Raw genomic sequence first — 57,671 nt, forward strand, 5'->3', positions numbered from 1 at the left:
CCGCGGCGAACTCCGCGTGCCGGTCGGCCCGCTGCCGCTGGCGCTCGTCGCTCCCGCTCGCGCTGGCGCTCGGCGTCGGGGTGCCACCGTCCGCGGCGAACGCGACCGTCGGCGCCGCGATCCCCACGCCGAGCACCCCGGCGGCGGCCAGGCCGGCCAGCAGGTGCTTCTTCCTCATCGTGCCGGACATGCTGTCCTCCATCTGGTCGGTGGGTCGTGCGATGACCTCACCGACGGTGACAAGCCCGGCTGGAGGAAACCCGTGCCGAGCCTGTCAGTGAGCTGGCAATCCCGCCGGCGGGCCGGACAAATCGGTTGCCGCGGCGCATCCGGGCGGCCAGGGTTGGCAGTCGGCAGGCCCCCCGGGGGCGGAGCAGATGACGGAAGGTGACCCCTCATGACGGTGGCGAAGATCGAGGAAGTCCCGCTGACCGGGGCGGGCGACGCCGGCCCGTACGGCATCACCGTCGGTCCCGACGGCGCGCTCTGGCTGACGCTCCCCCACGCCGGCGCGGTCGCCCGCGTGGGGGCGGACGGCGACGTGCGCACCTGGCCGGTGGCGGCCGACAGCCGCCCGCTGATCATCACGCCGGGCCCCGACGACGCCCTCTGGTTCACCCGCTCCGGCGACGACCGGATCGGCCGGATCACCACCGACGGCGCGCAGACCGCCGTCGCGCTCCCGGCCGGCAGCGGCCCCTGCGGCATCGCCGCCGGTCCCGACGGCGCCCTCTGGTACGCGGGGATGAACTCCGACACGATCGGTCGGGTCACCACCGCCGGGGAGGTGACGCAGTTTCCGCTGCCGGTGAGCGGCGGCTTCGCGTCGATGGTCGCCGCCGGCCCGGACGAGGCCGTCTGGTTCACGCTCAACCAGGCGAACGCGGTCGGCCGCATCGGCCCGGACGGCGCGGTGACGCTGCATCCGTTGCCGACCGGGGGCGCCGCCCCGGTGGGCATCGCCGCCGGCGTGGACGGCGCGCTCTGGTTCGTCGAGATCGGCGCCGGCCAGCTCGGCCGGATCACCCCGGACGGGCGGATCGACGAGTACCCGCTGCCGGACCGGGCCGCGCGGCCGCACGCGATCGTCGCCGACCCGGCCGGCGGCTGCTGGTACACGGAGTGGGGCGGCAACCGGATCGGCCACGTGGCGCCGGACGGCAGGATCGACACCCACGACCTGCCGACCCCGGCCTCCGAGCCGCACGGCCTCACGGTCGCCCCCGACGGCACGGTCTGGGCCGCCCTGGAGGCGGGCGCCCTCGCGCGCCTCACCCCCTGATCCGCCGGACCCGCCGTCCGCGGGCCGCCCCGGGGTGGGTCAGCGGACGGCGGGGGAGACCGTCAGGGTGCCGGCTTCCGTGTCGAGGGTCGCGTCGGTGCCGACGGGGACGGTGAGCTGGCCGACGCCGTGGCCGATCGGCAGGCCGCCGAGGACCGGGACGCCGAGGTCGCCGAGGCGCTCGGACAGCACGTCGGCGACACCGACCGACCAGCCGTCCGCGCAGCCGGTGAACTGGCCCACCGCCACGCCGGCCAGCCCGTCCAGCGCGCCGGCCCGGCGGAGCTGGGTGAGCATGCGGTCCACCTTGTAGGGCGGCTCCTGCACGTCCTCCACGAGCAGGACCGCCCCGGTCAGGTCCGGCATGTCCGGGGTGCCCAGCGACGCCACGACCAGGCAGAGGTTGCCGCCCAGCAGCGGGCCGGTGGCCCGCCCCGGCACGCGCACCGGGAAGGTCTCCTCCTCGGCGACGGCGGTCACGGTCACCGGCTCCGTCGTCATCAGGGCGGCGTGCAGCGACTCGGCGGAGCGCAGCGGCGTGCGCTCGTCCAGCCAGGCCGCCCCGGGGCCGTGCACGCCGGCCAGCCGGGCGCCCCGCCAGAGCGCGAACTGCAGCGCGGTGATGTCGGAGAACCCGGCGACCACCTTCGGGTCCCGGCGTACGGCGGCCATGTCGATCGCGTCGACGATCCGCTGCGCGCCGTAACCGCCCCGTGTGCAGATCACCCCGCGCACGTCGGGGTCGGCGAACGCCGTGTTCAGGTCGGCGGCCCGCAGCTCGTCCGGGCCGGCCAGGTAGCCCTGCCGGGCGTACGCGTTCGGCGCGAGCACGGGCCGCAGCCCCCAGCCGGTGAGCAGCTCGACGCCCCGGGCCACCCGCTCCGGCCGGGTCGGGCCGGACGGCGACACCAGCATCACCGTGTCGCCGGGGCGCAGCGCCGGCGGTCGTACGACGTGGTCGAAGGACGTGCGGGTGTGGTCGGGCACAGCGGCAGAGCCTAGTCGCGGGCGGCGTGCTCCGGAACCGGTCGGCCGACGGGGGCCGCCGCCGCGCCCGGTGGAGGCGTTCCGGGGGCCGTCGGGGTCACCGGCTAGCCTCGACGTCGTGGCTACCGCGTTGGTGATCGAGAACGACCCGACCGACGACGTCCGCCGGCTCGGCGAGTGGCTGACCGAGGCCGGCCTCGACCTGTGGGTGGTACGCGCGCACGCCGGCGACGAGCTTCCGGCCGACCTGGAGGGATACGCCGCGCTGGTGGTGCTCGGCGGCGAGCAGCAGGCGTACCCGCTGGCCGACGGCTCGCCCGGCGCGCCCTGGTTCCCCGCCGTCGAGGGGCTGCTGCGCAAGGCCGTCCGGCACCGGGTGCCCACCCTGGGCATCTGCCTGGGCGCGCAGCTGCTGGCCACCGCGCACGCCGGCCAGGTCGAGCGCAGCGCGTCCGGGCCGGAGGTCGGGCCCGGCGTGGTCGGCAAGCGGGACGCCGCCGACGCCGACCCGCTGTTCCGCTACGTCCCGCTGATCCCCGACGTGCTCCAGTGGCACTCCGACGAGATCACCGAGCTGCCCCGGGGCGCCACCCTGCTGGCCGCCTCCACCCGCTACCCGCACCAGGCGTTCCGCCTCGGCGACCGGGCCTGGGGGCTCCAGTTCCACATCGAGTGCGACACCGCGATGATCGCCGACTGGGCCACCGACTCGACGGTGCTGGCCGAGCTGGGCTACGACCCGGACCTGGTGGTGGCCGCCTGTCACGCGGTGATGGCCGACGTGGAGGAGGTCTGGCAGCCGTTCGCCGCCCGGTTCGCCGCGCTGGCCCTCGGCGAGCTGGACGCCGACGCGCCCCGCCGCAGCCTGCCGCTGCTCGGGCAGTGATGAGCCGGCCGACCAGGGCCGCCGGCCGGCTCGCCCGCTACGGGTTCGGCACCGAGGGTGGGGACGGCGTCACCCGCGCCGCCGACCTGCTCGGCCCGGACGGGCTGGGGCTGTGGCGACCGGACGCGCAGGAGCCGACCGACGACCGCGCGGCGGAGCTGCTCGCCGCGCTCTCCCGCGCCGCCGACCCGCACCTGGCGCTGCGCCAGCTGCACCGCATCGTCGAGGCCGAACGCCGGGCCGCCGCGAGCGGCCGCGTGCCGGCCGGGGCAGCCGGTGCTGCCGCTCGCCCGCCGACGCCCGCCGACGCCGCCCCGGAACACCCGGCGTCGGCGCTGCTGGCCGCGCTCGCCGACGACCCGGGGCTGCGCCGCCGGCTGATCGCCGTCCTCGGCGCCTCCTCGGCGCTCGGCGACCACCTGGTCGCCAACCCCGACCAGTGGCCGGCGCTTCGGACCGCCCCGGACGGGCTCGCCCCGACCGCCGAGGGGCGGCTCGACCTGTCCGGCGACGGGCAGCCGGTCGCGGTGCTGCGCAAGGCGTACCGGCTGGCGCTGCTGCGGATCGCGGCGGCCGACCTGACCGGCGGCCGGGGCCTGGAGCAGACCATGGCCGCGCTCTCCGCGCTGGCCGACGCGACCCTGGCGGCGGCGTACGAGATCGCGGTCGGCGAGCTGCCGGCGGGCACGCCCCGGCCCCGGCTCGCCGTCGTGGCGATGGGCAAGTGCGGCGGCGACGAGCTGAACTACGTCTCCGACGTGGACGTGATCTTCGTGGCCGCCGAGGACGACGACCTCGCCGCCGCCACCACGGTCGCCACCCGGCTGATCCACGTCTGCGGCCTGGTCGCCTGGCCGGTCGACGCCGCCCTGCGGCCCGAGGGCAGCCGCGGCCCCCTGGTGCGGACGCTGGCCAGCCACCTCGCCTACTACCGGCGCTGGGCGCGCACCTGGGAGTTCCAGGCGCTGCTCAAGGCCCGGCCGGCGGCCGGCGACCTCGCGCTGGGCCGGGAGTGGATCGAGCAGCTCGCCCCGCTGGTGTGGCGGGCCGCCGAACGCCCCGAGGCGGTCGAGGACGTCCGCGCCATGCGGCGGAAGATCATCGACAACATCCCGCCGAAGGAGCTGGAGCGCGAGATCAAGCGCGGCCCGGGCGGGCTGCGCGACATCGAGTTCGCCGTGCAGCTGCTGCAACTGGTGCACGGGCGGGGCGACGAGTCGCTGCGGGTGCCCGGCACCATTCCGGCGCTGCGCGCGCTGGTCGCCGGCGGCTACGTCGGCCGGGCCGACGGCGAGGCGCTGCTGCGCGGCTACCGCTTCCTGCGCGGCGTCGAGCACCGCCTCCAGCTCCAGGGGCTGCGCCGCACCCACACCGTGCCGACGGAGCCGGCGGCGCTGCGCTGGCTGGCCGCCGCGCTGGGCTACGCGGCCACGCCGGGCCGCAGCGCCGTCGAGGAGTTCCGCGCCGAGTGGGTCACCCACGCCGCGGAGGTACGTCGGCTGCACGCCAAACTGCTCTACCGGCCGCTGCTGGAGTCGGTGGCCCGGGTGCCGGCCGACGGGCTGCGGCTGACCCCGGAGGCGGCCCGGCACCGGCTGGAGATCCTCGGCTTCGGCGACCCCGCGGGCGCGCTGCGTCACCTGCAGGCCCTCACCGGCGGGGTGAGCCGCACCGCCGCCATCCAGCGCACCCTGCTGCCGGTGCTGCTCAGCGAGTTCGCCGACGCCCCCGAGCCGGACCGGGGCCTGCTCAACTACCGGCAGGTCTCCGACAAGCTCGGCAGCACGCCCTGGTACCTGCGCCTGCTGCGCGACTCCGGGCCGGTGGCCCGCCGGTTGGCCCGGGTGCTCTCCTCCTCCCGGTACGCCGCCGACCTGCTGGCCCGCGAGCCGGAGGCGCTGCGGCTGCTGGCCGAGGAGAGCGAGCTGACGCCCCGGCCGAGGGACGTCCTCTGCGAGGGCTTCGCCGCCGCGGCGTCCCGGCACGCCGACCCCGTCGAGGCCACCCGGGCGATCCGCGCGCTGCGCCGCCGGGAACTGGTCCGGATCGCCTGCGCCGACCTGCTGAGCCGGGCCGGCTCCCTCGCCCCGGCGCCGCCCCGTTCGGACGGCGGCGGACGGGCCGCGCTCGGCCTCGCCGACGTGACCGCCGTCGGCACGGCGCTGGCCGACGTCACCGACGCCACCCTGGCCGCCGCGCTGCGGGCCGCCCGGTCGGCCCAGCCGTCCCTGCCGGGGCTGCGCTTCGCCGTGATCGGCATGGGCCGCCTCGGCGGGTACGAGTCGAACTACCTCTCCGACGCCGACGTGCTCTTCGTCTACGACCCGCCGGCCGGCGCCGCCGAGGGCGCGGCCAGCGCCGCCGCCCACGCGATCGCCGAGGAGCTGCGCCGGCTGCTCGGCATGCCCGCGCCCGACCCGCCGCTGGGCGTGGACGCCGACCTGCGCCCGGAGGGCCGGCAGGGGCCGCTCGTGCGCAGCCTCGCCGCGTACGCGCAGTACTACGCCCGCTGGTCGAAGGTGTGGGAGGCGCAGGCGCTGCTGCGTGCCCGGTTCGTCTGCGGCGACGCCGACCTCGGCGCGGAGTTCGAGGCGATGGTCGACCCGGTCCGCTACCCGGCCGACGGGCTGACCCGCGAGCAGGTGGTGGAGATCCGCCGGATCAAGGCGCGGGTGGAGCACGAGCGGCTGCCCCGGGGCGCGGACCCGGCCACCCACACCAAGCTCGGGCGGGGCGGCCTCGCCGACGTCGAGTGGGCGGTGCAGCTGCTCCAGCTCCGGCACGGCGGCACGATCCCGGCGCTGCGCGGCACGCGTACGCTCGACGCCCTCGCGGCGGCCCGGGACGCGGGCCTGGTGGATCCGGCGGACGCCGCCGAGATGGCGGCCGGCTGGACCCTGGCCGCGCAGGTCCGCAACGCGCTGATGCTGGTCCGCGGCCGGGCGGGGGACCAACTGCCCCGGCACGGCGTCGAGCTGGCCGGGGTGGTCCGGCTGCTCGGCCGCGACGACCCGGGGGAGTTCCTCGACGAGTACCTGCGCACCGGCCGCCGCTCCCGGACGGCGATGGAACGCGTCCTGGACTCCTGAGGCGGCCGGCGCGCCTGCCGGCCGGGCGGCCTCCCCGCCCGCCCGGCGGCCCGGCCGACGCCGCACGTCAGGGCCGGCGGCGGACCAGCACCACGTGGTCGACCAGGGTGCCGACGTGGCCGTCCGGGCCGGTGGCCTGCCGGCGCGGGGCGTCGAGCCGCTCGGTGACCCACCTCTCCGGGTCGAGGTCGAGTTCGGCGAGGGTCTCCTGGGGGGTGGGGAAGCGCACGTCCGGGTGGGCGTGGCGTCCCCACGGCGGGACCTCGCCGTGTTCGACGACGAGCAACCGCCCGCCGGGGGCCACGGCCCGGGCCGCCGACCGCAGCACCTCGGCCCGGGGGAACTCCAGCGGCGACTGGAGGAACTGCGCGGACACCAGGTCGAACTCGCCCGGCGGGAAGGTCCGGGTGAGGTCGTGCCGGCGGAACTCGATGCCGGCGGCCACCCCCGCGGTGGCGGCCGCCGCCGACGCCCGGTCCAGGGCGGTCTGCGCGACGTCGACGGCCGTCACCCGCCAGCCCCGCCCGGCCAGCCAGATCGCGTCGCCGCCCTCGCCGCAGCCGAGGTCCAGCACGGTGCCGGCCGGCAGCGACCCGACGACGTCGACCAGGACGGGGTTCGCCCGCCCGCTCCAGTACCTGTCGCGCTTCTGGTAGAGCTCCTCCCAGTACTGCGCGGTCTCCTCGTCCACGTCCCGGTGGCGCGGCTCGCCGGCCACGCTCGTCGTCGCGTCCTCGTGCCGGGGGTCACCGGTCGTTGCGTCCTGGTGCACGTCTCGTCCTCCTGGTGCGCCGCGGCGGGGCGGTCCCGCCGGGGGCGGTCGGTCGTCCCGCCCTGACCGGATCGTGCGCGCCGTCGGCGGAGGACGGCAAGTAACGTTGCCGGATTGGCAAAACGACGGGCGTTCGGGTCAGCTGCCGAGCCGGTACGTCCCGGCGCGCGGCACCGTCACCGCCGTCCCGTCGCCGTCGGCGGCGACCGTGGCGCCGCCCGAGGCGGTGAGCCAGCGGCTGTGCCGCACCCGGACCGGCACCGTGCCGGCCGACGGCGTCCGGAAGGTCAGCGACGCGCCGTCCTGCGCCACGATCTCGCCCGGTTCGCCGACGATCGGGGTCGGGTCGGCGACCGCCCAGACCCGCCAGTTCGGGCCGGCCCAGACGGGCGTCAGGTACGGCAGCCCGCCCGTGACGAGCGCCGCCTCGGCCCGCCCCACCCAGGACAGCGGGGCGTCCGGCACCGCGACGAACTGCACCGCGTTCGTCTCCAGCCAGTCCCGGTAGCTCGCGGCGGTCAGCGGCACCCCGGTGCCGGCCGAGCCCGGAACGGTGGTGAAGAAGAGCGGGTTGCGCTCGATGTCGGCCTGGCGCAGCCAGCCCCGGGCCAGCGGCACCTCGCCCAGCGAGGCGGCCTCCCAGTAGTTGCGGGTCGGCGGGATCTCCACCCGGCCGGTGAGCCGCTGAGCGTCGAGGAACTCCCGCAGCGGCGCGAAGTAGGCCGCCCGGGCGGTCGGGTCGTCGGCGCTGCGCAGGTCGGCGGGGGGCACCGGCGGCTGCCACCAGCAGCCGGCCGCCAGCAGCGCGGCCAGCGCGACGCCGCCCCGGAACCGGGCGGGCCCGCGCGCCCCGGCCCGCCCGCCGCCGGCCAGCCGGCCCGTCCGCGCCGGCCCGGGACGGTGGCCGCCGCGGGCCAGCCACGCCGTCAGCCGGGCCGGGGGGCGGGCGGCGGCCGCCAGCAGCGGCAGGGCGAACATGACGGCCAGCCGGGTGGCGTTCAGCCCGACCGGGGTGTGCACCAGCGCCGCCGCCAGCACCCCGACCGCCGAGAGCAGCGCGCCCACCCGCACCGGCCGGTAGGCCACCAGCGCGGCGACCAGGAGGCTGGTCAGCGCGGCGCGCAGCGTGTCGGTGCGGCTGATGTTCATCCAGCCGCCGTCGCCGAAAAGCAGCGCGGTCACCCCGAGCGGCAGCGCGGCGGCCACACCGAGCGCCAGGCCGTCGGCGTACCGGCGGGTCAGCAGCAGCGCCGCGCCGGCCAGGCCGACGAAGAGGCCCGCCACGGGGCTCGTCGCCGAGGCCAGCAGCGCCCCGCCGGCCGCCAGCCCGAGCCGCGCGAGCTGCCGTCGCCGCGCCGGCCGGTCCGGGCCGGAGCCGGCCCGCGCGGCCGGGACGCGGGGCAGGGTGAGCGCGAGCAACGCGCCGAGACCGAAGGCCACCCCGAGGCCGTACGTCACCCGGCCCGAGACCAGGTTGCCGGCGATCGTGGCCACCCCGACCAGGCTGCCGAGCAGCGGGCGCGGCACCCCGGTGCGCACCAGCAACGCCGCGAACGCCGTCGCCGCCGCCACCAGGGCCAGCACCCCGGTGACCCGCACCCCGAGCAGCGCCATCACCGGCTGGGAGACCAGGCTGTAGCCGAACTGCTGGACGCCGCCGTACCAGCGCAGGTCCACCGGGGCGAGACCGTGGGCGGCGAAGAAGTCGGCCCGCGCGACCTGCGCGGCGAGGTCGGAACCGGTCGGCGGGAGAGCGAGATACGCCACCCCGGCCAGCACGGCGGACGCTGCGGCCACCGCCACCACCCGACTGCGCCGCATGCCCACCTCCGTACCGCGACCACCGTACTGGCAGCATGTCCCGCGTGCCTCACCACCTCGCGCGCTGGACCGGCCTGGCCGGCTCGACGCTGCTCGCCGTCGCCGCGTTCCTCGGCGGAGCGCTGCCCGACGGCGACCTGCGCCCCACCCCGGTCAGCGTCTGGCAGGGCCCGCACGGCCCGCTGATCATCGCCGCCTGGGCGGTCGGCACCGGACTGCTGGCGTACGCCTGGTGGGCGCTGCGCGGCCGGGTGCCCTCGACCCGCTGGGCCCTGGTCACCGTCGGGCTCTGGCTGCTGCCGTTCCTGGTCGCGCCGCCGCTGGGCAGCCGGGACGTCTACGCGTACGCCTGCCAGGGCGCCAGCTACGCCGCCGGGATCAACCCGTACGAGCAGGGCGTCTCGGCGCTGCCGTGCCCGTGGCTGGACACCATCTCCTACATCTGGCGGGACACCTCGGCCCCCTACGGGCCGCTGTTCGTGCTGCTCGCCGGGGCGGTGGTCGAGGCCACCGGGTCGCTCTACGGCAGCATCGTGCTGTTCCGGCTGCTCGCGGTGGTCGGGGTGGGGCTGACCGCGGCCTGCCTGCCGGCGCTGGCCCGGCGTTGTGGCGTGCCGGCCGGCCGGGCGGTCTGGCTGGCGCTGGGCTCGCCGCTGATCGGGGTACACCTGATCTCGGGCGCGCACAACGACGCCCTGATGGTGGGGCTGCTCGTCGCCGGGCTGGCGGTGGTGGCCGCCCGGCCGGGGCGCCCCGGCCCGCTGCTCGCCGGGGGAGTGCTGCTCGGCCTGGCCGGCGGGATCAAGGTGACCGCGCTGGTCGTGGTGCCCTTCGCCGCGCTCGCCGCGATCGCCGGGGCGTACTCGATCAGGGCGCTGCTGCGCGACGGCGGATGGGTGGCCGGCGGTGCGTTCGCGGCCGTGGTCGGAATCACCCTCGCCGCCGGGCTCGGTTTCGGGTGGGTCACGGGGCTGGAGCAGGGCGGCCTGGTCATCGCCTGGACGTCGCCCTCGACCGCGGTGGGGCAGACCGTGGGCTACCTCGCCGCGCCGTTCGGCTGGCACGGCGACCCACTGCCGGTCACCCGGGGCATCGGGATGGCCGTGCTCGCGCTGGTGCTGGTCTGGCTGTGGTGGCGGGCCCGCACCCGGGAGCCGCTGTGGCACGCCGGCCTGTCGCTGGCCGCCACGGTCGCGCTCGCCCCGCTGTTCCACCCCTGGTACTGGACCTGGCCGCTGGCCGTGCTCGCGGCCACGTCGCGGCGCACCGGCTGGTTCGCGGTCGTCGCGATCGGCTCGGCGTTCCTGGTCCTGCCGGACGGCACCGGGCTGGCCCGGTACAGCAAGACGATCGGTGCGCCGCTGATGACGCTGTTGGTGATCGTGGTGGCCGTCCGCTTGGTACGGTCGGCTCGGGCGGCCCGCCGGCCGGCCGCCGTGGACTGAGGAGAGGCGCGCCGGTGACCGCTCCCGGCTCCCCGCCGCCCCCGCCGACGCCCGGTGACGCCCGGCTCGCCCGGTATGCCGGCCTGGCCGGGGCGGTGCTGCTGGCCGTCGCCGGCTGGCTCGGTGGCGCGCTGCCCGGGGCCGCCGCGGCGCGCGGCGGCCGCCCCGCCGACGAGCCGTGGACCGTCGCGCTCTGGCTGGTGGGCACCGGGCTGATGGTGGGCGCCTGGTGGGCGTTGCGCCGGGGCGCGCCGTCGACGCGGTGGGCGTACCTCACCGCCGGGCTGTGGGCGCTGCCGCTGCTGGTCACCGCGCCGCTGGGCAGCCGGGACGTCTACTCGTACGCCTGCCAGGGCTGGGCGTACGCGCACGGCGCCGACCCGTACGCGACCGGGGTCGCCGAGGCCGGCTGCCCCTGGGTGGAGTCGGTGGCCCCGATCTGGCGGGACACGCCCGCCCCGTACGGGCCGTTCTTCGTGCTGCTCGCCGCGCTCGCGGTGACCGCCGGCGGCGGCCTGGTGGGCGCGGTGGCGCTGCTCCGGTTGGTCGCCGCCGCCGGGGTGCTGCTGGCCGCCGGATGCCTGGTCGGGCTGTCCCGGGCCGCCGGGGTGCCGACCCGCCGGGCGGCCTGGCTGGCGTTGGCCTGCCCGCTGGTCGGGGTGCACCTGGTGGCCGGCGCGCACAACGACGCGGTGATGCTCGGCCTGCTGACGCTGGGCCTGCTGGTGCTGGTGCGCCGCCCCGGCAAACCGCGACCGCTGCTGGTGGCCGGGGCGCTGCTCGGGCTGGCGGTGACGGTGAAGGCGACCGCGCTGGTGGTGCTCCCCTTCGCGGCGCTGGCCGCGGTGCTGGGCCGCTACACCGTACGGGCGCTGCTGCGCGACGCCGGCTGGCTGGCCGCCGGGGTGCTCGGCGCGGTGGCGGGCACCTCGCTGCTGTCGGGGCTCGGGCTCGGCTGGGTGGGCGGGCTGGTCCGCAGCGGAGACTCCGAGCAGTGGACGTCGCCGCCGACGGCGGTCGGCTTCGTGATCGACTACGCGGGTGGGCTGGTCGGGCGGGAGCCGGGCGCGGTGCCGGCGACCCGCGCGGTGGCGCTGCTGCTGCTCGCCGTGGCGGTGGCGGCGTTGTGGTGGCGGGCCTGGTCGGCGCTGCGCCGACTCAACGACGTCCGGCAGCGGGTGGCCCGCCTGGAGGCCGCCCGGCCCCGGGAGGCCCTGCTCGGCGCGGGCCTGGCGCTGGCCGCCACGGTCGCCCTGGCTCCGGTCTTCCACCCCTGGTACGCCACCTGGCCGCTGGCCCTGCTCGCGGTCGCCGCGACGCGGACCGCCTGGTTCGCGGCGCCCTGCGCGGCGGCGGCCTTCCTGGCCCTGCCCGACGGCACCAACCTGGCCCGGTTCGTCAAGGCGCCAGGCGCGCTGGCGATGACGGCGCTGGTCGTCGGACTGGCGGTGTGGGCCCTGCTCGGACGGCGCCGGCCGCACGCCGCACACCCCGACTGACGCGCTCCCCGAGCCGCCCGATCCCTATCGCCGCCCCTCGGATCGGCGCGGCGAGATCTTGGCACGGAAACGCCCCTGGAGGGGCCGTTTCCAGCCAAGATCTTCACGCGGGCGGCGGTCAGCGGGCCGCCCCGCAGGACGGGCAGCGGTCGCCGGATCCGACTCGGGGGCCCCTCGCCCGTGCCGACGATCTCGGCGCCGCGCGCCCGGCGGTACTCGGCCGGGTACGCCCGCAGCAGCCGGTGGCCGAATTGGTCGTATGGCGCTGTCGAACTGAGTCGTCTGTGTCATCAGGCGGTGTCCGGGCCGCTGTGGCACCAGAAGGCGGTGAATCGTCTGCGACATCACCTCGACAGCGTCCCGCGGGTGGATCCTCCGCCGACGGACGGTGTCTCCGCCCTGCCGACGCCTCGCCGGAACCAGTGGACAACCCGCTGCGGGCGGTGGCGATCGGTTGTCGGCAAGCACGAAGGCCCCGGGTCCACCCGGGGCCTTCGTGCTGTGAGCTTCTGGTGCGTCAGCAGTCGAAGTACATGGCGAACTCGTGCGGGGTCGGGCGCAGGCGCACCGGGTCGACCTCGTTGGTCCGCTTCCACTCGATCCAGGTCGAGATCAGGTCGGGCGTGAAGACCCCGCCGTCGAGCAGGTAGTCGTGGTCGGCCTCCAGCGAGTCGAGCACCGCCGACAGCGAGCCCGGCACCTGCTTGACGTCGCCCCACTCCTCCGGCGGCAGGTCGTACAGGTCCTTGTCGATCGGCGCCGGCGGCTCGATCTTGCTCTTGATGCCGTCCAGGCCGGCCATCAACATCGCCGAGAACGCCAGGTAGACGTTCGCCGACGGGTCCGGCACGCGGAACTCGACCCGCTTGGCCTTCGGGTTGCTGCCGGTCACCGGGATGCGGGTGCAGGCGGAGCGGTTGCGCTGCGAGTAGACCAGGTTGACGGGCGCCTCGAAGCCCGGCACCAGCCGGCGGTACGAGTTGACCGTCGGGTTGGTGAAGGCCAGCAGCGACGGGGCGTGGTGCAGCAGGCCGCCGATGTACCAGCGGGCGGTGTCGGACAGGCCGGCGTAGCCGGTCTCGTCGTAGAACAGCGGCTCGCCGTTCAGCCACAGGCTCTGGTGGGTGTGCATGCCGGAGCCGTTGTCGCCGAAGAGCGGCTTCGGCATGAAGGTCGCGGTCTTGCCGTTGGCCCAGGTCTCGTTCTTCACGATGTACTTGAAGAGCTGGAGCTGGTCGGCCGCGTGCAGCAGGGTGGAGAACCGGTAATTGATCTCGGACTGGCCGGCGGTACCCACCTCGTGGTGCGAGCGCTCCACGGTGAACCCGGTGTCGACCAGCCGGCGCACGATGCTGTCGCGCAGGTCGGCGTAGTGGTCCACCGGCGGCACCGGGAAGTAGCCGCCCTTGTAGGCGGTCTTGTAGCCGCGGTTGCCGCCCGGCTCCTCGCGGCCGGTGTTCCAGGCGCCCTCGATCGAGTCGATGTAGTAGAACGACTGGTGCGCCGAGGTCTCGTGGCGGATGGAGTCGAAGATGTAGAACTCCGCCTCCGCGCCGAAGTAGGCGGTGTCGGCGATGCCGCTGGCCGCCAGGTACGCCTCGGCCTTCTTCGCCACGTTGCGCGGGTCCCGGCTGTAGGCCTCGCGGGTGAACGGGTCGTGGATGAAGAAGTTGAGCGCGAGGGTCTTCTGGGCCCGGAAGGGGTCGATGAAGGCGGTGGCGACGTCCGGGAGCAGGAGCATGTCCGACTCGTGGATCGCCTGGAAACCGCGGATCGACGAGCCGTCGAAGGCCAGGCCCTCGGTGAAGAATTCGTCGTCGACCGACTCGACCGGCAGGTTGAAGTGCTGCATCACGCCGGGCAGGTCACAGAAACGTACGTCGACGAACTTCACGTCCTCGTTCTTGAGGTATCGCAGGAGTTCCTCGGGATTGGCGAACACACGTCCTCCTGGCACGTCCACGGGTGGCTAGGCTCTTGGCGACGCTATGGCGGCGCGGTTGCCCGGCCATGTCTTGAGTGTTTCTGCCGTGTTACGTCCCTCGCGGAGCGTCATCCGCGCCGCTCGGGCGGGGCGATCGGGCGGCGGAACGCCATCGGCGGTGCCAGTGTAGTGACACTTGCTCGCTTTGGTCCGTTTTTGCGTCCCGGTGCCGCGCCGCCCCCGATTCCCCCGTACGCCCTGGATACCCTTGACCGTTGTGACCAACCCGCATGACCGGCCCGTGCCGCCCGCGTCCGATCCCGCCTTCACCCCGCCCAGCCTGGGCCGCCGGTTCGGCGCGCTGGTGATCGACTGGGTGCTCTGCCTCCTGGTCGCCCGGGGCTTCGCCGACCCGGTCCGCGACGGCTGGGCGCCCGTGCTGGTGCTGATCCTGGAGTACGGCTTCTTCCTCGGGCTCTTCGCCCAGACGCCGGGCATGTTCATCACGAAGATCCGCTGCGTCGCGTGGGCCCACGGCGGCCGCATCGGCCTGGTCCGGGCGCTGCTGCGCGGCCTCCTGCTCGCCCTCGTCGTGCCGGCCCTGCTGATGGACAACCACCGCCGCGGCCTGCACGACCGCCTGGCGGGCTCCGTCATCACCACCGCCCCCCGCCCCTGACGCCACCGGCCCGCGCCCCCGGCCTTCCGCGATCGTGCACTTCCTGCCCCGACGGAACGGGCACAAGCCGCGATGGTGGGGTGCGAAACTGCGAGATCGCCGAGGGGCGGGGCGGCGGATTGGGCGCGGAAGTGCGAAAGCCGGGCCCGACAGGGCCCGGCTTTCCGCGTACGTCGGGGCGGGTCAGCGACCGCGCGACTGGCGGAACGCGCCGCGCGGGGGCCGCATGTTCTTCGGGATCGCGCCCTTGGGCATCTGCGGGCGCGCGGTGAGCGCCTTGAGTCGCTTGTCCAGCGAGTTGACGTCCTTGCCGCTGAGGTTGCGCGGCAGTCGCATCAGCGTCATCCGCAGCTTGCGGATCGGCAGCTCGCCCTCGTCCTGGCCGATCACGTAGTCGTAGAGCGGGGCCGAGCCGATGACCTTGGCCAGCCGCCGCTTCTCCTGGCCGAGCAGGCCGCGCACCCGCTGCGGGTTGCCCTCCGCCAGCAGGATCACGCCGGGCCGGCCGATGACCAGGTGGACCATGTCCATCTGCGTGGTGGAGCTGACCGCCGGGGTGACCCGCCAGTCACCGCGCATGCTCTCCATGATCTGGGCCGCCGCGCCCGGCTGACCCTCCGCCGCGTTCATCATCGCCCGGTTGGAGCGCAGGTTGAGCACGACCAGCAGGCAGAGCAGGGCGAACAGGATGCCCAGCGGCAGCCAGATCCAGCCCCAGAGCAGGACCGCGACCACGGTGAGCGCGAGCGGGATCAGCACCGCGGCGGCGGCCAGCGGGGCGAACCACCTGTCCTGCTTGGCGGTGAACTTGAACACCATCCCGATCTGCTTCAGCCGCTGGCCGAACGAGACCTTCTCCTGGGGCTTTGCCATGCCGCTGAGTCTAGTGGGCGCCGCACGCCGCGATCACCCGCGGCCGGGCTGAGTACCTTACGCCGCCGTACCGCCCCTGGACGCCGGGAGTAAGGAGGGACGGCGGGGGAAGATCAGGCGGCGTACCCATGCTTCGGGGGCACCTTCGCGCGGAGAGTCAGAGTCGACAAACAGCTGACGACGACCGCAGGGAGCCCGACATGTTCGGTAACGACGCAGACTTCATCCTCTCGCTCCACCGTACGCACGCCGCAGAGTTGCGCGCCGAGGCCGCGGCGGACCGGCTCGCCCGGGACCTGCCGCGCCGCTCCACGCGCAGCTGGTTCAGTCGGCGCCACCATGCGGACCACAGCGGCGACGTCCGCCGGTGACCGCTCCGGCGGTGGCCGGGCCGTCCGTCGCCGACCGGCCGGGCAGCGGAATCGGCGGCGGCGCGGCGCGTGGCATGCTCGGTGCCGTGACCGCACGCACCGCCAGCACCGTCCTCGTGGGCCGCCAGCCGGAACTCGCGGCCCTGCGCGACGCCCTCGCCCGGGCCCGCGCCGGGGAGCCCACCACCGTCCTGGTCGGCGGCGAGGCCGGGGTGGGCAAGACCCGGCTGGTGGAGGAGTTCGGCCGGTCGGCCACCGACGCCGGCGCCCGGCTGCTGGTCGGCCAGTGCCTCGAACTCGGCGAGGCCGGCCTGCCCTTCGCGCCGTTCGCCGCGGCGCTGCGCGCGGTGCTGCGCCGCGACGGCCCGGGCGTCTTCGACGGGTACGAGGCAGAGTTCGCCCGCCTCCTGCCGGAGCTGGCCCGGGGGCCGGTCGGCGTCACCGCGCCCGCCCCGGCGCCGCTCTCCGACGCCCCGCGCGGCTACCTGTTCGACCTGGTCGCCGAGTTGTTCCAGCGGCTGGCCGCCGGGCAACCCCTGGTGCTGCTGATCGAGGACCTGCACTGGGCCGACCGGTCCACCCGCGATCTCATCGCCTTCCTGGTGCGGGCCGCCCGCACGGCCCGGCTGCTGCTGGTCTGCACCTACCGCACCGACGAGCTGCACCGCGGGCACCCGCTGCGGCCCTTCCTCGCCGAGCTGGACCGGGCGCGCGGCGTCGAACGGGTCGAACTCGGCCGCCTCGACCGCGACGGCACGGGCGCGATCCTGGCCGACCTGCTCGGCGCCGAGCCGCTCGCCCGGGCGGTCGACGACATCCACGAGCGCACCCAGGGCAACCCGTTCTTCATCGAGGAGCTGGCCGCCGCGGGCGGCCCGATCGGCTGCGCCGCGCTGCCCGAGACGCTGCGCGACCTGCTGCTGGCCCGGGTGGACCGGCTGCCCGACCAGGCCCAGCGCGTGCTGCGCATCGCCGCCGCCGGCGGCACCCGCTTCGCGCACCAGCTCATCGCCGAGGTGGCCGGGCTGCCCGAGCCCGAGCTGGAGGACGCGCTGCGCGCCGCCGTCGCCGCCCAGCTCGTGGTGGCCGACCCGGAGGGCGACTACGAGTTCCGGCACGCGCTGGTCCGCGAGGCCGTCCACGACGAGCTGCTGCCCGGCGAGCACGCCCGGCTGCACGCCCGTTTCGCGGCGGCCATCGAGGCGCAACCGCACCTGGTGGTCGCCGGCCGCGCCCCGGCCGAGATCGCCCACCACTGGTACGCCGCCCACGACCACCCCCGTGCCCTGGTGACCGCCCGCACCGCCGCCTGCGCCGCCGCCGACCGGTACGCGTACGCGGAGCAGAGCCGGCTGCTGGAGCGGGTGCTGGAGCTGTGGGAGCTGGTGCCCGACGCGGCCGAGCGGCTCGGGATGGACCACCTCGCGGTGCTGGAGGAGACCATCGCGGCGGCCACCACCGCCGGCGACTACCACCGCGCGCTCACCCTGACCCGGGCCGCCCTGGCCGAGGTGGACACCGACGCCGAGCCGCTGCGCGCCGCGCGGCTGCTGGACCGGCGCGGCCGGATGCTGGCCATGCTCGGCAAGAGCGACGGCATGGCCGAACTGCGGGAGGCGTACCGGCTGGCCTCGGGGGTCGCGGACGGGCCGGAGCGGGTGCGGCTGCTCGCCGGCATCGCGGCGCAGCTGATCAGGATCGACCCCGCGCAGGCGGGCGCGCTGGCGGCCGAGGCGACGGCGACGACAGAGGTGCTCGGCGAGGACCTGGAGCTGCTGCCGACCCGGATCGCGATGCTCTGCCGCGCCGAGCGCACGCCGGACCTCGGCCTGGCCGAGCTGCGCCGGGCGGAGACCCGGGCCCGCGCCGCCGGGAACGCGCCGGCGCTGGTGAGCGCCCTGGTCCACCTCTCCGACGTGCTCTTCGAACTGGGCCGGTACGCCGAGTCCGCGGACGCGGCCGCCGCCGGGGTGACCGAGGCGCGGCGGGTCGGCATCAGCCGCTCCACCGGGGCGTACCTGCTGTCGAACCAGGCCGAGGCGCTGATCGCGCTGGGCCGGTGGGACGAGGCCGACGCCGCGTGCGCGGAGGCGGCCCGGATCGATCCGCCGGGCGTCTCGGGGCTGCACTGGCTCCAGCTCCGTGCCAACCTGCGGCTGGCCCGGGCCCACCCGGGCGCGGACGAGCTGGTGGGCCGGGCCCTCGCCTTCCTGGCCCGGCCCTTCCTGTGGCCGAACCACCGGCTGCCCCTGTGGGAGCTGCGGATCGAGGCGGCGCTGGCGGCCGACGACCTGCCCGAGGCCGTCCGCGCGGCCTGCGCCGCGCTGGCCGACGAGGGCCTGCCGCAGCAGCCCCGGGAGGGCTGGCCGGTGCTCAGCGCCGCCGCCCGCACGGCGGCGCGGGCCGGCGACCCCAGGTTGGCCGCCGAGGTGTCCGCGCTCGCCGCCGGGCTGCCGACCCGCTGCCCGGCCGAGCGGGCGCACGCCGCCCAGGCGGTCGCCCTCCTGTCCGCCGGCGACGCCGCGCTCGCGGCGTGGCGGGCGGCGGTCGCGGCGTGGCGCGCGGACGGACAGCCGTACCCGCTCGGGCGGGCGCTGCTGGCGCTCGCCGAGGCGGCGGCCGCGGCGGGCGAACGGGACGAGGTGGCGGCGGCGGTGGACGAGGCGGCCGCGATCGCCGGGCGGCTCGGCGCGACGCCGCTCGCGGAGCAGGCCGCCGCCCTGGCCCGCCGCGTCGGGCTGCGCGGGGCCACCCGGGGCCGCCCCGGCGCCGACCTGCTCACCGTGCGCGAGCGGGAGGTGCTGCGGTTGGTCGCCGAGGGGCACAGCAACAGCCGGATCGCCGAGCAGCTCTTCATCTCGCCGAAGACGGCCAGCGTGCACGTCTCCCGGATCATCGCCAAGCTCGACGTGAGCAACCGGGTGGAGGCCGCCGCGCTGGCCCACCGCCTCGGCCTGCTCGGCGAAACCACCGCCCCCCGCTGACCGTCGGTCGGCGGGGAGCGGTGGGACGGTGCGCCTGGGGGTCGGGGTCAGCCCGCGGTGACCGCAGCGCCCTCGCGGGCCTGGAGGGCCTGCTGGTAGAGCCGCCCGGCGCGGTACGACGAGCGCACGAGCGGCCCGCTCATCACGCCCGCGAAGCCGATCTCCTCGGCCTCCTCGCGCAGCTCGACGAACTCCTCCGGCTTGACCCAGCGGGTGACCGGGTGGTGGCGGGGGGAGGGGCGCAGGTACTGCGTGATGGTGATCAGCTCGCAGCCGGCCTCGTGCAGGTCGCGCAGCGCCTGGGAGACCTCGGCGCGCTCCTCGCCCATGCCCAGGATCAGGTTGGACTTCGTGACCAGCCCGTCGGCGCGGGCCTGGCGGATCACGTCCAGCGACCGCTCGTAGCGGAACGCCGGGCGGATCCGCTTGAAGATCCGCGGCACGGTCTCGACGTTGTGCGCGAGCACCTCCGGTCGGGCGCCGAAGACCTCGGCGAGCTGCTCGGGGACCGCGTTGAAGTCGGGGATCAGCAGCTCGACGCCGCAGCCGGGCTGCAGGGCGTGGATCTGCCGGACGGTCTCGGCGTAGAGCCAGGCGCCGCCGTCGGGCAGGTCGTCGCGGGCCACGCCGGTGATGGTGGCGTAGCGCAGGCCCATCGAGACCACCGACTCGGCGACGCGGCGCGGCTCGTCGGCGTCGAACTCGGCCGGCTTGCCCGTGTCGATCTGGCAGAAGTCGCAGCGCCGGGTGCACTGGTCGCCGCCGATGAGGAAGGTGGCCTCCCGGTCCTCCCAACACTCGTAGATGTTGGGGCAGCCGGCCTCCTGGCAGACGGTGTGCAGCCCCTCGCGCGAGACGAGCCCGCGCAGTTGCGTGTACTCCGGCCCCATCTTGGCCTTGACCTTGATCCATGGCGGCTTGCGCTCGATCGGCGTCTCGGCGTTGCGCGCCTCGATGCGGAGCAGACGCCGCCCCTCGGGGGCGGGCGTCGCGGTGCGCGCTACCTGGCCGGTCGTCGGCGCGGAGTGCTCGATCGTCACGAAACCGAGCCTACGCCCGACGGCCGCCGTCGATGTACCGCGGGCGACCGGCGTCACGCCGGAAGCGTTGTGACGCCGAACACCGAGACCAGGGAAATCGCGTTACACGGGACTCCGGCGGGGTGCTAGCGTGCCGGGCAGAGCTGTGACGGAGCCGAGTAGCGGACCGATCCGCCAGCCCAGAGAGCCGCCGGTTGCTGCGAGGCGGTCTGGCGCCGGGCCGCGAAGACCCTCCCGAGCTGCGGGAAGAACGGCGGGTGACCGGCGCCGCGCGACTGCGCGGAAGGCCGCCCGGCCCAGTAGAGCCCGCCCGGCTGGCCCCGGTGAAAAGGCGACGAACGAGGCCCCCGCTCGTGGGGGCGAAGGTGTGGTGGCACCGCGAGGTTTCCCGCTCGCCCACACCTCCCGGGGATCGCGTTGCGATTGATCGAGGAGGTAACCGCCGTGCAACGCATCCTTTCCCACCAGCTCTCCGCCCATGTCGGCGAGACCGTCCGGATCGCCGGCTGGGTGCACCGCCGCCGGCTGCTCAAGTCGGTGGCGTTCCTGATCGTCCGGGACTCCGGCGGCCTCGCCCAGGTGGTGGTCGCCGACCCGGCCGGCCGCGCCGACCTGGAGAAACTGACCGAGGAGACCGTCGTCGAGGTCACCGGCACGGTGGTCGCGAACCCGACCGCGCCCGCCGGGGTCGAGGTCGCGGAGCCGACCGTACGACCGCTCGGCCCGCCCGCCGTGCCCCCGCCGTTCGACCTCTACCGGCCGGCGCTCACCGCGAGCCTGCCCACCCAGCTCGACCACGCGCCCGTGGCGCTGCGCCACCCGACCCGCTCGGCGGCGCTGCGCGTCTCGGCGGCGGCGGTGGCCGGCTTCCGGGCCGCGCTCGACGCCCGCGACTTCGTGGAGATCCACACCCCCAAGGTGGTCGGCTCGTCCACCGAGAGCGGGGCGAACGTCTTCGCGCTGGACTGGTTCGGCCGGCCCGCGTACCTGGCCCAGTCTCCGCAGTTCTACAAGCAGCTCATGGTCGGCGTCTTCGAGCGGGTCTACGAGGTCGGGCCCGTGTTCCGGGCCGAGCCGCACGACACGGTGCGGCACCTGGCGCAGTACACCTCGCTCGACGCCGAACTCGGCTTCGTCGCCGACCACCGGGACGTGATGGCGGTGCTGCGGCACACCCTGGCCGGCATGCTCGACGCGGTGCGCGAGCGGGCCGGCGCGGCGCTTGCCACGCTTGGCGTCGAGGCCCCCGAGGTGCCGGCGGAGATCCCCGCCGTGCACTTCACGGAGGCGCTGAAGATCGCCGGCGCGCCGGCCGACGAGCCGGACCTCGCCCCGGCGCACGAGCGGGCGCTGGGGGAGTGGGCGCGGCGCGAGCACGGCTCGGAGTTCCTCTTCGTCACCGGCTACCCGATGGCGAAGCGGCCCTTCTACACCCACCCCGACCCGGCGCGGCCCGCGTACTCGAACGGGTTCGACCTGCTGTTCCGGGGGCTGGAGCTCGTGACGGGCGGGCAGCGGCTGCACCGGCACGCCGACTACCTGGCGGCGCTCGCGGCCCGCGGCGAGCCCGTCGAGCCGTACGCCGGCTACGTGGACGCGTTCCGGCACGGCATGCCGCCGCACGGCGGTTTCGCCATCGGGCTGGAACGCTTCGTGGCCCGGCTGACCGGCGCGGCCAACGTCCGGGAGGTGACCGCCTTCCCGCGCGACCTGCACCGGCTCACCCCGTAACCCCGGGAGCCGGTCGGTACGTGCCAGTGGATGCTGTGGGGCTGAGTCGCTTGCGACGTCAGCTCCACAGCGTGCGGTCGGCACCCGCGCGGTGGCCGCGACTCGCCGCCCTTGTCGTCTTCGCCGGGCTCTCCCGGCGGCCCGCCCGCGTGCGCGCTGTGCGACTGATGTCGGGGACGACTCAGGCCGGGCCGAGCAGGTCCCAGAGGTTGCCGGCGATGTCGCGGAAGACGGCGACCCGGCCGTAGGGCTCGGCGCGCGGGGGCTTCACGAACTCGACGCCCGCCGCCACCATCCGGCGGTGCACGGCGTCGAAGTCGTCCACCCGGAGGAAGAAGCCGACCCGCCCGGCCACCTGGTCGCCGACTGCCTGCGCCTGCCGCTCGCCGTCGGCGCGGGCCAGCAGCAGCCCGGTCTGCGCGCCGGGCGGCCGGACGACGACCCAGCGCTTCGGGCGGCCGTCGTTGGTCAGCGACGGCGAGTCCTCGACCAGGTCGAAGCCGAGCACCTCGGTGAAGAACTCGATGGCCGGGTCGTACTCGGCGACGACGACGGTGACGAGGTCGATCCGCACGGCCGGCGGTCAGGCCGCGACGAGGGTGGGCAGGTGGCGCTCGACCACCGGCAGGACGTCGGCCACGGTGACGGGGCGGCCCAGCTCGGCGGTGAGCGAGGTGACGCCCGCGTCGCGGATGCCGCAGGGCACGATCCGGTCGAAGTAGCCCAGGTCGCAGTCGCAGTTGATCGAGAAGCCGTGCAGGGTCACCCCGCGGGCGACCCGGATGCCGATGGCCGCGACCTTGCGGGCCGGACCCCGGTCGTCCTCCGGTACCCAGACCCCGCTGCGCCCCTCGACCCGGCCGGCGGCCAGCCCGAACTCGGCGCAGACGTCGATCAGCAGCTGCTCGGTGCGGCGGACGTAGGCGACCACGTCCACCGGGTCGGGCAGCCGCAGGATCGGGTAGCCCACCAGCTGCCCCGGGCCGTGCCAGGTGATCTTGCCGCCCCGGTCCACGTCGACGACCGGGGTGCCGTCCATCGGCCGGTCCCACGGCTCGGTGCGCTTGCCGGCGGTGTAGACGCTCGGGTGCTCCAGGAGCAGCACGGTGTCGCCGCGCTCCCCGGCCACCACCGACTCGTGCAGTCGACGCTGCTCGTCCCAGGCGGCCTGGTAGTCGAGGACGCCGGCGCGGACGGCCGTGAGGCCGGAGGTCGTCGTGGTCACGCCGCCAAGCCTAGCCCCGTACCAGCCGGTCACCTGCGGTGACGCGGCTCACCATGTGGACCGGGGCGTCAGTCCTGCGGGACGCGCCACAGCCACACGTCGTCGACCCGCTCGGGCGGGCCGAGCAGCGCGGTCAGGGTGCGGCGGATCGCCTCCTCGTCGACCGGCCACTTCGCCCCGTGTACCTCGTCGGCCAGCACGATCGTCTCGATCCGCCAGTGCCGCAGGTCGGCGCGGACCTCCTGGATGCTGCCCTCGGTGATGATCGGCATCAGCCCGGTCCGCCCGGCCTGGTCCACGAGGGCGCCGAGCGGGCGCGGCGGCGGACCGATCCGCCCCCGGCCGTCGGGACCGCCGGGGCCGAGGAAGAAGCCGGACGGGATGGCGAACTCGCCCTGCCGGTGCGCCAGGGCGTGCGCCTGCCAGCGCTGCCCGTCGGGATAGACGTCGAGGGTCAACGGCACCGGGGTCAGCACCCCGCCCGGGGAGACGTAGTCCTGCCAGGTGCCGGCGGTGATGAACCGTGGGATGGGCTCGCGCTCGACGGTCAGCAGCGGGGTGGGCAGCAGCGGCAGCAGCGCCACCGCGAACGCCGCCCACCAGGCCCGCCCCGCCGAACGGCGCCGGGGCGGATCGGCGCGGAGCTGGTCGACGGCGTACGCGAGCAGCACGCCGATCACCGGCGCCACCACCAGCGCCAGCCGGGCGGGCAGGGCGGCGTTCACCACCGGCAGGTGCCCGAGCAGGTCGAAGGGCATCGGCAGGTCGGTGCGCCGCCCGTCGACCTTGGCCTCGGGGCCGAACGAGAGCACGGTGAAGACCACGGCGGTCACGCCCAGCGCCCACAGCGTCGCCCGGCGGCCCGCGTCGGCCCGGCGCCACAGCGCCACGAAGCAGGCGGCGGCGAGCAGCAGCAGGGGGAGGCCGAAGAACGAGTTCTCCTCGGTCGGGTTCGGCGCCAGCCGGGTGCCCAGCCCCGCCTCGCCGGCCAGCGAGCGGCGGGGGTACGCCCCGTACGCGACCACGTCCTCCGAGTGGATGACCGCGTCGAAGCCGGTGCCGTGGAAGCGCTGCGGGCCGGCGAAGTGCAGCCAGAGCGGATACGCCAGCAGCGCCCCGGCGACCACGGCGGTCACCGCGAGCCCGCGCAGGAAGGTCGGCAGCACCGCCCGGGCCTCGCTCCGGTGGGCCGGGTGCAGCGCCCAGACGGCGACGAAGACGCCGAGCGCCAGCGCGGTGAAGAAGAGCCCCTCGGCGGCGATGGAGAAGGCGACGGCGACGAGCGCGCCGAGGATCGCGCCGTCGCGCAGCGGGTGTCGGGAGCGGCGCAGCGCGAACGTCCGCCAGACCAGCAGCGGCACCAGCCAGCCCGCGGTCCAGTTCAGGTGGGCGTTGGCGTGCGAGACCATGCCGGGGGAGAAGCCGATGAACAGCCCGCCGACCGCGGCGGCGAGCGGGCTGCGGACCAGGTGCCGCGAGAGCAGCCAGTACCAGGCGAGCGCGGTGGCGGCCAGGTTGAGGGTGAGGATCACCAGGAAGGTGGCCGGCGGCCCGATCAGATACGTCAGGGGGGCGAAGGCCACCGCGTACACGGTGATCGAGGTGTTGACCGCGAGGTTCACCCCGTCGGGGACGTTGACCAGGTAGGTGAAGAGCGGGTTGTCGCCGTGGGTCACCGCGTGGCCGCCGAAGGCCAGCAGCCACTCGAAGAGCGCCTGGTCGCTGGAGTTGACCGTGACGGCGCGGGTGTTCGGGTCCCGCCACAGCCCGCTGGTCACCCAGAAGGCGAGCGCCAGCGCGACCAGCGCCACGATCAGGTCGGCCCGGCGGTCGCGGACGACGCGGGGCGGCGAGGCCGGCGAGGGCGCCACGGACGGGGAGGTCGGCACGCAGCGGACGTTACCAACCGGACCTGGACACGCCGGTCAGGACGCACATCCTCCCGACGGCGAATGTGTGAGCGTGGCCCATGTCACATCATCGACACATCGACGTAACGTCGCGGCAATTCGCGGGTGACCCAGTTCACAGCCCGTCCCCCAGGAGGCCCCCGTGCGTCGCTCCCCGTCCCTGCTCACCCGGCTGACCGGTGCGGTCGCCGGGCTGGTCCTCGCCGTCGCCGCCGCGGTGGTGACCCTCGCCGCCCCCGCCCAGGCCGCCACCCTCACCCAGGTCACCGGCTTCGGCTCCAATCCCGGCAACCTCGCCATGTACGCGTACCGGCCGGACAACCTGCCGGCCGGAGCCCCGGCGGTGGTGCTGCTGCACGGCTGCACCCAGAACGCCTCCGGCTACTTCGCCAACTCCGGCTGGCGCAAGTACGCCGACCAGTGGCGGTTCGCCCTGATCGTGCCGCAGCAGTCCAGCGCCAACCAGCAGCTGAGCTGCTTCAACTGGTTCGTCGAGCAGGACATCGCCCGCGGCTCCGGCGAGGCCCTGTCGATCAAGCAGATGGTCGACTACGCCAGGACCAACTACGGCACCGACCCGGGTCGGGTCTTCGTCAGCGGGCTCTCCGCCGGCGGAGGGATGAGCGCGGTCATGCTCGCCACCTACCCGGACGTCTTCGCCGCCGGCTCGGTCGTCGCCGGCCTGCCGTACCGCTGCTCGCCGCCCGCCTCGACCAGCACCTGCCAGTACAGCGGGGTGAACAAGAGCCCGCAGGAGTGGGGCGACCTGGTCCGCGCCGCCCACCCCGGACACACCGGCCCGCGCCCCCGGGTCGCCATCTGGCACGGCACCTCGGACTCCACCGTCGTGCCGGCCAACGCCACCGAGCTGCGCGACCAGTGGACCAACGTCCGGGGCGTCTCGCAGACCCCGACCAGCACCGCGTCGCTGCCCGCCAACACCAGCCTCGAGGTGTACGGCGACAACGACGTGCGCGTCTACCGGGTCTCCGGCATGGGCCACGGCACCCCGGTCGACCCCGGCTCGGCCGCCGACCAGTGCGGCACGGCCGCGGCGTACATGCTGGACACCATCTGCTCCGCGTACCACGACGCGGTCTTCTTCGGCCTGAACGGCGGGACCACCCCGACGGCGACCGCGAGCCCCACGGCCTCCCCCACGGCGAGCCCGACCACCGCGCCGACCTGCGTGACCGCCAGCAACTACGCGCACGTCGGCGCCGGGCGCGCCTACCAGTCCGGCGGCTACGCCCACGCCAACGGCTCGAACCAGCGGATGGGCCTCTACAACACCTTCTACACCAGCACCCTGAGGCAGACCGGACCGAACTACTGGGTCGTCGGCTGCTGACCCCGCCCCACGGCGAGGGCCCCTCCCGACCCGACGGGAAGGGCCCTCACGTCATCGCGTCAGCGCGGCGCGCAACGCCCCGGCCAGGTCGGGGTGGCGGAAGGTGAAGCCGGCCCCGCTGAGCACGCCGGGAAGCACCCGGGTGCTCGTCAGCGCCTCGTGGGCGAAGCCGCCGAGCGCCACCTTCAACGCCAGCGCCGGGATCGGGACGATCGCCGGCCGGCGTAGCTGCCGGGCCAGCTCGCGGGTGAACTCGGCGTTGGTCACCGGGGCCGGCCCCACCCCGTTGACCGGCCCGACGACGTCGTCGCGGGCCAGCAGGAACAGCGCGGCGTCCAGCCAGTCGACGAGCGCGATCCACGGCAGCCACTGCCGGCCGCTGCCGAGCCGGCCGGCGACCCCCAGCCGGAACGGCAGCAGCTGCGGCTTGAGCAGCCCGCCGTCGCGGTGCAGCGGCAGCCCCGTACGCAGCCGCACCACGCGGACGCCCGCGTCCTCGGCCGGCCGGGTCGCGGCCTCCCAGACCCGGCAGACGTCGGCCAGGAAACCGTCGCCGGCCGGGGCGTCCTCCTCGACCGTCCGGTCGCCGGTGTCGCCGTACCAGCCGACGGCCGAGGAGTTGAGCAGCACCCGCGGCCGGTCGCCGGCGGGCAGCCCGGCGATGGTGATCGCCAGCGTGGTGGTGGTGTCGACCCGGCTGGACCGGATCAGCTGCCGGTACCGGTCGTTCCACCGCCGGTCGCCGACGCCCGCGCCGGCCAGGTTGACCACCGCGTCCGCCTCCGCCACCGCCGCCGGGTCGAGCTGGGCGGCGGACGGGTTCCACTGCCGCTCGTCGGGGGTGCGCGGCGGCCGGCGGACCAGTCGGGTGACCTGGTGCCCGTCCGCCGCGAGTCGGTCGACCAGCCGGGTGCCGAGGAAGCCGGACGCGCCGGCCAGGAGGATCCGCATGCCCATATCTTCGGATACGGATCCCGGGCCGGATGCGTTCGGGCGGTTACCCGTTCGCCGCTGCCGGCGTCGGGCGCAGGTCGGCCAGGAGGCGTTCGACCTCCGCGAAGGCGTCCTGGGGGAGCGGGCCGAGGGCGAGGGTGGCGAAGTTCTCCTCGGCCTGGGCCACCGTCCGGCAGCCGGGAATCGGCAGCGTGCGGGGGCTGCGGGCCAGCAGCCAGCCGAGCGCGCCCTGGGCGAGGGTGCGGCCGTCGGCGGTGAGCGCGGCCCGGATCCCCTCGACGCGGGCCGCCCACTCCGGCGTCGGCCGGCCGTCGGTGAACCAGACCAGCCACTCCGGGGCCATTCCGCGCACGTCGTCCCGGCCGACCACGCGCGTCGAACCGGTGAGCAGGCCCATCGCCAGCGGCCCCCGATTGAGGGCGGCCAGGTCGGCCGCGTCGCAGAGCGCCAGCATCTCGGCGTTGTCCAGCAGCACCGACTGGTCGTGCTGGATCGCGGCGCAGTGCGGCCCGGCCGCCGCGAACGCCCGCGCCGACGCCGGGTTGTCGGTGCTCCACCCGTACGCCCGGATCTTGCCCTGGGTGACCAGGTCCTCCAGCGTGCCGACCAGGTCGAGCGCGGCGGGCGCCGGCAGGTCGTTGATGTGCAGTTGGTAGAGGTCGACGTGGTCGGTGCCGAGCCGGCGCAGCGACTCGTCCAGGCTCGCCACCGCGTGGCCGGGGCTGGGATCGGTGCCGGTCCACCGCCGGGTCGACTCGTCGGAGCGGTTGCCGAACTTGGTGGCGATCACCGCCCGGTCGCGGCGGCCGGCGAGGGCCCTGCCGAGGACCCGCTCGCTGTGCCCGGCGCCGTAGTTGCTGGCCGTGTCGAAGAGGGTCACGCCGAGGTCGAGCGCGGCGTGGATGGTGCGGACCGACTCGTCGTCGTCGACCTCGCCCCAGCCGAACGGCTGGCCGTCCTCGCCCCACAGCGGGCCGCCGATCGCCCAGCAACCCATGCCGAGCGCGCTGACCTCGATACCGCTGCGACCCAGTGTCCGTGTCATCGTCATGCCCACAGCGTTCGACCTGGAGTGCGCTCCAGGTCAAGTACGCTGCCCGGATGACCGGGTACGCGCCCTCCGAGGCCGCTCGTCGCAGCGGCTTCAGCCTCGACACCCTGCGCTACTACGAGAAGATCGGCCTGCTCAACGGGGTCGGCCGCACGTCGGGTGGACGGCGGGTCTTCACCGACGACGACCTCAGCTGGCTGGTGCTGTTCCGCTGCCTGCGCGACACCGGCATGCCGATCGCCGAGATGCGCCGCTACGCCGAGCTGGCCCGCGAGGGCGAGCACACCACCGGCGAGCGGAAGGCGCTGCTGGAGCAGCACGCGGAGCGGGTCGAGGAGCAGATGCGCCTGCTCCAACGCCAGTACGACCACCTCCGCGAGAAGATCCGCTTCTACGATCGGCTGCCCCGGTCGCGCGCGGCCGGACCGGTCGACGGCCGGGCCTCGGGCTGACCGCGGAACCGGGCTCCTCCCGAGTGGCCGGCTCGCGGCCGGGGTCCACGTCGCAGCCGGCTCAGCCGTCGGTGGCCAGGCGGGCCAGCACCGGCGTGAGCGGGTCCAGGGCGTCGGCGCGGACGACGAACCGGGTGACGCCCCAGCGACGACGGTGCGCGGCGACCGCCGCGACGATCTCGTCCTCGGTGCCGGCCAGCACGAACGGCGTGGCCAGCAGCTCGGCGGCGGTCAGGCCGGTCTGCTCGGCGAACCGGGCGACGGCCGCCTCGGCGTCGTCGGTGACGGCGACCAGCTGCACGAGCGCCTCCAGCACCGGCGGCTCGGCGCGCCCGGCCGCCCCGGCCGCGACGCAGGCCAGCTGCGCCTCGATGTCCGCCTCGCGCCAGCGCACGTCGTGCATGTAGCCGTCGGGCAGGGTGCGCCCCAGGCCGGCCAGCCCGACCACGTCGGCGTGCGCGCCGGCCCAGCGCAGCATCGCGGAGTTCGCCGTGCCGAGCGTCAACGGGATGCGCCGCTGCACCGGGCGCGGCGTGTCCAGCCGGGCGGCCCGCACGGCCAGGTCGGGGCTGTCGACCGTGACCTCCTCGCCGTCGAGCAGGGCGCGGACGGCCTCGGCGACGGCGAGGCAGCGACGCACCCGACCGGCGACGTCCGGGCGCTCCCGCCCGACCGCCTGCCACTCGGCGGGGGTGTGGCCGGCGCCGAGGCCGAGCCGCGCCCGGCCGCCGGAGAGGAGGTCGAGGGTGGCCACGTCCGAGGCGAGCAGCATCGGCTCGCGGATGCCGGCGTTGGCGACGTACGAGCCCAGGCCGATCCTCGACGTCACCACCGCCGCGGCGGCCAGGGCGACGAATGGCGACGTCGTCCTGCCCGGGTGGTCGGCGGTGAAGAGGGCGTCGAAACCGGCCGCCTCGGCGCGCCGGGCCAGGTCCAGCCAGCTCGGGCCGTCGGACGGGGTCGCCTGGAGGGAGAAGATCGCCATGCGCCCACCCTGCCGGGCGCGGGGCCGCCCGACCAGCGCGACGCCGGCAATTCTGCTAACGGCAGACCTACCCGGCCGCCGGTGGCGGGCCCGGAACCCCGAGGAGCTCTTCGGTGGTGCCGACGGTCAGCGCGTTGAGCGCGTCGACCAGCTTCTTCTCCTCGTAGACGAAGTGCGTTTCGAGCAGCGCGGCGAGGGTGTCCAGCTCGGCCCGCAACTCGGCCGGCGGCGCGGCGGCGTCGGCCAACTCCTCGACCCGGTGCAGGATCCCGGCCACGATGTGGTGGTCGGCCGCCAGCTCGCGCAGCACCGGTGCCAGCTCGGGGACCCGGTCGGCCAACGCCCGGAACGCCCCGGTGTCCTCGCCGGTGTGGTGCCGGGTCAGCGCGGCACAGAAGGCCAGGCAGTGGGCCCGCAGGTCGCGGGGCCGTACGCCGGGCTCGCCCAGGCTGTCACGGATGCGGGTGAGCTCCTCGCGGAGCCAGAGGTGGATCTCGATCAGTTGGTTGCCGAAGGCCCGCAGGCGCTCGTCCGGCGTGTATGGATGCACGTGTGTCCCATGCTGTCCCGCGCCTCCATGCCCTCGGCGGTCTCTTGCCGGGTACACCGCGACGCTGCCGGCCAGTCTACCGAGAGCGTTTCGGCGCGGCGTCGGGGGCGACCGACGACAGATGGAGGGGCGTCACGTCGACGGCTCGTCGAGGTTGGTCTCGCGCCAGCGGCCACGCCAGGCGGCCTCGCGCGCCTCGTGACTGGTCCGCTCCTCGAAGACCGCCTCGCGCAGGGCGCGCCGGGCGTCCGCCATGACCACCACCTCGACCGCCACCAGCCCGACGCAGATGGCGGTGAGCAGGGCGAGCGCGGCCAGCCCCGGCAGCCGCTGGCCCACCGGGACCGCGGCGGCGAGCAGCAGCACCGTGCCGAGCCGGGTCCACGAGAGGGTGTGCAGGGTGCGCAGCTGGAACAGCATGTTCGCGCACAGGAAGACGATCACCCCGCCGAAGAGCAGCGGTACGCCCGGGCCGTCCACCGCCCGGGCGATCGGCACCGCCGGGTCGGCGACCTCGTGCACGATCAGCTCCGCGCCGAGGGCGAACAGGATGATCCCGGCGATCATCGGCAGGTAGACGTAGGCGTACGCGTCCCGGGCCATCGCCACCCGCGGGCGCCCCTGCGCCGCGTGCAGGGCGATCCGGGCGGCCGGCCCGATCACGTCGTAGTGCGTCCACCAGAGGGCGGCCGTGAAGAAGATGCCGAGCACCGCCGCGGTGACCGCCGGCCAGGTCGGCGGCTGGCCGAGCAGGTTGCTGCCGACGCCGACCGAGATGACCGACTCGCCCAACGCGATGATCAGAATGAGGTCGTAGCGCTCGGTCCAGTGCTCGGCGGAGGCCACCGTCCAGCCCCAGGCTCCGGCGACCAGGCCCATGCCGTACTGGAGGACGATGACGCTGACCCAGAGCCCGTCGCGCACGATCGCGGCCCGGCCCGGGTCGTCGATCTGCGGCGGGATCAGCGCGGCGGCCGTGAGCAGCAGGGTGCTGCCCACCAGCTCCGGGGAGTACCTCAGCAGCAACCGGCGCTCGCCGGGTTTCTCCCGGGCGACGTGCCAGTACAGCAGCAGGTGCACGGCGCGGATCGTCACGTAGCTCAGCGCGACCACCATCGGCCCCGCCGCGACGTCCGCCAAGTCGCCGAACGCCTGCGGCAGGGACAGCGCGAAGCAGAACAGCGCGGCCATGCCGACCACCATCAGCACCGGGACGAATCCCTCGCCGAGCCGGACGCGGGTGGCCACCACGCAGTGCAACACCCACACCCACCAGAGCACGGCGAGCACGAGCATGGCGTGCAGCAGCTGCCGGCTGGTGACGTTGGCGGCGGTGGCCCTGGTGATGATGAAGAACGAGAAGACGAAGACCAGGTCGAAGAAGACCTCGAACCGGTCCACCCGGGCGCCGGGGGCGACCGAGACGGCGGGACCCAACCGCTCGCTCCATCGGAAGCCGCCCACCCACCCACTCTGGCAGCGTTCCGGCCACACCGGGCCGGAATCGGGGCCACGGCGGAACCGGTCGGCGGGGCGGCCGACGCCGGCCCTGTTCTGACCGGGGCGGGCAGGAGCCGCAGGCACCCGGCCGGGGCGCGGGCCAGGTCGACGACGAGGGCGCCCCGGTCGGTGACCGGGGCGCCCTCTCGCGTCGCGCGGGAACTACAGGCCCAGCTCGGCCTCGAAGTTGCCGGCCTCCAGCCGCTCCTTGACCGCGACCAGGAAGCGGGCGGCGTCCGCGCCGTCGATCAGCCGGTGGTCGTACGACAGGGCCAGGTAGACCATCGACCGGACGGCGACGACCTCACCCAGCTCGGGGTCGTTGACCACGACCGGGCGCTTGACCACGGCACCCGTGCCGAGCATCGCCGACTGCGGCGACGGCACGATCGGGGTGTCGAAGAGCGCGCCCCGGCTGCCGGTGTTGGTCAGCGTGAAGGTCGCGCCCGCGATCTCGTCCGGGCTGATCTTGTTGGTGCGGGTGCGCTCGGCCAGGTCGGCGATCCGCTTGGCGATGCCACCCAGGTTCAGGTCGCCCGCGCCGTGGATGACCGGGACCATCAGGCCGCGCTCGGTGTCCACCGCGATGCCGAGGTGCTCGGCGTCGGGGTAGGTGATCGTGCCCGCCTCCAGGTCCATGCTGGCGTTGACGATCGGGTAGGTCTGCAACGCCTCGACGGCCGCGAGGGCGAAGAACGGCAGGAAGGACAGCTTCACGCCGTGCCGCTGCTGGAACGCGTCCTTGGCGCGGGCCCGCAGCTTGGCGATCTTGGTGACGTCCACCTCGACCACGGTGGTCAGCTGCGCCATCTCGTGCAGCGACTGCTGCATCCGCTTGGCGATGGTGGCGCGGATGCGGGGCAGCTTCTCGGTGGTGCCGCGCTTCGCGCTCGGCTGCGGCTTGGCGGCCGGCTTCGCCGCCGGGGCCGCGGCCGCGGCGGGCTGCTGCGCGGGAGCCGGCGCGGCCTTGGCCGCCTTGGCCTTCTCCGCCGCGTCCAGCACGTCCTGCTTGCGGATCCGGCCACCGACGCCGGTGCCCTTGACCGAGGCGAGGTCGACACCGTGCTCGCTGGCGAGCTTGCGCACCAGCGGGGTCACGTAGCCGGCCGCCTCGTCGCCACCGCCCTGGGCGGGCGCCGACGGGCGCTGCGGCGCGGGGGCCGACGGCACGGCCCTCTGCTCGGCCTGCGCCGGCTGCGCCGACACCTCGGCCTCGGCCGACGGCTCGTTGTACGACATGCCCGGGGTCGGCTCCTCGACCTTGGGCTCCGGCTTGGCCTCGGCCTTCGGCTCGGGCTTCGGTTCCGGCTTGGCCTCGGCCCTGGGCTCCGGCTTCGGCTCCGGCTTGGCCTCGGCGGGGGCGGCGCCGGCGGCACCGATCACGGCCAGGTCCGCGCCGACGGCGGCGGTCTCGTCCTCGGCGACCTTGATCTCCAGGACGGTGCCGGCGACCGGCGACGGGATCTCGGTGTCGACCTTGTCGGTCGAGACCTCCAGCAGCGGCTCGTCGACCTCGACGGTCTCGCCGACCTGCTTGAGCCAGCGGGTGACCGTGCCCTCGGTGACGCTCTCGCCGAGGGCCGGCATCTTGACCGGGGTCCCCTCGCCCGACGGCGCCGGGGCGGCCTGCGCCTGCGGCTCCTCGACGGCCGGCTGCTCCGCCTCGGCCTGCGGCTCCGCGGCGGCCTCGGCGGCCTCCTCGGCCGGCTCCTCCTGCTGCGGGGCGGCCTCGCCGCCACCGGTCGACTCGCCCTCACCGGCGATCACGGCCAGCTCGCTGCCGACCTCGGCGGTCTCGTCCTCGCCGACCACGATCCGGCTCAGCACGCCCGCCGCCGGGGACGGGATCTCGGTGTCGACCTTGTCGGTCGACACCTCGAGCAGGGGCTCGTCGACCTCGACGGTGTCGCCCTCCTGCTTGAGCCAGCGCGTGACGGTGCCCTCGGTGACGCTCTCGCCGAGCCGGGGCATGGTGACCGATACCGGCATCTTCTAAGACTCCTTCATTCCCCTGGTGGGATCATCGCCCGTCGCCGGACGCCGCGGTTGTCGTGGTCAGGCGTGTGCGTGCAGCGGCTTGCCGGCGAGGGCCAGATGCGCCTCGCCCAGGGCCTCGTTCTGCGTCGGGTGGGCGTGCACGAGCTGCGCCACCTCGGCCGGGTACGCCTCCCAGTTGTAGATGAGCTGCGCCTCGCCGACCATCTCGCCGACCCGGGCGCCGACCATGTGCACGCCGACGACGGGGCCGTCCTCCACCCGGACGAGCTTGACGAAGCCGGCCGTCTTGAGGATCTGGCTCTTGCCGTTGCCGCCCAGGTTGTAGTTGTAGGTCTTCACCTTGTCGGCGCCGTACTGCTCCTTGGCCTTCGCCTCGGTCAGGCCGACCGACGCCAGCTCCGGGTCGGAGTAGGTGACCCGGGGGATGCCGGCCTCGTCGATCACGGCCGGGTTCTGGCCGGCGATCTCCTCGGCGACGAAGATGCCCTGCTGGAAGCCGCGGTGGGCGAGCTGGAGGCCGGGCACGATGTCGCCGACCGCGTAGACGTTGGGCACGCTGGTGCGCAGCCGCTCGTCGGTCAGCACGTAACCGCGGTCCATCTTGACGCCCTGCTCCTCGTAGCCGAGGCCGGCGGTGTTGGGGCCGCGGCCGACGGCGACCAGCAGCAGCTCCGCCTCGACGGTCTCGCCGCCGGCGATGGTCACCTTGACGCCGCTGTCGGTCTTCTCGACCTTCTCGAACGGCTTGCCGACCTTGAAGTTGATCTTCCGCTTGCGGAAGGCCCGCTCCAGCGCCTTCGACGACTCCTCGTCCTCGGCGGCGACCAGCCGGGGGAGCGCCTCGATGATCGTGACGTCGACCCCGAAGGACTTCCACACGCTGGCGAACTCGACGCCGATCACGCCGCCGCCGAGCACGATGGCCGAGGACGGGACCCGGTCGAGGGTGAGCGCGTGGTCGCTCGTGATGACCCGCTCGCCGTCGATCTCCAGGCCGGGCAGGCTCTTCGCGTACGAGCCGGAGGCCAGCACGACGTTGCGGCCGGTGTAGCGCTTGCCGTCGACCTCGACGACGTTGCTGCCGACCAGCTTGCCGTGGCCCTCGACGATGGTGATCGCCTTGTTGCCCTTGAGCATGCCCTGCAGGCCCTTGTAGAGCCGGGCGATCACGCCGTCCTTGTACGAGTTGACCGCCGCCATGTCGATGCCGACCAGCTCGGCCTTCACGCCGAACTGCTCCGACTCGCGGGTCTGGTCGGCGATCTCGGCCGCGTGCAGCAGCGCCTTGGTCGGGATGCAGCCGTTGTGCAGGCAGGTCCCGCCGAGCTTGCCCTTCTCGACCAGCGCGACCGTCAGGCCCAGCTGGACGGCGCGCAGGGCGGTCGCGTAACCGCCGCTGCCACCTCCGAGGATGACGATGTCGAAGGTTGCGTCGTTCGGCTCGCTCACGCTCAACTCCCAGGTCGCGTCGCTGCATCGGGGGTCACGGCGGGGTCACGGGACACACCCCACCTCGGTCATCTTGTCACCACCGGGCACAGGGCGCGTAGTGAGGTGCCCAACGACACGTCCGGGACACGTACGCTTGGCACTGCCTTCGATGACGAAGCTTGGGGGAGAGGGTCGGTGGGACTGTTCCGACGACGCAAGAAGACGCGCGCGGTGAGCCTCGACCGCGCCGCCGACCGCGCCGATCTGGAGCACCTGGAGAACTTCGTCCGGAGCCGGCGCGGCGTCGAGGCCTACATCGAGCCCCGCACGACCGTGACCGAGACCACCGTCATGCTGATCGCCGACGACGGGGAGTGGACGCGCCGCCGCATCGACGGCCCGGACGGCGCCCGCCGCTTCGCGTACCGGATGGGCATTCCCGTCTACGACGTCCGCCTGATGGGCTACCCGCAGCGGATGCGGGACTACAACGAACGCCGCAAGCGCCGCCCCGAGCTCTTCTGACCGCCCGCCCGGCGCCGCCGCACCCCGGGGCGCGCCGCGCGGATCTTGGGCGTGGGGGCGCGGGTGGACGCGGCGAGGCCCCCTGCCGGGACGGCAGGGGGCCTCGTCCGTGGTCGGGTCAGCCGTTGGCGGCGACGTCCTCGACGAGCTGGACCAGCGTGCGGACCGGGACGCCGGTGCCGCCCTTGGTCCAGTAGCCGGTCGGCTCGCCCGAGTGGTAGCCCGGCCCGGCGATGTCGATGTGCGCCCACGCCACGTCGTCGGTGACGAACTCCCGCAGGAACACCCCGCCCTGGAGCATGTGACCGGCCCGGTCCATGCCGGCGTTGACCTGCGAGATGTCGGCCACCTCGGAGTCCATGCCCTTGCGCACGTCGTCCGGCATCGGCATCGGCCAGGCCGGCTCGCCGACGGCGTCGCCGGCGGCCCGGACCCGCTCGCACAGCTCGGGGCTGCCCATCACGCCGGCGACCCGCTTGCCCAGCGCGACGACCTGCCCGCCGGTGAGGGTGGAGGTCTCGAAGAGGTAGTCGCAGCCGTCCTCGCAGGCCCGCGCCATGGCGTCGGCCAGGATCATCCGGCCCTCGGCGTCGGTGTTGAGCACCTCGACCTTCTTGCCGTTGTACATGCTGATCACGTCACCCGGCCGGTACGACCGCCCGGACGGCATGTTCTCCGCCATGGGCAGGTACGCGGTCACCGCCACCGACGGCTTGAGCGCCGCGATCGCCAGCATGGCCGCGCCCACGGCGGCGGCGCCCGCCATGTCGGACTTCATCTCCCACATGCCCTGCGCCGGCTTGATCGAGATGCCGCCGGTGTCGAAGGTGATGCCCTTGCCGACCAGCGCGACCCGCTTGCCGTTGCCGCCGCCGGCCGGGGTGTAGCTCAGCTTCACCAGGCGCGGCGGGGCCTCCGAGCCCTGCCCGACGGCGATGATGCCGCCGTAGCCGCCGGCCACCAGCGCCGCCTCGTCGAGCACCTCGACCTCCAGGCCGGCCTCCCGGGCGGCGTCCGCCACCGACTCGGCGAAGGACGGCGGGCGCAGCTCGTTCGGCGCGGTGTTCACCCAGTCCCGGCTGCGCCGGACCGCGCCGCCGACCGCCTCGGCCCGGGCGATCTCGGCCCGGGCGCCGGCGTCGCCGGCGTCCGGAACGGCGACCAGCACCTCGGCCACCGGCTCCCGCCGGGCCGGCTGCGGCCGGGTCTTGTAGCCGGCGAACCGGTACCCGCCGAGCAGGGCGCCCTCCGCCACGGCGCGCAGCGCGGCCGGCGCGTCGGCGTCGTCCGGCAGCGGCAGGGCCAGCGCCACCCGGGGCGCGCCGGCGAGCGCGCGGACGGCCGCGCCGGCGGCCCGGCGCAGGGTCTCCGGGGCCGGGGCGGCGCCGGTCGGCTCCGGACCCAGCCCGACCGCGGCGACCACCGGGGCGGTCACCGTGCCCAGCGTGGCCAGCTTGATCACCTCGCCGGGGCCGCCGGTCGCGCCCAGCAGGGCCAGCGTCTCGGTCAGCTTGCCGTCGAAGGCGGCGGCGATGCTCTCCGCGCCGCTGGCCAGGAGCAGGGTTCCGGCGAGGCCGCTGGTGGCGTCCTGCTCTCCGGTCTGGCTGTGCACGCCGATCACGATCGCGTCGACGGCGAGCTCGGCGGGGTCGGTGTCGACCAGGCTCAGGGTGGTGCTGGGCGATGTCACTGAAGCTACTCCGGGCGGGCCGGGCCGGCCGCGTCGTCGCGTACCGGCGATGAAGGTCTCCGGCGGAACGTACCCGTCGGAGGTCGGGGCTGTCCCGCCGACGGCTCCGGCGGGTCCCGCCGATGCTAACCAGCCCTCCAGGCCCCGGTAAGTTCCCACCCATGACCGACGCGACTCCCGACGCCGCCGCGACCCGGCTGCGCCGTTCCCCCCTGCACGAGCGGCACACCGCTGCGGGCGCCAAGTTCGCCCCGTTCGGCGGCTGGGAGATGCCGCTGGAGTACGCCGGCGGCGGCGTGCTCAAGGAACACACCGCGGTGCGGAGCGGCGTCGGCGTCTTCGACGTCTCCCACCTCGGCAAGGCACGGGTGACCGGGCCGGGCGCGGCGGAGTTCGTCAACGCCTGCCTGAGCAACGACCTGCGCCGCATCGGGCCGGGCCGGGCGCAGTACACCCTCTGCTGCGACGAGGCCACCGGCGGCGTGGTGGACGACATCATCGCCTACCTGCACGCCGACGACCACGTCTTCCTCATCCCGAACGCGGCGAACACCGCCGAGGTGGTGCGCCGGCTCCGCGCCGCCGCGCCGGCGTCCGTCACGGTCACCGACGAGCACGAGGCGTACGCCGTCCTCGCCGTGCAGGGGCCGCGTTCGGCCGAGCTGCTCGGCGCGCTGGGCCTGCCGACCGAGCACGGCTACATGAGCTTCTCCACCGCGACCCTCGACACGGCCGCCGGCCCGGTCGAGCTGACCGTCTGCCGCACCGGCTACACCGGGGAGCTGGGCTTCGAGCTGGTGACGCCGGCGGAGCACGCGGTCGCGGTCTGGGACGCGCTGTTCGCCGCCGGCGAGCCGTTCGAGCTGCGTGCCTGCGGACTGGCCGCCCGGGACACGCTGCGCACCGAGATGGGCTACCCGCTGCACGGGCAGGACCTGTCGCTGGAGATCACCCCCGTGCAGGCCCGCTCCGGCTGGGCGGTCGGCTGGGACAAGGCGGCCTTCTGGGGCCGCGACGCGCTGCTCGCCGAGAAGGCCGCCGGCCCGAGGCGTACGCTGCGCGGCCTGGAGGCCGTCGACCGGGCGATCCCGCGCCCCGGCATGACCGTGCACGTCGGCGACACGCCGGTCGGCGCCGTCACCAGCGGGACGTTCTCCCCGACGCGGAAGCAGGGCATCGCCCTCGCCCTCCTCGACACCGCCGCCGGCCTCGCCGACGGCGACCTGGTCGAGGTCGACATCCGCGGCCGCCGCGCCCAGATGCGCGTCACCCGCCCGCCGTTCGTGACCCCCTCGGTGAAGTGACGCCGGGGCGGGTTCAGACGGGCGGCGGGGGGCGTTCGCCGGCGTCCAGGACGGCCTGCGTCCAGCCGCCCTCGATGACGCCGGTGCCGTCGAGCACCGCCCAGTCGACCACGTCCGCGGCCTCCACCACGACCGGGGAGCCGATGCGCACGGCGGGGTCGGTGTCGGCGTCGCTGGCGCTCGCGCCGACGATCCGCTCCGGCGCGTCCCACGACGTCACCCCCGCCCAGACGAACTCGGGGCCGTCGTCGCCGGGCAGTCCGTACTTGACGACGAGCTGCGTCTCGGGCGGGAGCTGACCGGCCAGGAAGCGGGCCCGGATGTCGCCCAGCCCGGCGCGCGCGGTGGCGATCGCCTTGCTCATCGCGTCGCCCGGGCGGGCGTAGCGCACATCCGGCTGGATCCCGGCGAAGAGGGTGGCGCAGGCCGCGGCGTAGTAGCGGCCGTCCGGCCCCGGGTGCCCCGCCGGCGGGCGCAGGCTGAGGAACGAGTCGGCGTCCGGGTCGGTGGCCGGGTCCAGTTCCAGGCGCAGCAGCACCGGCGCGGTCGCCCCGTGCTGTTCCGGATTGCCGTACGCCACCGCGATGTCGTGCCCGGTCACCGTGGCCAACACCGGTAGCTGCACGAACGCGGGCACCTCCTCACCGGCGAGCCCGTCGGTCCAGTCCCGCAGCAGCCGTCGGGCCGCACCGGTCATCACCGCCCCCCAGGCCCGGGTCAGGTGGTCCGGCACGCCCTGGGTCTGCAACTCCAGCAGCCCGAAGCGGCGCAGCCCCTTCGTGGTGAACCAGAGCCCCTCGGCGTCGGAGGAGTAGGGCACCAGCACCCAGTCGACCAGCCGGATGCGCCCCTGCTCGTCCGGCAGCGAACGCAGCGCCGTCGCCGGGTCGAGGAACTGCAACCCGAAGACGTCCACCACGTCGCCGTCGACGGACTCGGCGACAGCCGCGGCCACCGCCCGCGCCGCCCACTCGTGCGCCGGCGGCCAGCCGGGCCGGTACTCCGCCTGCACCACCACCAGGTGGCTCGCGGCGGCCAGCCGGGCGAGCTGCGCCTCGGTGGCGCCGAAGGCGGTGAGCAGGTCCGGCGGCAGCGCGGGGAACTCGCCGATCGGCCGGGTGTCCACCGTCATCAGGGGGCTGTCCAGCATCTGCCGGGCCAGCCCGTGCACCGGCTCGGCGAGCCGGCCGCTGAGCCGCTGCACGGCCGTCTTCGCGCTCACCTTCGGCAGCCCCGTCATGGGCACCAGGTAGGTCGCGCTCAGCGACTCCGGGACCGGTACGGGCAGGAAGTCGTCCGTGATGAGCATGTCGTCCCCCGGTTGGCCGCGCCGGTGCTGTCGTGGGAGAACGCTACCCGCCGCGGCGTGCCCCGTTCAGCCGGACAGCACCAGTCCCAGGTAGACCAGCGTGGTGACCACCTCCACGGTCGCGCCGAGCACGTCGCCGGTGACGCCGCCGAGCCGGCGTACCACGTGCCGCAGCAGCCCCACCGCGACGGCGAGGGCGGCGGCGACGGCGAGCGGCCCCTGCCACGGGCGGCCCGGCACGGCGGCGACCGCCGCCAGCGCCACGGCGACCGTCCCGGCGACCAGCGCGACCGGGCCGACGGTGCCGGCGACCAGCGCGCCGAGTCCCTCCGGGCGGGCCGCCGGCACCCCGCGCCGGCAGGCCACCGCCACCCCGAGCCGGCCCGCGGCGGTCGCGGCCACCACCGCCGCGAGCGCCGCCGGCCACGACCGCCCGGCCAGCTCCGCGAGGGCCGCCGTCTGCACCAGCAGTACGACCACCAGCGCGGCCACCCCGAAGGGGCCCACGTCCGGCTTCTTCATGATCTCCAGCGCGGCCGCCCCCCGCCGGTACGACCCCAGCGCGTCCACGGTGTCGGCCAGCCCGTCGAGATGCAGCCCGCGGGTGAGCAGCGCCCCGGCGCCGACGGTCACGGCCGCCGCGACGAGCGGGGGCGCGAGCGCGCCGGGAAGCAGCAGGATCGCGGCGAGGACGACGCCGAGCAGCGCGCCGACCGCCGGGGCGAGCGCCATCGCCGTCCCCGCCACCGCCCGGTCGATGCGCCCGGCGCGCACCGGCAGGGTGGTGAAGGTGGTCAGCGCCAGGCGCGCCCCGTCGGAGAACCGCGACTCAGCCGGCACGCCGGCCGGACGGGTCCACGGGCTCCGCCGCCGGTTCGGTGCTGGTCGGCCCGGGGCCGGCCGGCTCCGGCTCGCGGAAGTCGGGCTCGTCGGTGTCGTCGCCCGGCTCCGGCTCGTCGCCCTCCTCGTCGTCGCCGGGCGCCGGACGGGTCGGCAGCGCGGCGGCCAGCGCCAGCACCGACCGCAGCAGCGGCAGCGCGGCCAGCGCGTTCGCGCCCTCGCCCAGGTCGAGCCGCACGTCGAGCAGCGGGGTCAGGCCGAGCACGTCGGCGGCCAGCCGGACGGCGGGATCACCGCGGTGGTCGGCCAGCAGGCACCAGTGCCGGGCCTGCCCGGCCAGGTCGCGGCTGACCATGGCGGCGGCCACGCCGACCGGCCCGTCCAGCATGACCGGCAGCCGGCGGGCGGTCGCGCCCAGCAGGACACCGGTGGCCACGGCGACGTCCCCGCCGCCCAGCTCGGCCAGCACGTCCTTGGCGCCGCGCGGCGAGCGCCGGGTCCGGTGCAGCGCGTCCCGCACGGCGGCGCACCGCCGCATCCAGGCCGCGTCGTCGATCTCGCCCGAGCCGGTGACCACGCGCCCCAGCACCGCGGGGGTCTCGGCGCCGGCCGTCGCCGCCAGCACCGCCGCCGCGGCGGCCTCGGTGCCGGCGCCGCACGCCCCCAGCACCAGCAGGTGTACGCCCGCGTCGGCGGCCTCCTCGGCGAGCCGCCAGCCGTGCCGCAGGGCCTCCTCGACCTGCTGGCCGGTCAGGGTCGGCTCGTCCTCCATCGGCGCGGACGCGGGGGTCTCCACGACCTGCACGTCGGCGCCGTTCTCGGCGGCCAGCCGGGCCAGCACCCCCTTGCCGGCGCGGGCCTGCCGGGCCCGGCGTGCCGACTCCCCGTCGACGGTGCCGGCGGCGGCGCCGCCGAGGTGGTCGCCGTGCAGCAGCAACACGCGTACGGAGCCCCACGGGGCGGGCGTGGCGGTGCCCTGGGTGGCGGCGGCGAAGCCGACCACCCGTTCCAGCGCCCCCAGCCCCGCCCCGGGCACGTCCAGCGTGGCGAGCCGCTCGATCGCCTGTGGGCCGGCGTACTCGTCGGGCATGGGCAGTTCCATCCCGGGCTGGATGACGAGGCCGGTGGCGACCATCGGCAGCGCCATGGTCGGCGCGGCCCACGCGGTGCCGGCGGGCTCGGCCGGCACGCCGGCGGGTACGCCCGGAGCGGGCTCCGGCACGACCGCCGGCCCACCGGTCGTGGCGGCGGCCGCCGCACCCGTCGGGCCGGTGGCCGGTCGAGCCGTCGAGGTGACCGGTGCCGGGCCGGCCTGGGCCGGCACGACGCCCGGCTGCGCCGCGCCCGGCTTCAGCCAGGCCGCCTGGCCGGCGACCACCAGCACCACCGCGTCGCAGGCGTCGGCGACCGCCCGGTTGGCCGCGCCGAGCGCGTCGGTGAACGCCCTGCCCAGCGGGGTGGTCGGCACCAGGGACAGCCCGACCTCGGGGCTGACCAGCACCAGCCGGGCCGTGCAGGCGCGCACCGCCGCCGCCAGCTCGGCGATGGTGGCGGTGTCGTCGGCCGGCTGGTGGGCGGGGTCCAGCAGCACCGTCACCCAGCCGCCGAGGTCGTCGACGAGCAGCGTCTCGTTCGGGCCGGCGGAGGCGATCACGTCCGCCAGGCGGCGCGGGTCGGCCGCGGTCTCCTCGGTGGTCCAGGTCTCCGGTCGACGGGCGCGGTGCGCCGCCAGCCGGGCCGCCCATTCCGCGTCGTCGGCGGGCGCGTCGGCGGCGGTGGCCACGTAGCGGACCGTCGGCGCGTCGGCGACCAGGGACTCGGCGAACTCCGACTTCCCGGACCGGATGCCGCCGAGCACCAGGACCGTGTTCCACCCGTCAACGGACATGCCCGTACTTTAGAGCCAGCGCCCGGGGCGCGGCCCCCGGAGGTACGGAGAGCGGGCGGTCGTCGGCGATCGAGCGGACGGTCATCGGGCGGACGGTCCTCAGCGGGCGAGCGGGTCCGAGCGGCCGGTCAGCAGCCGCAGGCCGGCCCAGACCGACCAGGCGGCGAAGGACGGCACCAGGGCGAGCAGCGACAGCGCGCTGATCAGGAGGCTGAGCCACCGCAGATCCGGCGCGAGCATGCCGAGGTGCAGGCCGACGGGCACGCCGACCAGACCGGTGCCCGCCGCCGCGGCGAGGGCGCCGAGCGCGGCGGGGCCCCGCCCCCGGACGAGTGCCTCCACGCCGGTGTGCAGCAGCCAGAGCCCCGGGGCGAGGCCCGCGACGAGCGCGACCGCGACGACCGACGGGCCGTCGGCTCCCGCGGCGCCGACGCCGGTGGCCAGCACGCCGGCGGCCACCGGGCCGGTGCCGGCGAAGAGGGTGACCAGGGCCGCGAGCAGGTGCCGCCGGGCTCCGCCGCCGCGTCGCCGGGCCCGGTGGAAGGACCTCGCCGCGACGGCCGGCAGCATGCCGAACGGGGCGAGCAGGAACAGGAACTCGGCGGCGTCCTCGCCGATCAGCGGGGTCAGGCAGAGCGCGGAGACCATGGTCACCATGACCCCGATCAGCCCGGCCCCGGCGAACGCGGAGACCGGCCGGCTCAGCGGCGCGTGCGCCGGTCGGGCGCCGAGGCGCTGTTGCCAGGCCAGGAGCGGCAGCTTGACCAGCGTGTCGACGGCGTAGCGGAAGCGCAGCGGCGTCGGCACGTCGAGCAGCACGGCGAGGGCCTCCTCGCGCCAGCGGGCCCGGCCGTCGCGTGGCAGCAGGACCGAGGCGACGGCCAGCACGCCGGCCAGGAACCGGGTCGTCAGCTCGCGCACGGCACGCTCCCGACGGCTCCCGACGGACCGGCCGGACGGCGTCGGCCGCGGGCCCGTTGCCGCGCGTCGACCTCGGCCAGCGCCGTGCGTGCCTGGGCGGTCCCGTCGTCGGTCAGCCGGTAGTAGCGGCGGCGGGGGCGGCCCTCGGCGTGCCGGTCGATCTGCTCCCACCGGCTGGCGACCCATGCGGCCGCTTCGAGCCGGGCCATGATCGGGTAGATCGTCCCGGGCGGGAGCCCGGTCGCCTCGACGATGTCCAACCCGTAGCGCTCCCGGCCGGGATCGGAGAGCAGGGCGCGCAGCACGAGCTGCACCTGCAGGGTGAGCCTCATGCTCGTACTCTATATAGGGTCGACCGGTCCCACCACCCCCGTCCGCCCGGTGGCGCGGCGGACGGGGGCGTGCCGTGCTCAGTCGCAGTGCTCGAAGCCGCTGCCGTAGCTGGCCCCGCCGGTCGACCCGCCCCACTTCACGCAGACCCCGGCGGCCTTGGCCCGCACGGGCCCGGCGTAGTACGAGAACGTCCCGCTGTCGGTGCTGCGCGCCCGCCCCTGCACCTCCAGCCACGCCGAGGCGGACGTGGCCGTGCCCACCGCCGACTCCTTCATCGTCACCACGCAGTTGGTGCCGGTGCCGGCGTGGTAGAGCAGGTAGACCCGGCCCTTGCGGACGCCGGAGGCGGTCAGCGAGGCCGAGTCGACCACCTTGTACCCGCTGCCGCACGCCTCGACCGGGGTGTACGGGTTCGGCTTCGAGGGCTGACCGGTCGTCGGGGTGGCGGCGGGCCGACCCGACGAGGTGACCGTCGGCTCGCCGCCGGTCGTCGGGGCGGGGGAGCCGCCGGCCGACGAGGACGCCGTGGGCGGCGGGGTCGCCGACCGGACGGCGCCCGGCGAGGGCTCGACCCGCAGCCGCCCCGTGCCGTCGTCGCCCTGCGCCCCGGGCGTCTCCGCCGCCGCGGATCCGCCGGTCAGCGCCGTCGGCACGTCTCCGCCGGCCGGGTCCCCGCCGGAGAAGAGGGCCGTCGCCCCCACCACCCCGGCCAGCACCACGAACACGGTGGCCGCCGCGCCGACCAGCGCGGCCCGGCGCCGCCGCGGTGGCGGCGGCGGCCCGACCCGGTCCTCCCAGGTCGACGGGACCCTGCCCCACGTGTCGCCCCCGGTCGGGGGGTGGCCCGGGTGGCCCGGGTGGCCCGACGGCGCGCCCTGCGGCGGTGGGGCGGTCGCCGGCCCGAACGGGCCGGGCGACAGCGGGACGGCGGCCTGGACCGGCGTGCCGATGCCGGGGAAGTGCGGGCCGACGGGCGGGAAGTGCGCGCCGGCGGGCGGGAACTGCGGGCCGGCGGGCGGGATCGACGCGCCGGCGGGCGGGAACTGCGGGTGCCCGGCCGGCGTACCGCCGAGGGTGCCGAACACCGGCGCGGGCCCGGCGAAGGCGGGCGGCGGCGCGGCCGGCACCTGCCCGGCGGGAGCGTCGCCACCGGCGCCGGGGAGGGGCGTGCCGCCCGGGTCGGTCACCGCACCCACGAGGGACGCGAGCGTGCCCGGGGCCGGGCCGGCGACGGCCCACGGCGGGCGGGCGGAGGTCGGGACCACGGCCAGGGTGGCGTCGCGCGCCTCGACCGCGGCGTCGGCGAGCGCCGCCGCGTCCGGAAACCGGTCGGCGGGGCGCTTCGCCATCGCCCGCTCCACCAGCGCGGCCACCGGCGGCGGGGTGCCGGGCGGCAGCGGCGGCGGCTCCTCCTGGACGTGGCGCAGCGCCACCTGGAGCGGGTTGTCGCCGTCGAACGGCGGCTGCCCCGCCAGGCAGAAGTACGCCACCGCGCCGAGCGCGTAGATGTCCGTCGCCGCGGAGACCGGCTGGTTCGCGGCCTGCTCGGGGGACATGTACGAGGCGGTGCCGAGCATCATGTTGGCGGCGGTGATGCCCGCCGTGGTGCCCGAACGGGCGATGCCGAAGTCGACCAGCACCACCCGGCCGTCGGACTTCACCAGCAGGTTGCCGGGCTTCACGTCCCGGTGCACGATGCCGGCGAGGTGGGCGGTGTGCAGCGCCGAGGCGGCCTGCGCCACGACGGACATGGTCGACGCCGGGTCGAGCCGCCCCGCGCGCCGCAGCCAGGAGCTCAGCGGCTGGCCGTCGACGTACTCCATCACCAGGTAGTCGACCTGGCTGCCGTCGGCGAGGGTGGACCGGCCGACGTCGTGCACCGCGACCACGCCCGGGTGACGCAGCGCCGCGAGCATCCGTGCCTCGGCCCGGAACCGGACCGTGAACTCGGGATCCGCGGTCAGCGCCGGCAGCAGCACCTTCACCGCCACCTCGCGCTCCAGCATGAGGTCGGTGCACCGCCAGACCGCGCCCATGCCGCCGGTCGCCACCCGTTCGCCCAGCCGGTAGCGCTGGCTGAGCACCACTCCTTGAGTCAGCACCGGGCCACGGTACCGGCCCGCCACCTCGCAACGATCAACGCGTCGGCCCGGTCCGCAAGGCGAGCGTCGCGCCCGCACCGGCGCGGCCGACTACGCTGGCGGGGGTTCGTCCCACGGGACATCAGCGGCGAGGGGAGACGCGGCATGGCGTGGAGCTGGCGGTACGAGGGCACGAACGGCGAGTCGGTAGAGGGGCCGGCGGAGTCGTTCGGCAGCCAGGCGGACGCCGAGTCCTGGATCGGCCAGACCTGGCGCGAGCTCGCGGCGTCCGGCGTCACCTCGGTCGCGCTCGTCGAGGACGACCGGGTGGAATACCGGATGAGCCTGCTGCCCCCGGCGGAGTGATGGCCGGCGACCGCCCGGGGGGCGAGCCGCTGGTGCTCGGCGTGCCCCGGGCGGCCTTCCGGCCCAGCCCGGTCTTCCTCGCCCTGCTCGCGCTCTTCGTGACCAGCGGCGTGCTGACCTGGAACGGGTTCGGCAACGTCCGGCTCGACGTGTTCCTCTTCGTCGTCTCCGGGTGGCTGGTGTCGCTCTGCCTGCACGAGTACGCCCACGCGATCGTGGCGTTCCGCTCCGGCGACCGCAGCGTGGCCCACCGCGGCTACCTGACGCTGAACCCGCTGAAGTACAGCCACCCGCTGCTGTCGATCGCGCTGCCGGTGCTCGTGGTGCTGCTCGGCGGCATCGGCCTGCCCGGCGGGGCGGTCTGGGTGGACCGGCACGCCATCCCCGGGCGGCTGCGGCACACGCTGGTCAGCCTCGCCGGCCCGGCCACCAACGTGCTGTTCACGCTGCTCCTGGTGGCCGCCGTACGCCTCGGCGCGGCCGGCGGCGGGCCGGTCGAGTTCTGGGCGGGTGTGGCGCTGCTGGCGTTCCTCCAGCTCACCGCCAGTGTGCTCAACCTGCTCCCGGTGCCCGGCCTCGACGGCGGCAACATGATCCAGCCGTGGCTGAACCCGCAGTGGCGCAGGATGTACGACCTGTTCGCCCCGTTCGGCTTCATCCTGCTGTTCGCGCTGCTGTGGAACCCGCGGCTCAGCGACTGGTTCTTCGGCGCGGTCTTCGCCGTGGGTGACTTCCTCGGCCTGCCGCCGTGGCTCTACGCCCTCGGCCTGGACCTGATCCGCTTCTGGCAGGGCTGACCGGAGCCCCCGCCCCGGTGCCGCTCCCTGGTGCCACCCGTCCCGTCCGGCGGCCCGTCCGTGGTACCACCGTCCCGCCCGTACCGCCGCTGCCGGCCCCGCGGCCGCTGGTGCTGCCCGGCCCGGCCGGTCCCGTCGCGGGGCCGGCCGGGCCGGGGCGGGTCACGGACGCTCGGCGGGGGACTCGGTCCGGGCCGGGTCGCGCTCGACGATCGGGTCGATGATCTCGTCGATCGCCTTGAGCAGGCCGGCGTCGAGCTTCACGCCGGCGGCCTTGACGTTGTCGTGCACCTGCTCGGGGCGGGACGCGCCGACGATCGCCGAGGAGACGTTCGGGTTCTGCAGCACCCAGGCGATGGCGAGCTGCGCCATGCTCAGGCCGGCCTGCTCCGCCAGCGGCTTGAGCCGCTGCACGCGCGTCAGCACGTCGTCGGTCATGAACTTGGCGATGAAGCCCGCGCCCGACTTCTCGTCGGTGGCGCGGGAACCGGCCGGCGGCGGCTGGCCCGGCAGGTACTTGCCGGAGAGCACGCCCTGCGCGATCGGCGACCAGACGATCTGCCCGACGCCCAGCTCCTCGCTGGTGGGGACGACCTCGGACTCGATGACCCGCCACAGCATCGAGTACTGCGGCTGGTTCGAGACGAGCGGGATGCGCAGCTCCCGGGCGAGCTGGTGGGCCTCGCGGATCTGCGACGCCTTCCACTCGGAGACGCCGATGTAGAGCGCCTTGCCGGAGTGCACGACGTCGGCGAACGCCTCCATCGTCTCCTCCAGCGGCGTGCTGTAGTCGTACCGGTGGGCCTGGTAGAGGTCCACGTAGTCGGTGCGCAGCCGGCGCAGCGAGCCGTTGATCGACTCCATGATGTGCTTACGGGACAGGCCCCGGTCGTTGCGGCCCGGTCCCGTGGGCCAGTACACCTTGGTGAAGATCTCCAGCCCCTCGCGCCGCTCGCTGGACAGCGCGCGACCCAACACGTCCTCGGCGCGGGTGCCCGCGTACACGTCGGCCGTGTCGAAGGTGGTGATGCCGGCGTCCAGGGCGGCCCGGACGCAGGCGAACGCCGCGTCCTCCTCGACCTGCGAGCCGTGGGTGATCCAGTTGCCGTACGAGATCTCGCTGACCATCAGGCCGGAACGGCCCAGGTGACGGAATTCCATGCTCCCGACCCTACTCCTGCCGATCATGAGCGGCCGGGGACGCGGCTCAGAGCACCGGGTGGGTGTCGACGAGCAGCCGCTCGATCTCGGCGACCACCTCGTCGCGGTCGCGGTGCACCGGCTCGATCAGCGGCTGGCCCCGCCGGTCGAGCGCCCCCCAGTGGCCGGTGCCGTCGTCGACCAGGAACGCGACCGGGTGGATGACCAGCGCGGGGTGGGTGGGCGGCACCAGCACCTTCCCGGTCCGGTCCACCACGCCCCGCCGGCCGGCCACGTCCACGACCGCCAGCCCCTCGTCGGTGAACCCGTCGACGTAGCGGCCGTCGGCCAGGACGGTGGTGAAACCGTGGTAGCGGGTGGGCACCACGATGCGGCCGTTGCGGTCGACCGCCCCCCAGCCCTCCCGGCGGACCACGGCCACGCCGCGGTGGAACGGGCGTACGTCCGCGAAGCCGTGCGGCACGACCACCTCGCCAACGGTGTCGATGGCCACCCAACCGGAGGCGCCGTCCGACACCCAGGCCAGCCCGTCGGCGAACGGGCGGACCACCGGGTACGACGGTCCGAGCACGGTGGCGCCGGTGAGGTCCACCAGCGACCACCGCTCCGTCTCCGGCCGTCGCACCCAGGCCAGCCCCTCGCGGAACGACTGCGCCTCGGCGTACTCGGCCGCGACGACCATGTCGCCGTCCGGGTCGGCGAAACCCCACAGGTCGCCGTCGCGTGCCGGCACCGGGGGCCGGTCACGCTCCAACACCTCGTCCCGGCTCCGGGGGTACGGCCCGAAGCCCGTTCGCGCGACCCGCTCCGCGACCGCGTCCAGGCTCAGCCGGATCCGCGCCTGGAGCTCGGGGTCCCCGTCGCCACGCAGGTCGAGGGCCCGCTCGAAGTGGTGGCACGCCTCCATCAGCCGGCCCTGGTCGTAGCAGGACCGCCCCGCGTGCTCGTGCAGCGCCGCGCGCAGCCGGTCGGGCAGCTCGGTGGAGTTGGCCTCGGCGAAGAGCCGGTCGGCCTCCGCGAACTCGCCGCGCCAACGCAGTACGTGCGCCAGCCGCGCCTGGGCGACCGCCGTGCGCCGCAACTCTCCGGTGGCCTCCGCGTAGGTGAGCGCGAGCCGCCCGTCGGCGAGAGCGTCGTCCAGCTCGCCGAGCAGCCGGGAGACCACCGCCCGCAGGCTCAGCAGCCGGGCGCGCGACCGGTTGTCGATCGCCGCACCCAGCTTCTCGGTGAGACGCCGCCGGATCGTCCGGAACTCCTCCGGCTCCTCCACCACCTCGCGCAGGGTCTCCGGGTCGAGCTGCCAGCGGTAGCCCGCCAGGACCTGCTCCGGGTCAACCTGCGCCGCGCCCACCCGGTCGGCGTCCCGCGTCTCCGGCTCACGCGTCTCCGGGCCACGCGTCTCCGGCTCGCGCGTCTCCGGGTCACGCGCCTCCGGCCCACGCGTCTCCGGGCCACGTGCCTCGGGCTCACGCGTCTCCGGGCCCGGGCCGGGGTCACGGCCGGGGCCGCCCTGCTCCGGGGCGCGCGGCTCGCGTTGTGCCGTGGCCGTCGGCGGGATCTGTCCGACCGGCGACGCGGAGACGGCCGGCGCGGAGCCCGGCTGCGCCGGGGCAGCCGGCGCGTGCGGCTCGGACACGGCTCGTGCGGGCGGCGCCGGTGGTTCGGCGACGGGCGGTGCGGGTGGTGCGGACACCGGTTGTGCTGGCGGTGTGGTGCCGGTCGCTGCCGTTGGCCCGGTGACAGCCGGCGGGGAGACCGGCGGCACGGGTGGTGCCGACACCGGTTGTGCTGACGACGCGGTGTCGGACCATGCTGGTGGCGCGCTGACCGGCGGCGCGGGCACTGGTTGCGCCGGTGGCGCGCTGACGGGCGGTGCCGGTGGCGCGCTGACAGGTGGTGCCGGCGGCGCGGACACCGCCTGCCTCGGTGGCGAGAGGTCGTCGACGCCTGGTGGAACCATCGAGGTCTCGGAGGGCGACGCGGTGACCGGCTGAACCGCCAGTGCTGACGGGCCGCTCGTGGGCGCGGGAGCGGGCCGGACCGGCGGGGCGGACACCGGCTCGGCGGGCGCACCAGGTAGGGCAGACACGGCCTGTGCCGGTGGCCCGGAGACGGGTCCGACGGCCGGCGCGGCGACGGGCGTAGCCCCGACTCCCGGACGTTCCGCGGACGCGGGGGTGTGGTCCGCGTGTGGCGTGAACTCCGATCGGGCCGCCGGTGCGGCGGGGAAGGGCGGCGGAGCCGGAACGACGCTCCCGGGCGACGTGGGCGGCGCGGTTACGGCCTGGGCCGGGGCAGCAGGGGACGGCGTGGCCATGGCCTGTGCCGGTGGTGCGTCGGGTGGCGCGGTTACGGCCTGGGCCGGGGCAGCAGGGGACGGCGTGGCCATGGCCTGTGCCGGTGGTGCGTCGGGTGGCGCGGTTACGGCCTGGGCGGGGGCAGCAGCGGTCGGCGTGGCCGAGGGCCGCGCAGTGGGCTCAGAAGCGGGCGCGGACACGGGTCGGGCAGGTGGTCCGGACACCGGCTCTGCCGGGTCGCCGGTTGGTGCGGACGTCGGGCGCGGATCGGTCGCCTCGGGCGGAGTCTCATGGGTGTCGAAGCCGCGCGGCGACAGCCATGGTGTGCCACCGGCGGGTTCGACCGCCGTGCCGGTGTCGGTGTCGGTGTCGAGGGTGGGCGGGGTCGCCTCGCTCGTCTCCGAATCTTGCGGGACGGAGGCGTCCGGGACGGGTGCGGGCGCGGGCCGTACCGGGACCGCGGGCCCGGACTGGTCCGCCGGGAAATCGGCAGGGGCGGCCGGGGCGGGGGAGACGTGCTCCGTCACCGACCCGGCCGGAGGTGCCAGGGCAGGACGGGCGACGGGCGGCGCCGGCACCCGTTCGGCCGGCGGTGCCGATTCCGCCCGGGCGGCGGGTCGTGCCGTCTCCGGCGGGGTCGGGTGCAGCGGCTCCGCCGGGGCAGGCGGTGCCGAATCTGGCCGGGCGGTCGTTGGCGGTTCCGGCACGGTGGGTCGTGCCGTCTCCGGCGGGGTCGGGTGCACCGATTGCGCCGGGGTGGGCAACGCCGGCTCTGGCCGGGCGGGCGCTGGGGCATCCGACGGGATGGGGAGCGCCACCGCCGGGGACACCGGCTCCGGAGGGCCGGTCGGTGTCGACTCCGGCCGGGCGGGCGGCGCCGACACGGGCCGGGCAGGAGGCGCGGAGACCGGACGGGGGACGGGTGGCCCGAAGACGGGGTGTGCCGGTGCGGCAACCAGGTGCGCATCCACCGGCTCCGCGGGCGCGGGGGCCGGGTCGACCGGGGGAACCAGGTCGACGGGTGCGGGCGCCGTGGCGGCCGGTTCGGATGGCGCCGTGGCGATCGGCTTGGCGGGTGCCGTGGAGTCCGGTTCGGCGGGTGCCGCGGCGGCCGGTCCGGCGGGCGGACCGGAAGCTGGCGAGACAGCCGGGGCCGCCGACGCCGGTGTCGCCGGTTCCGTCCCGGCCGGCGGTTGGACTCGGCCGTGGGTGGGCTCGGGCGACGTGAGGGCGTCCGGGGCGGGGCTCGGGGCCGGCGGGTCGACGGGTGACGTCGACGCGCCGCTCGGTGGCACGTCCGGTTGGGCAGCGGGACGGGCGACGGCCGACTCGGCTGGCGGCGGCACGGGCTTGGCGGGCCGGAACCAGGCGTCCGGGCCGCTGGGCGCGGGTGGCTCGGGCCGAGCCGAGACCGTCGGTGCCGGCGGGTCGCTCGGCGGTGGCGGGACGTACACCCTGGGCATGCCCGGCGCGATCGGCGATGGTGTCGACGCCTCCGACGGGACGGCGGCGGGGCTCGCCGCGCCCCGGCCTCCGGGCGGAAGGTGCGGTTCAGCCGGGTGGGCGGCTGCCGGACGGTCGATCGGCGGCGTGGTGGCCGGACGTCCGATCACGGGCTCGGCGTCACGGAGCGCGGCGCCCGGGCCCGGGTGCGGCGTCGGTGCCGACGGATGGGTCGGCGGAATCGGCTCGGGACGCGACGAAGTCGGCTCGGCCACTGCGCTTGATCTGGCCTCGGGAGCCGGCAGGAACTCCAGGCGCAGCGGGGCGCCGGGAGGCGCCGGTACTGGCGCGGCATCGCCGTCCGGCACGGGACGCGGCGTGTCGCCGGTGCTCCGGAACCGGTCCCCCGCAGCGGGCACCGGTGGTCGAGGGCCGGCATCCGGCGGCCCGGCGACCGGGCCCGCCGGTGACACGGGTCGGCTGGTGGTCGGGCCCGCCGGTGGCACGGGTCGGCCGGTGGTCGGGCCCGCGGGCGACACCGGTCGGTGGGCGGTCGGGCCCGCCGGCGGTACCGCGCCGCCGCCGACCGGACCCGTCGGCGGCACGGGGCCGGTGACGGGACCGGCGGGTGACAGGGGTCGGTTGGTGGTCGGGCCTGCGGGCGACACGGGTCGGCCGGTGGTCGGGCCAGCTGGGGACACCGGTCGGGTGACGGGCCTCGCGGCGGGGGCCGTCCGGGGGACGGGACCGGCCGGTGACACGGGCAGGTCGCGGGAGGGCGCGGCCGGGCCGGGACGGTCGGCGGGCGGCGGGGCGGGGGACACCGGCCGGCCCGGGACCGGAACGTCGCCGCGTGGGGCCAGGAAGCCAGGCGGTCCCGAGACGGGCGGGCCGGAGACCGGCGCGCCGGAGGTCGGCCGGTCGTCGCCGCCGGCGATCGCCCGCCCGGAAGCGGGGTGCGAACGTCGTTCGTCGTACCGCGGCTGGGCCGGTGTCGCGGCGGCCCCGTGCGGACCACCGTGGTGCGCACGGTCGGTCGGCTCGGCCGGCCGCCGGTGCTCGGGGCGCGGTTCGGCGCGGCGGGCGGCGTCCCGGTCGAAGCCGGCCCGCACGGGGCCGGGCGGCGGCCAGGGCAGTCCGCCGTCCTGCTGCGGGTTGCCCCGCGGCTCCCGGTACGCGTCCGGCCGGGCGGCCTCGCGCGGGTGCCGCTCCGGGTACGCCTCGGCGCGTGCCGCCGCCTCGCGCGCCTGCCACCGCTCGTCCGGCTCCGGCTGCCGCCGTTCCCCCTCGCGGTACGGCTGCCCGGCCGGGCCCCGGTCGGTGCGCTGCCACCCGTCGGCGGGTACGTCCGGCTCGTGGCCCCACCCACCCGGGGCGTGCTCCTCCCGCCCGTCGGCGCGTCGCTCCCACCGTCCCGACGCGGCGCGTTCCCACGGCCTCTCCGCGGCGCGTTCCCGCCACCCGTCCGGAGGGCGGTGCTCGGCGGGGGCGCCCCACTGGTAGCGGGGCCGGCGGGCCGCCTCGCCCGCCCGGGGGTCGTCGCCGACCTCGGGCCGACGGTCGCGCCCCGGTTCCGCCCGCGGCTCGTGGTCGCGTTCGAGCCGGTTGTCGTGGCCGTGCGGGAGCCGGTTGTCGTGGTCGCGTTCGAGCCGGCCGTCGTGGCCGCGATCGGTCCGGCTGTGGGGACCGGGGTCCGGCTGGCGGTCGTAGCCGGGGTCCGGCCGCTGGTACGCCGGGGACCGACGCGGGTCCTCGTCGGGCTCGGGCAGCCAGCCCGGCTCGGACCGGCCGGCGGGGGAGACGGGGCGGTCCCGCCCGGCCGGCTCGTGCCGGGGCGGGCGGGGGTCGTAGCGGTCGTGGCCGGCGTGGTCGCGCGGCCGGGGGGTTTCGACCGGCCGACCCGCGCCGGACCGGCCGGGCCCGTCGAAGCCGTCCCGGACGTTGCGGTGCGGCGGTTCCTGCCGGTGCGGCGACTGCCGGTCCTCCGGCCAGGTCGGCTCCGCGTGCGGGCGGCGGTACGGCTCGTCGTCCCGCCGCCGGCCGTCGGGGCCGGCCGGCCGGCCGTGCCAGCCGTCGGGTTCGTCGTCCCAGGACCGGCCGAGGTAGGTGCCGTCGGGCCGGGTCGGCGCGAGCGGGGGCACCTCGGCGCGGCCGACGACGGCCGCCCGTCCCCGGGGCGCGGGTGGCGGGGCGTGTTGGATGCCGATGTCGCCCGGGTAGCGCTGGCCCGGGAACTGCGGCTGCCACTCGGTGGTCGGCTCGACCATCCAGGACGGCTCGGCGGCGTCGTGCCACCGGTCGGCGTAGCGGCTCATCCGGAGGACCTGTCGCCACGGCGGGTGAGCGGAACGGCGGCGCGCCCCCGGGGCGCGGGCGCGTCCGGGTGACCGGCCCGCGTCCGCCCGTTCACGGCGGCGCCCCGGTGGCCGGCTCGCGCCCGCTCGCTCACGGCGATGTCACCTCGTTGCAAATTGTCGCGCTGGGCGCCCCACATGCCGGTAGAGTCGCCCGCTCCGGCACGGCGTGGCTGCGGAAGGAGGGTAGCGGCGTGGGCTCGCTCACCGCCACTGTGGCACCGCCCACCACCTCAAACGTTATCCTATGGTTCCGGACATTTAAGGCTATAACCGGATCGGGCTTCCGGCGTTACGCCACGTATCGGCAGGCGACGGTGGCGGGCGTCGTCACCAACACCGTCTTCGGCTTCCTGCGCTGCTACGTCCTGCTCGCCGCGGCCGGCGCCGCCGGCACGGTGGCCGGCTACGACCGGGGCCAGCTCGCCACCTTCGTCTGGGTCGGCCAGGGCCTGCTCGCCGTCGTCCTGCTCTGGGGGTGGACGGAACTGGCGGACCGGATCCGCACCGGCGACGTCGCCAGCGACCTGCTCCGGCCGGTACACCCGGTGACCAGCCACCTCGCCGCCGACCTGGGTCGCGCCGGCCACGCCGCGCTGGTCCGGCTGCTCCCGCCGGTGCTGGTCGGGCCGATCTTCTTCGAGGTGTACCTGCCCAGCCGCTGGACCACCCTGCCGCTCTTCGCGCTCTCCGCCGTCGTCGCCGTGGTGCTCTGCTTCGGCTGCCGGTTCCTGGTCAACGCGACCGCCTACTGGTTGCAGGACGTCCGGGGCCCGATGATCCTCTGGACCCTCGCCTCGGGCGTGCTCGCCGGGCTCTACTTCCCGCTGCGCTTCCTGCCGGAGTGGCTCCAGAACGCCCTATGGCTGGGCACCCCCTTCCCGAGCCTGCTCCAGACCCCGCTCGACGTGCTCGTCGAGCGCGACCCGCCCGGCGCGCAGATCGGGCTGGTGGGCCTCCAGCTCGCCTGGGCGGTGCTGGTCCTGGCCGCCTGCCGGCTGGTGCAGGCTCGCGCCGAACGCCGGCTGGTGGTGCAGGGTGGCTGACGGCGCCGTCGCGCCGCCTGCCCGGGGCCGCGCGGGTGGGGTGCTGGCCGCGTACCGGGCGCTGCTCGGCGCGCAGGCGCGGTCGCAGGCGGCGTACCGGACCTCGTTCGTGGTCGACGTGGTCGGCAACGTCGGGTCCACCGTCTTCGACGTGCTCATCGTGCTGGTCATCTTCCGGGTCACCCGGGAGCTGGGCGGCTTCACGCTCCGCGAGACGCTGGTGATCGTCGGCCTGTCGACCTGCGCGTTCGCCACCGCCGACCTGCTGGTGGGCAACATCGAGCGGCTGCCCCGATACGTGCGGACGGGGCTGTTCGACGCCGTGCTGGTCCGCCCGCTCGGCGCGTTGCCGCAGCTGCTGCTCATGGACCTGCCGCTGCGCAAGGCGTCCCGGGCGGTCTTCGGGCTCGCCGTGCTGGTGGTCGCGGTGCAGTCGGCCGGCATCGCGTGGACCCCCGCCCGGGTGGCGCTGGTGGTCGTCGCCCCGCTGGCCGGCGTGGTCTTCTTCGGGGCCGTCTTCGTCGCCACCGCCACCGTGTCGTTCTGGTGGGTCGACTCGGGCGAGCTGGCGAACTCGGTGACCTACGGCGGACGGGACTTCACCTCGTACCCGATCACCGTCTTCGGCGGCTGGTTCCGCGCCCTGTTCGCGTACGGCCTGGGGTTCGCCTTCGTCAGCTACCACCCGGCGCTGGCGCTGCTCGGCCGGGCCGACCCGCTCGGCCTGCCGGCCTGGGTCGGCTGGGCGGCGCCGGCCGTCGCGCTGGTCGCGGCCGCCGGGGCGGCGGCGGCCTGGCGCACCGGGGTCCGCCACTACCGGAGTACGGGGTCATGAGCGACGACGTCATCGTGGCCGACGGGCTGCGCAAGGAGTTCACCGTCCGGGTGCGGGCCGGCCGGCTGCGCCGGGAGAAGCGGCGGGTCACCGCCGTCGACGGGATCGACCTGCGGGTGTCCCGGGGCGAGATGCTCGGCTACATCGGGCCCAACGGCGCGGGCAAGTCGACGACGCTCAAGATGCTCACCGGCGTGCTGACGCCCTCCGCCGGCGAGGTACGCGTCTGCGGCCTGCGCCCGGTCGCCCAGCGCACCCGGCTCGCCCTGCGCGTCGGCGTGGTGTTCGGTCAGCGTTCGCAGCTGTGGTGGGACCTGCCGCTGCGGGAGTCGTTCGCGCTGCTGCGGCACGTCTACCGGGTGCCGGCCGCCGCGCACGCCGCCCGGCTGCGCCGCTGCCGCAGCCTGCTCGACCTGGACGCCTTCCTGGACACCCCCGTCCGGCAGCTCTCCCTCGGGCAGCGGATGCGCGGCGAGCTGAGCGCCGCCCTGCTGCACGGCCCGGAGGTGCTCTTCCTCGACGAGCCCACGATCGGCCTGGACGTGGTGAGCAAGCAGGCGGTCCGCGGCTTCCTCGGCGAGCTGGGCCGGGCCGGGGACACCACGCTGGTGCTCACCACGCACGACCTGGCCGACATCGAGCGGCTCTGCCGCCGACTGGTGGTGGTCGACCACGGCCGGGTGGTGCACGACGGGTCGATCGCCGCGCTGCACACGCGGTACGGCTCGCGCCGCCTGCTCGTCGCCGACCTGGAGGCCCCGCTGCTCGAGCCGCCGGTGCTGCCCGGCGCGCCGCTGCACCGGGTGGAGGCCGACGGGCACCGGCTGGCGTTCGCGCTGGAGTCGGCGGGCGTGGCCGAGGTGGTGGCGGCCCTGGCCGCGCTGGGCACGCTGCGGGACGTCTCCATCGTCGAGCCGGACATCGAGGACGTGGTGGCCCGTCTCTACCGGGGGAGCTGACCCGGGCTCCACCCCCGACGGGGCCCGGCTCTTCCCATGGTGCCGAGCGCGGGCCCGGCGAGGGTCGCGCCGTCCGTCAGGGGTGCTCCATCACCAGGACGGCGAAGGTGCCGGGGGCCAGTGCCTCGTAGCGGTGCGGCGTGTCGCCGGGGAAGGTCGCGTAGTCGCCCGGGCCGAGGTCCACCAGGTCGCCCTCCGGCCCGACGCGCAGCCGCCCGGCGCCCACCACGACGTGCTCGACGCTGCGCGGGGTGTGTGCCTCGGCGGTGCGGACCGTCCCCGGCTCCAGCTCGATCAGGTAGACGTCCCGGCGGGCGTGGGCGGAGCCGGCGGCGAGCAGCGTGCCGGTGAAGTCGGCGTGCTCGGAGCGGATCCGGGGCCCGTCGCCGGCCCGGACGACCCGGACGACGGCCGCGGGCGGCTCGACCAGTCGGCTGAACGGCACGCCGAGCGCCACCCCGAGCGCCCAGAGCGTCTCCACGCTCGGGTTGCCGACCCCGGACTCCAGTTGGGAGAGGGTGGACTTCGCGATGCCTGCCCGGCGGGCCAGCTCGGTGAGCGAGATGCCGACGCGCTCGCGCTCGCGGCGCAGCGCGGCGGCGATCGTGGCCAGCGGGGGAGCCGGTTCGGCGGGCATTGTTCGCTCCATTGTTCCGTCTGTTCGGTTTGACGAACGCGGGGTGGCTGTTCATCATGATGGACCATGCGTACGTTACAGCGAACGGGCGACGC

The 57,671-nt window shown here is 75.8% G+C and carries 46 protein-coding genes (2 of these 46 cut by a window edge); 19 read left to right on the top strand and 27 right to left on the bottom strand.

The window, feature by feature from the left end; all coding sequences use genetic code 11:
- Positions 1–190, bottom strand: partial view of a hypothetical protein gene (locus tag ACGF7U_RS05460; protein ID WP_393103235.1) — the 5' portion only. The gene continues 272 nt to the left of window position 1, outside the view; 190 of the gene's 462 nt are visible here — the first part of the coding sequence; the start codon lies at positions 188–190; its stop codon lies beyond the left edge, outside the window.
- Between the two features lie 207 nt (positions 191–397).
- Between ACGF7U_RS05460 and ACGF7U_RS05465 the strand changes: the two genes are divergently transcribed.
- On the top strand, positions 398–1,282 hold the full coding sequence (locus ACGF7U_RS05465; protein WP_393103237.1) for a virginiamycin B lyase: 885 nt from the start codon (positions 398–400) through the stop codon (positions 1,280–1,282).
- Positions 1,283–1,321: 39 nt separating this feature from the next.
- Here the strand turns inward: ACGF7U_RS05465 and ACGF7U_RS05470 are convergent, their stop codons facing one another.
- Complete coding sequence (locus tag ACGF7U_RS05470) at positions 1,322–2,197, bottom strand: LD-carboxypeptidase (protein ID WP_393104121.1); 876 nt, start codon at positions 2,195–2,197, stop codon at positions 1,322–1,324.
- Between the two features lie 190 nt (positions 2,198–2,387).
- Here ACGF7U_RS05470 and ACGF7U_RS05475 point away from each other — a divergent pair, with 190 nt between their 5' ends.
- Both ACGF7U_RS05475 and ACGF7U_RS05480 read left to right on the top strand, forming a co-directional pair.
- Positions 2,388–3,155, top strand: coding sequence for a type 1 glutamine amidotransferase (locus ACGF7U_RS05475; RefSeq protein WP_393103239.1), 768 nt, complete (start codon positions 2,388–2,390; stop codon positions 3,153–3,155).
- A complete protein-coding gene (locus ACGF7U_RS05480; protein ID WP_393103241.1) occupies positions 3,155–6,244 on the top strand; it encodes a bifunctional [glutamine synthetase] adenylyltransferase/[glutamine synthetase]-adenylyl-L-tyrosine phosphorylase in 3,090 nt (1,029 codons plus the stop codon). Before ACGF7U_RS05475 ends, ACGF7U_RS05480 begins: the two co-directional genes overlap by 1 nt.
- Before the next feature lie 67 nt (positions 6,245–6,311).
- Here ACGF7U_RS05480 and ACGF7U_RS05485 read toward each other — a convergent pair whose 3' ends face one another.
- Positions 6,312–7,016, bottom strand: a complete 705-nt coding sequence (locus ACGF7U_RS05485; protein ID WP_393103243.1) for a class I SAM-dependent methyltransferase — start codon at positions 7,014–7,016, stop codon at positions 6,312–6,314.
- 138 nt (positions 7,017–7,154) lie between these two features.
- The gene (locus ACGF7U_RS05490; protein WP_393103245.1) at positions 7,155–8,837 is read right to left on the bottom strand and encodes a hypothetical protein; all 1,683 of its coding nucleotides are present in this window, start codon (positions 8,835–8,837) and stop codon (positions 7,155–7,157) included.
- Between the two features lie 44 nt (positions 8,838–8,881).
- Here ACGF7U_RS05490 and mptB (ACGF7U_RS05495) point away from each other — a divergent pair, with 44 nt between their 5' ends.
- Together mptB (ACGF7U_RS05495) and mptB (ACGF7U_RS05500) are read left to right on the top strand one after the other, a co-directional pair.
- Positions 8,882–10,282, top strand: coding sequence for a polyprenol phosphomannose-dependent alpha 1,6 mannosyltransferase MptB (gene mptB / locus ACGF7U_RS05495; protein ID WP_393103247.1), 1,401 nt, complete (start codon positions 8,882–8,884; stop codon positions 10,280–10,282).
- A 14-nt stretch (positions 10,283–10,296) separates the two neighbouring features.
- Positions 10,297–11,781 (top strand): polyprenol phosphomannose-dependent alpha 1,6 mannosyltransferase MptB, encoded by a 1,485-nt coding sequence (gene mptB, locus ACGF7U_RS05500; RefSeq protein WP_393103249.1) that lies wholly within the window; start codon positions 10,297–10,299, stop codon positions 11,779–11,781.
- Between the two features lie 517 nt (positions 11,782–12,298).
- Here mptB (ACGF7U_RS05500) and glnA read toward each other — a convergent pair.
- Positions 12,299–13,723 (bottom strand): type I glutamate--ammonia ligase, encoded by a 1,425-nt coding sequence (gene glnA, locus ACGF7U_RS05505; RefSeq protein ID WP_393103251.1) that lies wholly within the window; start codon positions 13,721–13,723, stop codon positions 12,299–12,301.
- 259 nt (positions 13,724–13,982) lie between these two features.
- Between glnA and ACGF7U_RS05510 the strand changes: the two genes are divergently transcribed.
- Positions 13,983–14,384, top strand: a complete 402-nt coding sequence (locus tag ACGF7U_RS05510) for an RDD family protein (RefSeq protein WP_393103253.1) — start codon at positions 13,983–13,985, stop codon at positions 14,382–14,384.
- Positions 14,385–14,567: 183 nt separating this feature from the next.
- On the opposite strand, the gene ACGF7U_RS05515 is transcribed toward ACGF7U_RS05510, so the two are convergent.
- A complete protein-coding gene (locus ACGF7U_RS05515; protein ID WP_393103255.1) occupies positions 14,568–15,257 on the bottom strand; it encodes a DUF4191 domain-containing protein in 690 nt (229 codons plus the stop codon).
- A 200-nt stretch (positions 15,258–15,457) separates the two neighbouring features.
- Between ACGF7U_RS05515 and ACGF7U_RS05520 the strand changes: the two genes are divergently transcribed.
- Positions 15,458–15,628, top strand: coding sequence for a hypothetical protein (locus ACGF7U_RS05520; RefSeq protein ID WP_393103257.1), 171 nt, complete (start codon positions 15,458–15,460; stop codon positions 15,626–15,628).
- Positions 15,629–15,714: 86 nt separating this feature from the next.
- Complete coding sequence (locus ACGF7U_RS05525) at positions 15,715–18,612, top strand: ATP-binding protein (protein ID WP_393103259.1); 2,898 nt, start codon at positions 15,715–15,717, stop codon at positions 18,610–18,612.
- A gap of 47 nt (positions 18,613–18,659) precedes the next feature.
- Here ACGF7U_RS05525 and lipA read toward each other — a convergent pair whose 3' ends face one another.
- Positions 18,660–19,709, bottom strand: a complete 1,050-nt coding sequence (gene lipA, locus ACGF7U_RS05530; protein ID WP_393103261.1) for a lipoyl synthase — start codon at positions 19,707–19,709, stop codon at positions 18,660–18,662.
- 387 nt (positions 19,710–20,096) lie between these two features.
- On the opposite strand from lipA, the gene aspS reads away from it, so the two are divergent.
- Positions 20,097–21,383, top strand: a complete 1,287-nt coding sequence (gene aspS / locus ACGF7U_RS05535; protein ID WP_393103263.1) for an aspartate--tRNA(Asn) ligase — start codon at positions 20,097–20,099, stop codon at positions 21,381–21,383.
- A gap of 181 nt (positions 21,384–21,564) precedes the next feature.
- Here aspS and ACGF7U_RS05540 read toward each other — a convergent pair whose 3' ends face one another.
- The 3 genes from ACGF7U_RS05540 to ACGF7U_RS05550 all read right to left on the bottom strand — a co-directional run bounded on the left by ACGF7U_RS05540 (position 21,565) and on the right by ACGF7U_RS05550 (position 24,497).
- A complete protein-coding gene (locus ACGF7U_RS05540; protein ID WP_393103265.1) occupies positions 21,565–21,957 on the bottom strand; it encodes a VOC family protein in 393 nt (130 codons plus the stop codon).
- 9 nt (positions 21,958–21,966) lie between these two features.
- Positions 21,967–22,608, bottom strand: coding sequence for a lipoyl(octanoyl) transferase LipB (gene lipB / locus ACGF7U_RS05545; RefSeq protein ID WP_393103267.1), 642 nt, complete (start codon positions 22,606–22,608; stop codon positions 21,967–21,969).
- 68 nt (positions 22,609–22,676) lie between these two features.
- Positions 22,677–24,497, bottom strand: a complete 1,821-nt coding sequence (locus ACGF7U_RS05550; RefSeq protein WP_393103269.1) for a DUF2079 domain-containing protein — start codon at positions 24,495–24,497, stop codon at positions 22,677–22,679.
- Positions 24,498–24,660: 163 nt separating this feature from the next.
- Between ACGF7U_RS05550 and ACGF7U_RS05555 the strand changes: the two genes are divergently transcribed.
- The gene (locus tag ACGF7U_RS05555; RefSeq protein ID WP_393103271.1) at positions 24,661–25,869 is read left to right on the top strand and encodes an alpha/beta hydrolase family esterase; all 1,209 of its coding nucleotides are present in this window, start codon (positions 24,661–24,663) and stop codon (positions 25,867–25,869) included.
- 51 nt (positions 25,870–25,920) lie between these two features.
- Here the strand turns inward: ACGF7U_RS05555 and ACGF7U_RS05560 are convergent, their stop codons facing one another.
- Together ACGF7U_RS05560 and ACGF7U_RS05565 are read right to left on the bottom strand one after the other, a co-directional pair.
- Complete coding sequence (locus ACGF7U_RS05560) at positions 25,921–26,820, bottom strand: TIGR01777 family oxidoreductase (RefSeq protein ID WP_393103273.1); 900 nt, start codon at positions 26,818–26,820, stop codon at positions 25,921–25,923.
- A 46-nt stretch (positions 26,821–26,866) separates the two neighbouring features.
- Positions 26,867–27,874: an aldo/keto reductase gene (locus ACGF7U_RS05565; RefSeq protein WP_393103275.1), complete on the bottom strand. Its 1,008-nt coding sequence runs from the start codon at positions 27,872–27,874 to the stop codon at positions 26,867–26,869.
- A gap of 50 nt (positions 27,875–27,924) precedes the next feature.
- Between ACGF7U_RS05565 and ACGF7U_RS05570 the strand changes: the two genes are divergently transcribed.
- On the top strand, positions 27,925–28,326 hold the full coding sequence (locus ACGF7U_RS05570; RefSeq protein ID WP_393103277.1) for a MerR family transcriptional regulator: 402 nt from the start codon (positions 27,925–27,927) through the stop codon (positions 28,324–28,326).
- Between the two features lie 61 nt (positions 28,327–28,387).
- Here the strand turns inward: ACGF7U_RS05570 and ACGF7U_RS05575 are convergent, their stop codons facing one another.
- The 5 genes from ACGF7U_RS05575 to lpdA form a co-directional block, all read right to left on the bottom strand.
- The gene (locus ACGF7U_RS05575; RefSeq protein WP_393103279.1) at positions 28,388–29,311 is read right to left on the bottom strand and encodes an LLM class flavin-dependent oxidoreductase; all 924 of its coding nucleotides are present in this window, start codon (positions 29,309–29,311) and stop codon (positions 28,388–28,390) included.
- Between the two features lie 67 nt (positions 29,312–29,378).
- Complete coding sequence (locus ACGF7U_RS05580; RefSeq protein WP_393103281.1) at positions 29,379–29,861, bottom strand: hemerythrin domain-containing protein; 483 nt, start codon at positions 29,859–29,861, stop codon at positions 29,379–29,381.
- A gap of 132 nt (positions 29,862–29,993) precedes the next feature.
- On the bottom strand, positions 29,994–31,325 hold the full coding sequence (locus tag ACGF7U_RS05585; RefSeq protein WP_393103283.1) for a low temperature requirement protein A: 1,332 nt from the start codon (positions 31,323–31,325) through the stop codon (positions 29,994–29,996).
- 198 nt (positions 31,326–31,523) lie between these two features.
- Entirely contained in the window at positions 31,524–33,350 is a 1,827-nt protein-coding gene (gene sucB / locus ACGF7U_RS05590) for a 2-oxoglutarate dehydrogenase, E2 component, dihydrolipoamide succinyltransferase (protein ID WP_393103285.1), read from the bottom strand.
- Positions 33,351–33,416: 66 nt separating this feature from the next.
- The gene (lpdA, locus tag ACGF7U_RS05595) at positions 33,417–34,808 is read right to left on the bottom strand and encodes a dihydrolipoyl dehydrogenase (RefSeq protein WP_393103287.1); all 1,392 of its coding nucleotides are present in this window, start codon (positions 34,806–34,808) and stop codon (positions 33,417–33,419) included.
- 177 nt (positions 34,809–34,985) lie between these two features.
- Between lpdA and ACGF7U_RS05600 the strand changes: the two genes are divergently transcribed.
- Positions 34,986–35,315 carry a hypothetical protein gene (locus tag ACGF7U_RS05600; RefSeq protein WP_393103289.1) on the top strand — a complete coding sequence of 110 codons (330 nt, stop codon included), beginning with the start codon at positions 34,986–34,988 and terminating at the stop codon, positions 35,313–35,315.
- A gap of 118 nt (positions 35,316–35,433) precedes the next feature.
- Here ACGF7U_RS05600 and ACGF7U_RS05605 read toward each other — a convergent pair whose 3' ends face one another.
- Positions 35,434–37,005, bottom strand: a complete 1,572-nt coding sequence (locus ACGF7U_RS05605) for a leucyl aminopeptidase (protein ID WP_393103291.1) — start codon at positions 37,003–37,005, stop codon at positions 35,434–35,436.
- A gap of 161 nt (positions 37,006–37,166) precedes the next feature.
- Between ACGF7U_RS05605 and gcvT the strand changes: the two genes are divergently transcribed.
- Positions 37,167–38,309, top strand: a complete 1,143-nt coding sequence (gene gcvT / locus ACGF7U_RS05610) for a glycine cleavage system aminomethyltransferase GcvT (RefSeq protein ID WP_393103293.1) — start codon at positions 37,167–37,169, stop codon at positions 38,307–38,309.
- A gap of 13 nt (positions 38,310–38,322) precedes the next feature.
- Here the strand turns inward: gcvT and ACGF7U_RS05615 are convergent, their stop codons facing one another.
- The 6 genes from ACGF7U_RS05615 to ACGF7U_RS05640 all read right to left on the bottom strand — a co-directional run bounded on the left by ACGF7U_RS05615 (position 38,323) and on the right by ACGF7U_RS05640 (position 45,702).
- A complete protein-coding gene (locus tag ACGF7U_RS05615; RefSeq protein ID WP_393103295.1) occupies positions 38,323–39,618 on the bottom strand; it encodes a DUF2314 domain-containing protein in 1,296 nt (431 codons plus the stop codon).
- 66 nt (positions 39,619–39,684) lie between these two features.
- Positions 39,685–40,458, bottom strand: a complete 774-nt coding sequence (gene cobS, locus ACGF7U_RS05620; protein ID WP_393103297.1) for an adenosylcobinamide-GDP ribazoletransferase — start codon at positions 40,456–40,458, stop codon at positions 39,685–39,687.
- Positions 40,448–42,346, bottom strand: coding sequence for a bifunctional adenosylcobinamide kinase/adenosylcobinamide-phosphate guanylyltransferase (locus ACGF7U_RS05625; RefSeq protein WP_393103299.1), 1,899 nt, complete (start codon positions 42,344–42,346; stop codon positions 40,448–40,450). Before ACGF7U_RS05625 ends, cobS begins: the two co-directional genes overlap by 11 nt.
- Before the next feature lie 99 nt (positions 42,347–42,445).
- On the bottom strand, positions 42,446–43,267 hold the full coding sequence (locus ACGF7U_RS05630) for a hypothetical protein (RefSeq protein ID WP_393103301.1): 822 nt from the start codon (positions 43,265–43,267) through the stop codon (positions 42,446–42,448).
- Positions 43,255–43,599, bottom strand: a complete 345-nt coding sequence (locus tag ACGF7U_RS05635) for a PadR family transcriptional regulator (RefSeq protein WP_393103303.1) — start codon at positions 43,597–43,599, stop codon at positions 43,255–43,257. The genes ACGF7U_RS05630 and ACGF7U_RS05635 overlap by 13 nt, the downstream gene beginning before the upstream one ends.
- A 78-nt stretch (positions 43,600–43,677) precedes the next feature.
- On the bottom strand, positions 43,678–45,702 hold the full coding sequence (locus tag ACGF7U_RS05640; protein WP_393103305.1) for a protein kinase: 2,025 nt from the start codon (positions 45,700–45,702) through the stop codon (positions 43,678–43,680).
- Positions 45,703–45,846: 144 nt separating this feature from the next.
- Here ACGF7U_RS05640 and ACGF7U_RS05645 point away from each other — a divergent pair, with 144 nt between their 5' ends.
- Both ACGF7U_RS05645 and ACGF7U_RS05650 read left to right on the top strand, forming a co-directional pair.
- Positions 45,847–46,047, top strand: a complete 201-nt coding sequence (locus tag ACGF7U_RS05645) for a hypothetical protein (RefSeq protein WP_350707905.1) — start codon at positions 45,847–45,849, stop codon at positions 46,045–46,047.
- Positions 46,047–46,844: a site-2 protease family protein gene (locus ACGF7U_RS05650; RefSeq protein ID WP_393103307.1), complete on the top strand. Its 798-nt coding sequence runs from the start codon at positions 46,047–46,049 to the stop codon at positions 46,842–46,844. The genes ACGF7U_RS05645 and ACGF7U_RS05650 overlap by 1 nt, the downstream gene beginning before the upstream one ends.
- A gap of 162 nt (positions 46,845–47,006) precedes the next feature.
- Here the strand turns inward: ACGF7U_RS05650 and ACGF7U_RS05655 are convergent, their stop codons facing one another.
- Together ACGF7U_RS05655 and ACGF7U_RS05660 are read right to left on the bottom strand one after the other, a co-directional pair.
- Positions 47,007–48,005, bottom strand: a complete 999-nt coding sequence (locus ACGF7U_RS05655; RefSeq protein WP_393103309.1) for an aldo/keto reductase family protein — start codon at positions 48,003–48,005, stop codon at positions 47,007–47,009.
- A 46-nt stretch (positions 48,006–48,051) separates the two neighbouring features.
- The gene (locus tag ACGF7U_RS05660) at positions 48,052–50,394 is read right to left on the bottom strand and encodes a WG repeat-containing protein (protein WP_393103311.1); all 2,343 of its coding nucleotides are present in this window, start codon (positions 50,392–50,394) and stop codon (positions 48,052–48,054) included.
- Positions 50,395–54,293: 3,899 nt separating this feature from the next.
- On the opposite strand from ACGF7U_RS05660, the gene ACGF7U_RS05665 reads away from it, so the two are divergent.
- The 3 genes from ACGF7U_RS05665 to ACGF7U_RS05675 are packed head-to-tail and all read left to right on the top strand — an operon-like array spanning position 54,294 to position 56,939.
- A complete protein-coding gene (locus ACGF7U_RS05665) occupies positions 54,294–55,145 on the top strand; it encodes an ABC transporter permease (protein ID WP_393103313.1) in 852 nt (283 codons plus the stop codon).
- The gene (locus tag ACGF7U_RS05670) at positions 55,138–55,980 is read left to right on the top strand and encodes an ABC transporter permease (protein ID WP_393103315.1); all 843 of its coding nucleotides are present in this window, start codon (positions 55,138–55,140) and stop codon (positions 55,978–55,980) included. The genes ACGF7U_RS05665 and ACGF7U_RS05670 overlap by 8 nt, the downstream gene beginning before the upstream one ends.
- Entirely contained in the window at positions 55,977–56,939 is a 963-nt protein-coding gene (locus ACGF7U_RS05675) for an ATP-binding cassette domain-containing protein (protein WP_393103317.1), read from the top strand. The genes ACGF7U_RS05670 and ACGF7U_RS05675 overlap by 4 nt, the downstream gene beginning before the upstream one ends.
- Before the next feature lie 76 nt (positions 56,940–57,015).
- Here the strand turns inward: ACGF7U_RS05675 and ACGF7U_RS05680 are convergent, their stop codons facing one another.
- Positions 57,016–57,576 carry a helix-turn-helix domain-containing protein gene (locus tag ACGF7U_RS05680; RefSeq protein WP_393103319.1) on the bottom strand — a complete coding sequence of 187 codons (561 nt, stop codon included), beginning with the start codon at positions 57,574–57,576 and terminating at the stop codon, positions 57,016–57,018.
- A gap of 66 nt (positions 57,577–57,642) precedes the next feature.
- On the opposite strand from ACGF7U_RS05680, the gene ACGF7U_RS05685 reads away from it, so the two are divergent.
- A protein-coding gene (locus ACGF7U_RS05685; protein ID WP_393103321.1) for an AzlC family ABC transporter permease crosses the window boundary here: on the top strand, positions 57,643–57,671 show its start. 853 nt of this gene lie beyond the right edge of the window; only the first 29 of its 882 coding nucleotides appear in the window; it begins with the start codon at positions 57,643–57,645; the stop codon falls past the right edge of the window.

The sequence above is a fragment of the Micromonospora sp. NPDC047670 genome (assembly GCF_043204915.1).
Classification (GTDB): Bacteria; Actinomycetota; Actinomycetes; order Mycobacteriales; family Micromonosporaceae; genus Micromonospora.

Coding starts and splice junctions, on each gene's coding strand:
- ACGF7U_RS05465 (WP_393103237.1), top strand. CDS start 398: ATGACGGTGGCGAAGATCGAGGAAGTCCCGCTGACCGGGGCGGGCGAC.
- ACGF7U_RS05470 (WP_393104121.1), bottom strand. CDS start 2,197: ATGCTGGTGTCGCCGTCCGGCCCGACCCGGCCGGAGCGGGTGGCCCGG.
- ACGF7U_RS05480 (WP_393103241.1), top strand. CDS start 3,155: ATGAGCCGGCCGACCAGGGCCGCCGGCCGGCTCGCCCGCTACGGGTTC.
- ACGF7U_RS05490 (WP_393103245.1), bottom strand. CDS start 8,837: ATGCGGCGCAGTCGGGTGGTGGCGGTGGCCGCAGCGTCCGCCGTGCTG.
- ACGF7U_RS05515 (WP_393103255.1), bottom strand. CDS start 15,257: ATGGCAAAGCCCCAGGAGAAGGTCTCGTTCGGCCAGCGGCTGAAGCAG.
- ACGF7U_RS05520 (WP_393103257.1), top strand. CDS start 15,458: ATGTTCGGTAACGACGCAGACTTCATCCTCTCGCTCCACCGTACGCAC.
- ACGF7U_RS05560 (WP_393103273.1), bottom strand. CDS start 26,820: ATGCGGATCCTCCTGGCCGGCGCGTCCGGCTTCCTCGGCACCCGGCTG.
- ACGF7U_RS05565 (WP_393103275.1), bottom strand. CDS start 27,874: ATGACGATGACACGGACACTGGGTCGCAGCGGTATCGAGGTCAGCGCG.
- ACGF7U_RS05570 (WP_393103277.1), top strand. CDS start 27,925: ATGACCGGGTACGCGCCCTCCGAGGCCGCTCGTCGCAGCGGCTTCAGC.
- ACGF7U_RS05575 (WP_393103279.1), bottom strand. CDS start 29,311: ATGGCGATCTTCTCCCTCCAGGCGACCCCGTCCGACGGCCCGAGCTGG.
- sucB (WP_393103285.1), bottom strand. CDS start 33,350: ATGCCGGTATCGGTCACCATGCCCCGGCTCGGCGAGAGCGTCACCGAG.
- gcvT (WP_393103293.1), top strand. CDS start 37,167: ATGACCGACGCGACTCCCGACGCCGCCGCGACCCGGCTGCGCCGTTCC.
- ACGF7U_RS05615 (WP_393103295.1), bottom strand. CDS start 39,618: ATGCTCATCACGGACGACTTCCTGCCCGTACCGGTCCCGGAGTCGCTG.
- ACGF7U_RS05625 (WP_393103299.1), bottom strand. CDS start 42,346: ATGTCCGTTGACGGGTGGAACACGGTCCTGGTGCTCGGCGGCATCCGG.
- ACGF7U_RS05635 (WP_393103303.1), bottom strand. CDS start 43,599: ATGAGGCTCACCCTGCAGGTGCAGCTCGTGCTGCGCGCCCTGCTCTCC.
- ACGF7U_RS05645 (WP_350707905.1), top strand. CDS start 45,847: ATGGCGTGGAGCTGGCGGTACGAGGGCACGAACGGCGAGTCGGTAGAG.
- ACGF7U_RS05650 (WP_393103307.1), top strand. CDS start 46,047: ATGGCCGGCGACCGCCCGGGGGGCGAGCCGCTGGTGCTCGGCGTGCCC.
- ACGF7U_RS05655 (WP_393103309.1), bottom strand. CDS start 48,005: ATGGAATTCCGTCACCTGGGCCGTTCCGGCCTGATGGTCAGCGAGATC.
- ACGF7U_RS05660 (WP_393103311.1), bottom strand. CDS start 50,394: ATGGCCACGCCGTCCCCTGCTGCCCCGGCCCAGGCCGTAACCGCGCCA.
- ACGF7U_RS05675 (WP_393103317.1), top strand. CDS start 55,977: ATGAGCGACGACGTCATCGTGGCCGACGGGCTGCGCAAGGAGTTCACC.
- ACGF7U_RS05680 (WP_393103319.1), bottom strand. CDS start 57,576: ATGCCCGCCGAACCGGCTCCCCCGCTGGCCACGATCGCCGCCGCGCTG.